The organism is Brevibacterium sp. S22, from assembly GCF_004745485.1.
Lineage (GTDB): Bacteria > Actinomycetota > Actinomycetes > Actinomycetales > Brevibacteriaceae > Brevibacterium.
Genome location: NZ_RHFG01000005.1, coordinates 1 through 57394 on the forward strand (window position 1 = coordinate 1; position 57394 = coordinate 57394).

General features: G+C 64.7%; 53 protein-coding genes (1 of these 53 cut by a window edge). 26 read left to right on the plus strand and 27 right to left on the minus strand.

Going from position 1 to position 57394, the window contains the following annotated elements; all coding sequences use genetic code 11:
* Nucleotides 1-203: 203 nt before the first annotated feature.
* Genes EB835_RS06605 through speB form a run of 3 tightly spaced genes read right to left on the minus strand, consistent with a single transcriptional unit; the run spans nt 204 to nt 4505 of the window.
* The gene (locus tag EB835_RS06605) at nt 204-1766 is read right to left on the minus strand and encodes a sodium:solute symporter family protein (RefSeq protein ID WP_135808685.1); all 1563 of its coding nucleotides are present in this window, start codon (nt 1764-1766) and stop codon (nt 204-206) included.
* Between the two features lie 24 nt (nt 1767-1790).
* On the minus strand, nt 1791-3494 hold the full coding sequence (locus EB835_RS06610) for a thiamine pyrophosphate-binding protein (RefSeq protein WP_135808686.1): 1704 nt from the start codon (nt 3492-3494) through the stop codon (nt 1791-1793).
* Nucleotides 3495-4505, minus strand: coding sequence for an agmatinase (gene speB / locus EB835_RS06615; RefSeq protein WP_135808687.1), 1011 nt, complete (start codon nt 4503-4505; stop codon nt 3495-3497).
* A gap of 145 nt (nt 4506-4650) precedes the next feature.
* On the opposite strand from speB, the gene EB835_RS06620 reads away from it, so the two are divergent.
* Entirely contained in the window at nt 4651-6072 is a 1422-nt protein-coding gene (locus EB835_RS06620; RefSeq protein WP_135808688.1) for a helix-turn-helix domain-containing protein, read from the plus strand.
* Here EB835_RS06620 and EB835_RS06625 read toward each other — a convergent pair.
* From EB835_RS06625 to EB835_RS06655, 7 genes are all read right to left on the minus strand, one after another.
* Nucleotides 6069-7238, minus strand: coding sequence for a histidinol-phosphate transaminase (locus EB835_RS06625; protein ID WP_135808689.1), 1170 nt, complete (start codon nt 7236-7238; stop codon nt 6069-6071). The genes EB835_RS06620 and EB835_RS06625 overlap by 4 nt on opposite strands.
* 70 nt (nt 7239-7308) lie before the next feature.
* The gene (locus EB835_RS06630; RefSeq protein ID WP_135808690.1) at nt 7309-8088 is read right to left on the minus strand and encodes a hypothetical protein; all 780 of its coding nucleotides are present in this window, start codon (nt 8086-8088) and stop codon (nt 7309-7311) included.
* Nucleotides 8085-9218 carry a vWA domain-containing protein gene (locus EB835_RS06635; RefSeq protein WP_135808691.1) on the minus strand — a complete coding sequence of 378 codons (1134 nt, stop codon included), beginning with the start codon at nt 9216-9218 and terminating at the stop codon, nt 8085-8087. Before EB835_RS06635 ends, EB835_RS06630 begins: the two co-directional genes overlap by 4 nt.
* A complete protein-coding gene (locus EB835_RS06640) occupies nt 9215-10189 on the minus strand; it encodes a vWA domain-containing protein (protein WP_135808692.1) in 975 nt (324 codons plus the stop codon). Before EB835_RS06640 ends, EB835_RS06635 begins: the two co-directional genes overlap by 4 nt.
* A complete protein-coding gene (locus EB835_RS06645) occupies nt 10180-10632 on the minus strand; it encodes a hypothetical protein (protein ID WP_135808693.1) in 453 nt (150 codons plus the stop codon). The genes EB835_RS06640 and EB835_RS06645 overlap by 10 nt, the downstream gene beginning before the upstream one ends.
* Entirely contained in the window at nt 10619-11503 is an 885-nt protein-coding gene (locus tag EB835_RS06650) for a DUF58 domain-containing protein (protein ID WP_135808694.1), read from the minus strand. Before EB835_RS06650 ends, EB835_RS06645 begins: the two co-directional genes overlap by 14 nt.
* 12 nt (nt 11504-11515) lie before the next feature.
* The gene (locus EB835_RS06655) at nt 11516-12511 is read right to left on the minus strand and encodes an AAA family ATPase (protein ID WP_135808695.1); all 996 of its coding nucleotides are present in this window, start codon (nt 12509-12511) and stop codon (nt 11516-11518) included.
* Nucleotides 12512-13260: 749 nt separating this feature from the next.
* Here EB835_RS06655 and nrdH point away from each other — a divergent pair.
* From nrdH to nrdF, 4 genes are all read left to right on the plus strand, one after another.
* Complete coding sequence (gene nrdH, locus EB835_RS06660) at nt 13261-13506, plus strand: glutaredoxin-like protein NrdH (protein WP_025778731.1); 246 nt, start codon at nt 13261-13263, stop codon at nt 13504-13506.
* Between the two features lie 2 nt (nt 13507-13508).
* Entirely contained in the window at nt 13509-13922 is a 414-nt protein-coding gene (nrdI, locus tag EB835_RS06665; RefSeq protein WP_135808696.1) for a class Ib ribonucleoside-diphosphate reductase assembly flavoprotein NrdI, read from the plus strand.
* Nucleotides 13923-13927: 5 nt separating this feature from the next.
* The gene (nrdE, locus tag EB835_RS06670; RefSeq protein WP_240688615.1) at nt 13928-16054 is read left to right on the plus strand and encodes a class 1b ribonucleoside-diphosphate reductase subunit alpha; all 2127 of its coding nucleotides are present in this window, start codon (nt 13928-13930) and stop codon (nt 16052-16054) included.
* A 143-nt stretch (nt 16055-16197) separates the two neighbouring features.
* Nucleotides 16198-17169 (plus strand): class 1b ribonucleoside-diphosphate reductase subunit beta, encoded by a 972-nt coding sequence (gene nrdF / locus EB835_RS06675; RefSeq protein WP_135808698.1) that lies wholly within the window; start codon nt 16198-16200, stop codon nt 17167-17169.
* A gap of 348 nt (nt 17170-17517) precedes the next feature.
* Here the strand turns inward: nrdF and EB835_RS06680 are convergent, their stop codons facing one another.
* The 7 genes from EB835_RS06680 to sdhC all read right to left on the minus strand — a co-directional run bounded on the left by EB835_RS06680 (nt 17518) and on the right by sdhC (nt 25396).
* Complete coding sequence (locus EB835_RS06680) at nt 17518-19629, minus strand: acyltransferase family protein (RefSeq protein WP_135808699.1); 2112 nt, start codon at nt 19627-19629, stop codon at nt 17518-17520.
* A 202-nt stretch (nt 19630-19831) separates the two neighbouring features.
* The gene (locus EB835_RS20260) at nt 19832-20002 is read right to left on the minus strand and encodes a hypothetical protein (protein WP_168216650.1); all 171 of its coding nucleotides are present in this window, start codon (nt 20000-20002) and stop codon (nt 19832-19834) included.
* A gap of 418 nt (nt 20003-20420) precedes the next feature.
* Nucleotides 20421-21650: a D-alanyl-D-alanine carboxypeptidase family protein gene (locus EB835_RS06685; RefSeq protein WP_135808700.1), complete on the minus strand. Its 1230-nt coding sequence runs from the start codon at nt 21648-21650 to the stop codon at nt 20421-20423.
* Between the two features lie 359 nt (nt 21651-22009).
* Entirely contained in the window at nt 22010-22798 is a 789-nt protein-coding gene (locus tag EB835_RS06690) for a succinate dehydrogenase iron-sulfur subunit (RefSeq protein WP_135808701.1), read from the minus strand.
* On the minus strand, nt 22798-24558 hold the full coding sequence (gene sdhA / locus EB835_RS06695) for a succinate dehydrogenase flavoprotein subunit (protein WP_135808702.1): 1761 nt from the start codon (nt 24556-24558) through the stop codon (nt 22798-22800). The genes EB835_RS06690 and sdhA overlap by 1 nt, the downstream gene beginning before the upstream one ends.
* Nucleotides 24559-24567: 9 nt before the next feature.
* Nucleotides 24568-25017 carry a succinate dehydrogenase hydrophobic membrane anchor subunit gene (locus EB835_RS06700; RefSeq protein WP_135808703.1) on the minus strand — a complete coding sequence of 150 codons (450 nt, stop codon included), beginning with the start codon at nt 25015-25017 and terminating at the stop codon, nt 24568-24570.
* A 1-nt stretch (nt 25018) separates the two neighbouring features.
* Nucleotides 25019-25396 (minus strand): succinate dehydrogenase, cytochrome b556 subunit, encoded by a 378-nt coding sequence (gene sdhC, locus EB835_RS06705; RefSeq protein ID WP_081770431.1) that lies wholly within the window; start codon nt 25394-25396, stop codon nt 25019-25021.
* A gap of 345 nt (nt 25397-25741) precedes the next feature.
* Here sdhC and EB835_RS06710 point away from each other — a divergent pair, with 345 nt between their 5' ends.
* From EB835_RS06710 to EB835_RS06730, 5 genes are all read left to right on the plus strand, one after another.
* Nucleotides 25742-26851, plus strand: a complete 1110-nt coding sequence (locus EB835_RS06710; RefSeq protein WP_135808704.1) for a mannose-1-phosphate guanylyltransferase — start codon at nt 25742-25744, stop codon at nt 26849-26851.
* A 221-nt stretch (nt 26852-27072) separates the two neighbouring features.
* Nucleotides 27073-28245 (plus strand): amidohydrolase, encoded by a 1173-nt coding sequence (locus tag EB835_RS06715; RefSeq protein ID WP_135808705.1) that lies wholly within the window; start codon nt 27073-27075, stop codon nt 28243-28245.
* 38 nt (nt 28246-28283) lie between these two features.
* Nucleotides 28284-29447, plus strand: coding sequence for a BMP family ABC transporter substrate-binding protein (locus EB835_RS06720; protein WP_135808706.1), 1164 nt, complete (start codon nt 28284-28286; stop codon nt 29445-29447).
* Nucleotides 29448-29482: 35 nt separating this feature from the next.
* Nucleotides 29483-30586, plus strand: a complete 1104-nt coding sequence (locus EB835_RS06725; RefSeq protein WP_135808817.1) for an adenosine deaminase — start codon at nt 29483-29485, stop codon at nt 30584-30586.
* Nucleotides 30583-31023 carry a hypothetical protein gene (locus tag EB835_RS06730; protein WP_240688594.1) on the plus strand — a complete coding sequence of 147 codons (441 nt, stop codon included), beginning with the start codon at nt 30583-30585 and terminating at the stop codon, nt 31021-31023. Before EB835_RS06725 ends, EB835_RS06730 begins: the two co-directional genes overlap by 4 nt.
* On the opposite strand, the gene EB835_RS06735 is transcribed toward EB835_RS06730, so the two are convergent.
* The 4 genes from EB835_RS06735 to EB835_RS06750 all read right to left on the minus strand — a co-directional run bounded on the left by EB835_RS06735 (nt 30999) and on the right by EB835_RS06750 (nt 34755).
* Nucleotides 30999-32366 (minus strand): FAD-dependent monooxygenase, encoded by a 1368-nt coding sequence (locus EB835_RS06735; protein WP_135808707.1) that lies wholly within the window; start codon nt 32364-32366, stop codon nt 30999-31001. The genes EB835_RS06730 and EB835_RS06735 overlap by 25 nt on opposite strands.
* A 202-nt stretch (nt 32367-32568) precedes the next feature.
* Nucleotides 32569-33279 (minus strand): hypothetical protein, encoded by a 711-nt coding sequence (locus EB835_RS06740; protein WP_135808708.1) that lies wholly within the window; start codon nt 33277-33279, stop codon nt 32569-32571.
* Between the two features lie 185 nt (nt 33280-33464).
* The gene (locus EB835_RS06745; RefSeq protein WP_135808709.1) at nt 33465-34154 is read right to left on the minus strand and encodes a GNAT family N-acetyltransferase; all 690 of its coding nucleotides are present in this window, start codon (nt 34152-34154) and stop codon (nt 33465-33467) included.
* Nucleotides 34155-34260: 106 nt separating this feature from the next.
* The gene (locus EB835_RS06750) at nt 34261-34755 is read right to left on the minus strand and encodes a MarR family winged helix-turn-helix transcriptional regulator (RefSeq protein ID WP_135808710.1); all 495 of its coding nucleotides are present in this window, start codon (nt 34753-34755) and stop codon (nt 34261-34263) included.
* A gap of 197 nt (nt 34756-34952) precedes the next feature.
* On the opposite strand from EB835_RS06750, the gene sucC reads away from it, so the two are divergent.
* From sucC to EB835_RS06765, 3 genes are all read left to right on the plus strand, one after another.
* Entirely contained in the window at nt 34953-36122 is a 1170-nt protein-coding gene (gene sucC, locus EB835_RS06755; RefSeq protein WP_135808711.1) for an ADP-forming succinate--CoA ligase subunit beta, read from the plus strand.
* Between the two features lie 18 nt (nt 36123-36140).
* Nucleotides 36141-37037, plus strand: coding sequence for a succinate--CoA ligase subunit alpha (gene sucD / locus EB835_RS06760; RefSeq protein WP_135808712.1), 897 nt, complete (start codon nt 36141-36143; stop codon nt 37035-37037).
* 185 nt (nt 37038-37222) lie between these two features.
* Entirely contained in the window at nt 37223-38365 is a 1143-nt protein-coding gene (locus EB835_RS06765; protein ID WP_240688595.1) for a threonine aldolase family protein, read from the plus strand.
* Nucleotides 38366-38477: 112 nt separating this feature from the next.
* On the opposite strand, the gene EB835_RS06770 is transcribed toward EB835_RS06765, so the two are convergent.
* Complete coding sequence (locus EB835_RS06770; protein ID WP_135808714.1) at nt 38478-38885, minus strand: universal stress protein; 408 nt, start codon at nt 38883-38885, stop codon at nt 38478-38480.
* 295 nt (nt 38886-39180) lie between these two features.
* Here EB835_RS06770 and EB835_RS06775 point away from each other — a divergent pair, with 295 nt between their 5' ends.
* From EB835_RS06775 to EB835_RS06805, 7 genes are all read left to right on the plus strand, one after another.
* Nucleotides 39181-40566, plus strand: coding sequence for an MFS transporter (locus EB835_RS06775; protein ID WP_240688596.1), 1386 nt, complete (start codon nt 39181-39183; stop codon nt 40564-40566).
* A gap of 457 nt (nt 40567-41023) precedes the next feature.
* Nucleotides 41024-41818, plus strand: a complete 795-nt coding sequence (locus EB835_RS06780) for a DeoR/GlpR family DNA-binding transcription regulator (protein ID WP_168216651.1) — start codon at nt 41024-41026, stop codon at nt 41816-41818.
* Nucleotides 41815-42984, plus strand: a complete 1170-nt coding sequence (locus EB835_RS06785) for a 1-phosphofructokinase family hexose kinase (RefSeq protein ID WP_135808716.1) — start codon at nt 41815-41817, stop codon at nt 42982-42984. The genes EB835_RS06780 and EB835_RS06785 overlap by 4 nt, the downstream gene beginning before the upstream one ends.
* Nucleotides 42981-45203: a PTS fructose transporter subunit IIABC gene (locus EB835_RS06790; protein WP_135808717.1), complete on the plus strand. Its 2223-nt coding sequence runs from the start codon at nt 42981-42983 to the stop codon at nt 45201-45203. The genes EB835_RS06785 and EB835_RS06790 overlap by 4 nt, the downstream gene beginning before the upstream one ends.
* 39 nt (nt 45204-45242) lie before the next feature.
* On the plus strand, nt 45243-46913 hold the full coding sequence (ptsP, locus tag EB835_RS06795) for a phosphoenolpyruvate--protein phosphotransferase (protein WP_135808718.1): 1671 nt from the start codon (nt 45243-45245) through the stop codon (nt 46911-46913).
* 121 nt (nt 46914-47034) lie between these two features.
* Nucleotides 47035-47316 (plus strand): HPr family phosphocarrier protein, encoded by a 282-nt coding sequence (locus EB835_RS06800; RefSeq protein ID WP_135808719.1) that lies wholly within the window; start codon nt 47035-47037, stop codon nt 47314-47316.
* Between the two features lie 53 nt (nt 47317-47369).
* Complete coding sequence (locus tag EB835_RS06805) at nt 47370-48638, plus strand: methyltransferase (protein ID WP_135808720.1); 1269 nt, start codon at nt 47370-47372, stop codon at nt 48636-48638.
* A 56-nt stretch (nt 48639-48694) separates the two neighbouring features.
* Here the strand turns inward: EB835_RS06805 and EB835_RS06810 are convergent, their stop codons facing one another.
* Together EB835_RS06810 and EB835_RS06815 are read right to left on the minus strand one after the other, a co-directional pair.
* The gene (locus EB835_RS06810; RefSeq protein ID WP_135808721.1) at nt 48695-49666 is read right to left on the minus strand and encodes an HAAS signaling domain-containing protein; all 972 of its coding nucleotides are present in this window, start codon (nt 49664-49666) and stop codon (nt 48695-48697) included.
* Nucleotides 49663-50010: a PadR family transcriptional regulator gene (locus EB835_RS06815; protein ID WP_135808722.1), complete on the minus strand. Its 348-nt coding sequence runs from the start codon at nt 50008-50010 to the stop codon at nt 49663-49665. Before EB835_RS06815 ends, EB835_RS06810 begins: the two co-directional genes overlap by 4 nt.
* A 175-nt stretch (nt 50011-50185) precedes the next feature.
* Here EB835_RS06815 and EB835_RS06820 point away from each other — a divergent pair, with 175 nt between their 5' ends.
* Nucleotides 50186-50806: an HAD family hydrolase gene (locus EB835_RS06820; RefSeq protein ID WP_240688597.1), complete on the plus strand. Its 621-nt coding sequence runs from the start codon at nt 50186-50188 to the stop codon at nt 50804-50806.
* A gap of 28 nt (nt 50807-50834) precedes the next feature.
* Entirely contained in the window at nt 50835-51023 is a 189-nt protein-coding gene (locus tag EB835_RS06825) for a hypothetical protein (protein ID WP_135808723.1), read from the plus strand.
* A 184-nt stretch (nt 51024-51207) separates the two neighbouring features.
* Here the strand turns inward: EB835_RS06825 and EB835_RS06830 are convergent, their stop codons facing one another.
* Both EB835_RS06830 and EB835_RS06835 read right to left on the minus strand, forming a co-directional pair.
* Nucleotides 51208-52569, minus strand: a complete 1362-nt coding sequence (locus EB835_RS06830; RefSeq protein ID WP_135808724.1) for an APC family permease — start codon at nt 52567-52569, stop codon at nt 51208-51210.
* A 15-nt stretch (nt 52570-52584) separates the two neighbouring features.
* A complete protein-coding gene (locus tag EB835_RS06835) occupies nt 52585-54231 on the minus strand; it encodes an amidohydrolase (protein ID WP_205749884.1) in 1647 nt (548 codons plus the stop codon).
* Nucleotides 54232-54299: 68 nt separating this feature from the next.
* Between EB835_RS06835 and EB835_RS06840 the strand changes: the two genes are divergently transcribed.
* The 3 genes from EB835_RS06840 (at nt 54300) to EB835_RS06850 (ending at nt 56139) form a co-directional block, all read left to right on the plus strand.
* On the plus strand, nt 54300-54995 hold the full coding sequence (locus EB835_RS06840) for a TetR/AcrR family transcriptional regulator (protein ID WP_240688598.1): 696 nt from the start codon (nt 54300-54302) through the stop codon (nt 54993-54995).
* A gap of 80 nt (nt 54996-55075) precedes the next feature.
* Nucleotides 55076-55513 (plus strand): ASCH domain-containing protein, encoded by a 438-nt coding sequence (locus tag EB835_RS06845; protein ID WP_135808727.1) that lies wholly within the window; start codon nt 55076-55078, stop codon nt 55511-55513.
* Nucleotides 55510-56139, plus strand: a complete 630-nt coding sequence (locus tag EB835_RS06850) for a maleylpyruvate isomerase family mycothiol-dependent enzyme (RefSeq protein WP_135808728.1) — start codon at nt 55510-55512, stop codon at nt 56137-56139. The genes EB835_RS06845 and EB835_RS06850 overlap by 4 nt, the downstream gene beginning before the upstream one ends.
* A 73-nt stretch (nt 56140-56212) precedes the next feature.
* Here EB835_RS06850 and EB835_RS06855 read toward each other — a convergent pair whose 3' ends face one another.
* Nucleotides 56213-56653, minus strand: a complete 441-nt coding sequence (locus EB835_RS06855) for an anthrone oxygenase family protein (protein ID WP_135808729.1) — start codon at nt 56651-56653, stop codon at nt 56213-56215.
* A 127-nt stretch (nt 56654-56780) separates the two neighbouring features.
* On the opposite strand from EB835_RS06855, the gene EB835_RS06860 reads away from it, so the two are divergent.
* On the plus strand, nt 56781-57394 hold the 5' portion of the coding sequence (locus tag EB835_RS06860) for a MerR family transcriptional regulator (RefSeq protein ID WP_240688599.1). 34 nt of this gene lie beyond the right edge of the window; only the first 614 of its 648 coding nucleotides appear in the window; it begins with the start codon at nt 56781-56783; its stop codon lies beyond the right edge, outside the window.

Below are 57394 nucleotides of genomic sequence, written 5' to 3' on the forward strand. Positions count from 1 at the left end.
ACCGCGCCGAGGGCTGTTTCGTTGACGACTATGTCGAGATCCCAACCGTCTGGGTGCCGGGACTTCGACGTCGCTGAGGTTTCCTGCAATTTCGGGTCCAGAACCGAAACCATTCGGCAACAGGCTCTCGAACTTGATGGCACGAACGGAAAGTGGCGATGATCCAGCGCCGCCCGGAGCTGCAGCGTCGCCCCGGCAGCCTGTCAGCGGCCCAGGCGTTCCTTCCAGGCGGCCATGACCTCGGGAGGGGTCGGTTTCGAAGCGAAGGACCCGACGAGGTACCCGACCAGTGAGGCGATGAGGCCCAGGTAGATGGCCGATTCGGCGTAGATGCCCGAGACGATCATGACGACCACGGTGGTCACGGCACCGAGGATCATGCCGGCCATCACGCCGACGATCGTTCCGCGCTTGAACACCAGACCGCCGAGGATCGGGATGAACAGGCCGGCGACCAGCAGGTTGTAGGCCACGGTGAGGGCCTCGACGACGCTGGGCATGAGCATTGCGAGCACCAGCGTGACGACACCGAGTCCGATGAGGTAGATGCGCGAATCGCGGATCTCATCGCCGGTCTCCCGGACGAGGGATCTCACCAGTGTGGATTTCGTCCCGGATTCGCTCGCCGAGGCGGCCCCCTCCGCACCGTCACCCGACCCTGCACCGCCGGTCGGGTCCGACCCGACACCCGCACCGTCGCCCGACCTGTCAGAGTCGACCGTCGTCACCGGGGCGACGTCCTTGCGTGCCAGCAGCGGTTCGACGATGTCCTGTCGGCACACGGTCGAGGCGGCCATGAGCGAGCCCGAAGCCGTCGACATCATCGCGGCCAGCGCCGCTGCGAGGACGATTCCGCCGAGCAGCGGAGACATCGACGCGTCGACGACGGCGACGAACACATCGTCCTGGATCTCGATGCCGGGCACGATCTTCGTCGCTGCCATGCCGATGAGCGCCCCGGCCACAGCATAGAGCAGGCAGTACACGCCGGCGGAGAACCCGCCCCAGCGGGCCACACCCGGACTGCGCGCGGTGAATACGCGCTGCCAGATGTCCTGGCCGATGAGCAGGCCGAGGGTGTAGATGAGGATGTAGCCGAGGATCGCCTGCCAGCCGATGCCCACCGGTGAGGTGTGCGTGTCAGGCAGCGAGGAGAACAGTTCGGAGATGCCTCCGGACTTCGACAGCACGACCGGCAGCATGATGAGGAAGATGCCGATCGTCTGGATGAAGAACTGCACGAAGTCCGTCAGCGTGATCGACCACATCCCGCCGAGCATCGAATAGAGGATGACGATGCCGCCGCCGATGAGCACCGACCACACCTTGTTGAGGTCGAACAGGGCATGGAAGACCGTGGCGTAGGCGACCGTCGACGTCGTCGAGATCATCAGACCGTAGGCGGTCATGATCGCTCCCGAGACGAACCTCGAGCCCTTCCCATAGCGGAGTTCGAGCATCTGCGAGACCGTGTAGATCTCGAGCTTCTGAATCTTCGGGGCGAAGAACAGCGAGAGCGCGATGATGCCCAGGCCGATCGACAGCACGAGCCACATTCCCGACAGGCCCGCCGTGTAGCCCAAGCCCACACCGCCGATCGTCGACGCGCCGCCGAGGACGACGGCCGACATCGTGCCGGTGTACAGCAGACCGCCGAGGCGTCGTCCGGCGACTAAGAAGTCCTCCTGGTTATGGGCCTTGAATCGGCCCCAGACTCCGAATCCCACCATGGCGGCGAGATAGATGATGACTACCAAAGAGTCCACAGCGACCCTCTCTGTTGGATCGGCTCAGTGGCCGACGGTGATGTGAATGACGGTGGGAACGGTGCGGTTGAGTGCCTCGGCGATGGCCGCGGGCAGGGCGGAGTCGATGTCCGCCTCGGCGATCGTCACCCCGACCCCGCCCATGGACTGACTGAGCTTCGCGAAGTCCGGACGGGCGAGCCGGACGGCGAAGGGTTCGATGTCGCGGTCGACCATCTGACCCTCGATCTCCGCATAGCCTCCGTTGTCGACGACGACGAAGGGGATGCCCAATCCCAGCTCGGCCGCGGTCATGAGCTCCTGGATGGAGAACATGGCCGCACCGTCGCCGAGGATGCACACGACCGGCCGCGCGGGATCGGCGAGCTTCGCCCCGAGTGCGGCGGGAATGCCGTAGCCCAGGGTCGCGAATCCGGGCATGTAGAGCAGCTGGTCGGGCGTGCTCGCTGTCAGCGCGTGCACCGTGCCGTCGTAGGTGACCTGCGAGGAGTCACCGGAGATGACGACGTTCGACCCCGCTCCCTCTGCGACGAGACGCGTGACCCTGGCCCCGATCGCATCGAAGTCGAAATCGGTGCCCCAGCTCTCGCGAATCCGGGCGACCCGATCGGCACCGGAAACCCTCGCCGAGGCGGCCGAGCCGTTCGCTCCAGACGTTTCCGTCCCTTCGTCGCCGGCCGAGGCGGCCATGTCCGGTGGTGACCCGAGCGCGCTCATGAGCGCGGTGAGGAACTCGGAGGCGTCCGCGCAGGCGAGGATGTCCCCGGGCAGATTCTTGTTCAGCTGGTCGGGGTCGATATCGCAGCGGATGACGGTCTGCCGGGCAGACTCATCCCGGACGCCGATGCTCGTCTGCGCACCGATGACTCCGCCCCACAGGTCGGAGTCGGCCAGTTCGGACCCGAGCACGATGAGCACGTCGGCAGCCGCTGATTCGGCCTGCACACTGGGGAAGCGCACATTCGACCCCAAAGACAGCGGATGCGTCTCAGCGACGATGCCCTTGCCGTTGGCTGTCGTCGCCAGGGGAACGTCGAGGGCTTCGATGAGTCTGGCAACCTCGGTGTGGGCGCTCCTGGCTCCGCCGCCGGCGATGACCATCGGACGCTTCGCCGAACGGATCACCTCGGCCGCACGGGCCACGATATGCTCATCGAGTCCGGGCCGGTGCCCTGAGAACGATGCCGGAACACTGCCGTTCCAGGCGCCCTCGAGCACGTCGAGGGGAACCTCGATGTGGACCGGTCCGGGGCGGGCGGAGTCGAACATGGCGAACGCCTCGGCGACGGCCTGCGCAGCACCTTCGGCGGTGCGGGTGCGCTGGGAGGACACGAGGAGGCGACCCACCGCCCCGGAGGAGTCCTTCGTCTCGTGCAGCATTCCGACGTCGGCGCGCTCGAACCCGGTGGGAACACCGGGGGAGAGGATGAGCATGGGACGGGACTCCGCATAGGCGGTCGCAGCGGCCGTGAGGACGTTCGTCAGCCCCGGCCCCGAGGTCGTGATGACGACCCCGGGCTTGCCGGAGACGAGGAAGTACCCGTCGGCACCGTAGCCAGCTCCCTGCTCGTGGCGGGGAGTCACGGCGCGGATCCCGAACTCCGGCAGGTGCCGGTAGAACTCGAGGTTATGGGTGCCGGGGATGCCGAAGATCGTATCGACACCATGGGCGGCCAGCGTCGCCACCACTGCACGGCCGCCGTTGCGGATGTTCTGATCGGTGCTCATTCAGATACCGAGGGCTTCGCCGGATGGACCGGAGGGAGTATTGACTCCGTTGTTCTCCGCCGCCCACAGGGACAGGATCTCGTAGCCGACATGGGCGGCGGCGAGTCCGGTGACTTCGGCATGGTCGTAGGCAGGGGCGACCTCGACGATCTCGGCGCCGACGATGTTGAGTCCTTGGAGCCCGCGGAGCGAGTTGAGCAGCTCACGGCTGGTCATTCCGCCGGCCTCGGGGGTTCCGGTGCCGGGGGCGGCCGCCGGGTCGAGGACATCGATGTCGACGGAGACGTAGACGGGAGCATCGCCGAGGCGTCTGCGCATCCGGGCGACGACGTCGGTCACGGAGGTGAACTGGTACTCGTCGCTGCGGATGACCTGGAAGCCGAGCACCTCATCGTCCTCGAGGTCTTTCTGACCGTAGAGCGGTCCGCGGATGCCGACGTGCATTGAGGCAGTCATATCGATGAGCCCCTCTTCGCTGGCGCGACGGAACGGGGTGCCGTGGGTGTAAGGGGCGCCGAAGTAGGTGTCCCAGGTGTCCAGGTGCGCATCGAAGTGGAGGACGGCGATCTTGCCGTGTGTCTTGTGCAGAGAGCGCAGGTTCGGCAGGGCCAGGGTATGGTCCCCGCCGAGGGTGAGCAGCTTGGCCCCGTCGGCGCGCAGGGCGTCGGCATTGGCTTCGACAGTGGCGATGGCCTCTTCGATGTCGAAGGGGTTGACGCCCAGGTCACCGCAGTCGGCGACCTGCTGCCACGTGAACGGGTGGACGTTCGTGGCCTGGTTGTAGGGTCGCAGCAGCTTCGAGGACTGACGGATGTGGGCAGGGCCGAAGCGGGCACCGGGACGGTAGCTGACGCCGGCGTCGAAGGGGACGCCGACGACCTTGACGTCGATCTTCTCACCGGGACGCTGGGCCTCGACTTCGTCGATGCGCGGCAGCAGTCCGAACGTCGGGGGCCCTGCGTAACGGGGTGTCTTGCTGTAGTCGGCTGGGCCGAGCGGCTGAGAAGTCACTGGCTTTCTCCTTCGTCGTGGCGGCTGATCCGACCCGGACGGGCCGGAGATCGTGTCCTCAGCCTAGGACGTGGCTCACACAACACCCATATCCAGAGTGGATCATTTGAAATCCTGGTTATCCAATGTGGATAGAATCGGATGCATGGTCACTCTGGATCAGATCTGGTCGCGCGCAGAGCTCGCGCTCGAGGTCATCGTCGATTCGCCGACCGCTGCGGAACAGGAGGTCACGATCGTCCATTCCTCGGAGCTGCCGGAGGTCGACGAATGGCTCGCCGGAGGTGAGGTGCTGCTGACGATCGGGGTCGGTCAGGACCTCGGCGGGGACACGGTGTGGGACTATGTGCGCCGTCTCAAGACTGTCGGCGTTCATGCATTGGGCATCGGTTTGGGCTCCGACCTGCCGTGGCAGCAGGTCCCGCCGAAGCTGAAGGCTGCTGCCGAGGAGGCGGGACTGGCTCTGTTCGGCGTGCCCGAACCCGTACCGTTCGTCGCCGTCGTCGACGCCTTCACCAGGATGCGTGAGGCCGAGACCAACCGGGAGCTGACCCGGGCGAGCAGCGCCGCTCGTCGTTTTGCGACCGCGCTGGCAGGCGAGGGCCCCGCGGCGCTGGTGGCCGATCTGGCCCAGACGCTGGAGGCGCCGGCCCGGTTCGTCTCTCCCACCGGCAGGGCGCTGAGCGGCGACGACGCCGAGGCAGATGTGCGTTCAGCGCTCATCGAGGAGACCTTGAAACCGACGACAGGGCCGCGCCTGATCCGCACCGGTTCGCGGATCGTCGAGGCCGTTCCGATCGGGGGTGATCATCCGCTCGGATGGATCCTCACCCCCGCCGAGGCGGCCGGATCTCCGAAGACGCGTGCCCTGCTGCTCTCGACCGCTTCGGCCCTGTTGGCGATGACGCTGACAGATCTGCCCGATCCCTCCGGTCGTTCACCGCTGTTCGACACCGACCTCGGTGACGATGCGGCGCGCGAGGAATGGGTCCGGGCGACGGGGCTGGCTCCGGTCGCGACGGTGGGGATGCACATCTTCGGCGGGGTCCGCGGGGACATCGCCGAACGCCTCATCGCCGATATCGTCGGTCGGAGTCTGCTCACCCGCAGCGGTTCGCTGCTCGGAGTCGTCGGCGCGCAGGAGTGCGGGCTCGATGAACTGGTGACGAAGGCCGCCGAAGCCGCCGGCGTGGATGTGCTTGCGGAGAAGCGGCTGCCGCTGCGGCAGCTCCACCACACGTGGATGCTCTGGCGGACTCAACACGAGTCGGAGGCCTCCGAGGTCAGGGCGCTGCTGTCGGCGGTCGATGAGGAGGCCGCCGACCGGTTCGTCGATCGGGTCCTCGGCGAACTCTTTCGGGCGCGCGGCGGTCAGGCGCTGCTGGAGACTCTGCGGGTCTTCATCGCCGCGTCCGGGGCACGGGAACGCATCGCCGCTGAGCTCGGCGTCCACCGGCATACGGTGCGGGCGCGGTTGGCGAAGATCGAGAAGCTGCTCGGCCGTGACCTCTCCCGCTCCGAAACCGTGCAGGCGGTGTCGCTGGCCCTCGAACTCGCTGAACTCTAACCGAAGTGTTCGGTCCGGAAGGCCTGCGCGATCCCGAGGACACGGTCGAGAGCTTCGGGTTCTCCGATGCTGATGCGCACACCGGCACCGAGGTTGCGCACCGCCACGGCCTGATCGACACAGGCATCTTCGAATGCTGAGGACTTCTCACCCAGCGGCAGCCACACATAGTTCGATTGAGCTTCGGGCACGTCCCATCCCTGCTGCCGCAGGGCATCGGCGAAGACGTCGCGTGCGTGCCCGATACGGGCAGCACGATCGAGCACTTCGTCCCAGTGGTTGAGGGATTCGAGTGCGGCGGCTTGGCTGAGGTCGGTGACGCCGAAGGGGATGACGGCTTTGAGGAGACCCTCGACGACCCGCGGGTGGGCGACGGCGTAGCCGACGCGCAGTCCGGCGAGTCCGTGCGCCTTCGAGAAGGTGCGCAGCAGAACGAGATTCGGATAGTCGCGGACAAGACTCAGACCGTCCACACGTCCGGGTGCAGTGGCGAACTCCCAATAGGCCTCGTCGAGGGCGACGAGGACATGGGCAGGCACCTGATCGAGGAAAGCCCGCACCTCGACATCGCGCAGCACCGGACCGGTCGGATTGTTCGGCGAGCACAGGATGATGAGGCTCGTGCGGTCTGTGATCGCCGCCGCCATCGCGTCGAGGTCGTGGCGCCCGTCCGCCGTCAGCGACACCTCGCGGCGCGTGGAACCGACGAGCCCGGTGGTCTGCGGATACATCTCGAACGACGGCCAAGGATAGATCGCCTCGGTGGTGGCATCCGAGGTGATCTGGGTCAGTGCGACGAGCAGTTCACTGGCACCGGTGGTGACGACGAGCTGATCGAGGCCGACACCGAGGCGGGCGGCCAACCCCTGGCGCAGCGCCAGCGCCGCATCGTCTGGGTAGAGGGCGGGGTTCGTCGCATGAGCGACCATGGTGTCGAGGACCGCCGGCAGGGGAGGCAGATAGTTCTCGTTCGAGGAGAGTTTGAATGACTCCAGACCCGCGACCCGGCGGGGAGGCTTGCCCGGAATATAGGGCGGGAATGTATCCAGAGCGGCCCGCAGACGCGGTGACGCCGCGGGATCGGGCCTCGCGGGGGAGGAAGAGCCGCCCACCGCAGGTGCGGCGGCATCGGGAACAGCAGAGTCTGCAGGGTCGGGGGAGTTCATGGACTCATGATGTCACAGGGGATCAGCGCTGCCGCCACTGACTGGAGAGATCAGGCGAACTCGATGGCGATCACCACGGCTTCTCCGGGGTCGACCGGCCGCCGTCGCCGCCGGGACCCTGCTGGCGCTGCTGTCGTTCGGAGTCTTCCCGGCGCTTCTCCAGTTCGTCACGTTTCTGCTCACGCTCGGACTTGCCCGAGGAATCGTCCGACTTCTCGTCTTCGCCCGGATCCTGGCTCTCTTCGCCGGACGACTCGTCGTCCCCGGAGTCCTGATCCTTCTCATCCTCTTCGGAATCGCTGTCGTCGGTTCCCTCTTCCTTGGCCTTCTCGCCCTGCTTCTTGTCCTCGACGCGCTCCTTCGCCTGGTTGCTCTTCTGCTTCTCTTCGCTCTTCTTCGGCTGGCACTCCTCGGGAGCGTCATCGAGGGTCTTCAACGAACGGTCGTAGAGTTCCTGTGACTGATCGGGGTCCTGTGAGGCGATCTCATCTGCCTGCTTCTCATAGACATAGGACAGATTGATCCGCACCGCACATTCGGCCGAGGTCGGAGCGATCTCCAAAGCGGCTTCGAGATCGGTTTGGGCTGCATCGAAATCGCCGACGGCCGCCTCGGCGGTGCCGCGATTGAAATAGCCGATATGGCGTTGGATCGGGCTGACCCGAAGGAACGCCGTCGCCGCCTTCTTCGCTCCGGGAAAGTCATTCGAGGTGTATCGGACCTGCGAGGCGGTTCCGAAATAGGTGGCCATCGCGATATAGCCGAACAGCAGGGCGAAGATCATGCCGAGGATGAGGTTGATCTTCGTGATCCGGCGCAGACGCGACCACAGATTCTTCACGCGGTTCATCGCGGACCTCCCTGTCGGCTGGGCACAGGCGGGTAGGGAACCGGGCCGCCGGGACCAGGCGGGCCGCCTCGGCGAGGGCGCTTCGGGGTGATCGCCTTGAGGCGAAGATATTCGCGGACTCCGAAGACGAGTTCCACGGCGATCCACGCGAAGACGAGGATGAGAGGGACCCAATAGTATTCGTCGACGGTGACCCGACCGTCCTTCTTCACCAGGGCCTGATCGTATTTCGGAGCGGTGTAGACGCTGGAGATCGCACCATCTCCGTCGCGGTGGTGGTAGTCGACGCCGAGGTCCGAGGCGATCCGGCGCAGATTGCCCTCATCGATCTTCGAGACCCCCGGATTGCCGTTGCGGTCCTGGATGTATTCGTCTGGCGCCTGATCGTCGCTGGGATCGTCGGGGTCACCGAGGCCGGGAGCATTGCCGGGATCACCGACACCGGATCCGTAGCCGAACGGCTGTCGGTCGCGCATCTTCCCGCCTTCTTCGGTGCCGTAGCCGAATACGGCTCCGCTGTCGATGCGGGAGGCGAAGGACGACCACGAATCCGGTGTCTCCGATACGGTCTGCTCACCGTCGCCGAAGTAGAAGACGACGTTCTTGTTGTCCGGACGGTCCTCATCGTTGGAGGTCATCCGCTTTTCGAGCTCCTCACCGGCCTCGGTGATCGAAGACCCCTTGGAGTTCAGCGACGACTCGGGGTCGAGGACGTCGACGGCGGAGGCGAAAGCGGCATGATCGGTCGTCAGCGGCATCACGGTGGCCGCGGTCGAGGCGAAGGTGATGATGCTCAGCCGGGTGCCGGGGAAGGCATCAGCGAGTTCGAGCATATCCTCCTTGACCCCTTCGAGGCGCGGCTCGTCCCCGTCGAAGTCCTCGGCGGCCATCGATGTCGTCACGTCGACGACGAAGTACACATCGGCACGCGCCTCGTACTCCTCGGTCGACGATTTGATCGGGATGCCCGGGCGAGCCAGTGCGACAGCGAGCACGGCGACGACACCCATCCGGGCGAACCACTTCCAGCGCGCTCCGTCGCCGCGGATCGCCGGGATGATGCACACGGTGAGCAGGGCGAGGACGACGAAGCCCCAGCCGAACCAGGAGAAGACGGGATCGAAGATCATGATTTCGTCCTCCATGCCAGCACGAAGACCCCGGCGAGTCCGAAGACGGCGAGTCCGAGAGGGATCACCGGCATATCGTGGACGATCGTGTACGAACGACCGGGAGTGTTCGCCGCTTCCTGGCTCTGGATCTCTTCGACGATGCGGTCGATCGTCGAGGCCGAGCCCATGTCGAACTGTTCGCCGCCGGTGCGGTCGGACACGGAACGCAGCTCCTTCGTCTGGGTGGTCGTCAGCACCGAGGGAGGGGAGAGGCTGTAGACGCGGACGTTCGCATCGACGGCGATGTCGGCGGCCTCGTTGAGTTCGAACAGCGGATCACCGGCGAGCATGTTGTCGGTGGCGAAGATGATCGACCGTGACCGCTCCTCGTCTTTCCGGTCGAAGTTGTCGACGCAGCTGACGAGCCCGTCGCCGATGAGGGAGGAGCCGCCGATGTTCGGAGGTGAGGTCGACCACGAGTAGTCGGTGCCCTCGGCACCCCAGGTGCGGAACCCGTCCTCGGCCTCGGCGAGGAAGTTCTGGACCATGTCATAGTCGTCGGTGAGCGGGAACGCGGAGACCGCGGTGGAATTGAACACGGTCAGGCCGATGCGTTCGCCGTCGAAGCGGTCGACGAGCTCCTGATAGGACTCGAGCAGATCGGCATCGTAGCCGAGCATCGACCCGGACACGTCGAGGCAGAGCATGACATCGCGCATCTTCCGCTCCGGGTTGACCGTCTCGACCCAGGCCGGGCGCGCGATCCCCGCGAGTGCCGAAAGCCCGGTGAGCACGACGACGCCGAGGAGGGCGACCGTGGTGACCAGCCGTCTGCGCATGGCCCGACGGAAACTCGGCAGGCTGGTCATGCGCCCGCTGTGGGCCACGGCCAACGAGGACTCCGTCGACTTCGGCCGGCGGAAGAAGAACACTGCGGCTGCGGCGAGGGCCAGGAGGATGAGCGCCAGCCACCAGAACATCAGGACCATCGCGCCACCAACTTCCGGGCCTCGGCGATCTGCGGCTGCAGACCGGCCGGTTCGGCTTCGGCGAACTCCGCCTCATAGAGGCCGAGCAGGCAGTCCGCGAGGTCGTCGAGACCGGCGACGGACGCATCCCGGTAAGTCAGATGCTCGGCTTTGACGCCCCATGCGTCATGGGCGAATTCCCGCACGATCTTCGCCAGCTGACGTGCCGACTCGCGCACGTCCGCCGACTCCGTGCTCAAACCGGTCTCCACTGCACTGATGCGCGAGAGGTAGGTGCTGCGCACGGGAATCGGGATGCGCGGCCCAGCCGACGCGGTGGCTCCGGCCGCCGCGCGGAAGAGCGGGGCGAAGAAGTTCCCGAGCACCAGCAGCAGCACAAGGCAGGCTGCCGCGTACCACGCCGGTGAGACCTCCAGAGGTCCGATCAGCTCAGCGGGGCCCACGGCGATGCCTCAGCAGAAGAGTGTGGAGCCGGCCGAGGGCCGACTTCGGATGATCGATTTCGATATGGGCGATGCCCAGCTTCGCGAGAAGGTCGATGCGCTGCTGACGGCGCGCCGCCTCGGCGAGGGCGAATTCCTGTCTGACTTCGGGTTTCGCCATCACCGAGGCGGGCAGACCGTGTTCGGGTCGGGCGACGTCGAACGGCGCTGAGGCGGCCGGCAGTCCGGCGAGGTCCGCGTCGGTGATCGTGATCCACAGGACCTCGTGTTGGGCGCGCAGCCGACGGATCGTCGCTTCGGCCTCCGGCCCCAGCGGAGCCTGATCGGAGATGACGACCAGCAGCATCCGATGGGTGATGTGGCTGGTGATCCACTGCAGTTGGGTGTTGATCGATCCGGGGGAAGCGTTGCCGGTTTCGGCGAGGATCTGCTGCAGGAGGTGTTCGAGGTGGGCTTCGCTGCCCTTCCGCGGGGATGCGGTGGTGTGGTCGGCATGGCCGTGGATGAGCATCACGTCGTCGGCATGCCGGACGGCGAGGTAGCCGACCATCCCGGCCATGAGAATGGCCAGGTGGCGTTTGTCGGCTCCGGCGGAGGTGACGGCGTCGAAGTTCCGGGAGGTGTCGACGACGAGTCCGAGGATGTGCCGTCGGTGAGCGACATAGCGTTTGACCAGTGGTTCCGTGTGTCTGGCGGTGGCTTTCCAGTCGATGTCGCGGATCTCGTCACCGGGGATGTAGTCGCGCAGGTCGTCGAAGTCGAGGCTGTGGCCATGGAAGACAGAGGAGTAGTCGCCGTCGAGCAGACGCCGGGTCCGCCGGTGGGCGTGGATGGTCATCCGCGCCTTGATGCGATTGAGCAGGACAGTCATCGGTATCGCCGCTCAGGGGGTGGGCACGGCCATGAGGAGGGCATCGACGATCTGGGCGCTCGTGATGTTCTCGGCGGCGGCTTCGAAGCCGAGCTGGATGCGGTGAGCCAGCACTCGGTGGGCGAGGTCCTTGATGTCTTCGGGGATGACGTAGTTGCGGCCGCGGATCATCGCCAGTGCCCGTCCGGCGTTCGTGAAGGCGATGGAGGCACGCGGGCTGGCGCCGTATTCGATGAACGGGGCGAATCGTCCGAGGTACTTCGCGGTATTGCGGGTGGCGTGGACGAGCTCGACGAGGTAGCGGGTGATGGCCGGGTCGATGTAGACGGTGCGGGCATAGCTCTGCATGGTCACGACATCGTCGAGTGAGCAGGCCGGATCGGGCACCGAATCCTTGTCGAAGACTCCGGAGTCGAGGCGGGAGAGGATCTCGACCTCTTCGCCGGGACTCGGATGGGTGAGCAGGTCCTTGATCATGAACCGGTCGAGCTGAGCTTCGGGAAGCTGGTAGGTGCCTTCCTGCTCGATCGGGTTCTGTGTGGCCATGACGAGGAAGGGACGAGGGAGTTCGAACCGTTTGCCGCCGATGGTCGTCTGCTTCTCCTGCATGGCTTCGAGCATCGCCGACTGGGTCTTCGCTGATGACCGGTTGATCTCGTCGAGGAGGACGATGTTCGCATGCACCGGACCGAGAACGGTATTGAACGAACCTTCGTGCGCATTGTAGATCTGCGAGCCGATGATGTCGGCCGGCAGCAGATCCGGGGTGCACTGGATGCGCGAGAACTTTCCGTCCACGGCATTGGCCAGGGCGGCAGCCGCCGTGGTCTTCGCCAGGCCCGGCACGCTCTCCAACAGCAGGTGACCGCTGGAGAGGAGCCCGATGAGCAGAGACTCGCGCAGCCGCTGCTGCCCGACGACGAAATGGTCGAGATAGGACTCGAGGGCCTTGAGGATCGTCTGTGCGTGCGCGATCTCCTGCGTGTTCGCCGGTGCGGTTGCCGTCATGGTTCCTCAGCCTCTCGGTGTCACTGTGATCGTTCGAACACGCAGTTGTGGTGCATGCGTGTGGTCTCCAGCATATTGGCTGGCTCTGACATGGAACAGCCGACGACGTTGCAGTGCTGACACACCCGCCGCCTCGTCCCGCCTTCGACGCTTCGCCACCCGCCATTCACGGCGGAGACATCTCATGTCAGGACCGAGCTGTAGCGTCGTTAGGACCAGCAGAGGAATGGAGGGAGGCAGCGAAGAGAAACCCCGGCCTCATCCGGAGAAGACCACCATCACCGAGGCGGCCGACCGCGGCTCGCACCGCGGCAGAGCGGCGATGTGATGATCGCCTCCGTCTCGACGTGACCGGCACCGCACGAAGAGGTTCGGAATCGTCGATCGATGGTTCCGCGACATGCCCACAGGCAAAATTTTTTCCTGTGGAAAGCGGTGGAAAACGATGCTGAGGAATGGGCCGAAAATCGGCTCGAAAGCCGTCGAGGTCAGTGTCCGCGCAGGTGATCGAACTACATGCGTGTCGTTCGCTGCCTGTGGACGATTGTGGACGGTGAAGACACAGGCTGTGGAACCTTCGAATGACACTGGTGTAACACTGGATATAGGGGTAAGGTCTAACCCGAACACAACATCTAGTGGTCATCCCTGAGCCTGCGTCTCGTGATCTTCATCATGATCGAGCAGTTGACGGGACACGGTCACAGCCATCAGAATGCCGAACTGCACAGCAGAATGAAGGAGTCGTCATGATCACCGTGTACACCAAGCCGGCTTGCGTCCAGTGCAACGCCACCTACCGCGCGCTCGACGCCAAGGGCCTGAAGTACAAGTCGGTCGATCTCAGCGTCGACGAGAACGCCCTCGACGTCGTCAAGGCCATGGGCTACATGCAGGCTCCCGTCGTCGTCACCGACAACGACCACTGGTCGGGCTTCCGTCCGGACAAGATCGCCACCCTGACCGGCGAGCAGTCAGCTTCTGTCGTGGCCTGACAATGCTGCTGGTCTACTTCTCTGCCAACTCCGAGTACACGCACCGCTTCGTCGGCAAGCTGCGTCACCCGGCAGTGCGGTTGCCGACGTTGACCAAGGAGCCGACGCTGCGAGTGGATGAACCATTCGTTCTCGTCACCCCCACCTATGGGGCCGGTCGCAATCGCGGGGCTGTTCCCAAACAAGTCATCAAATTCCTCAATGTCGAAGAGAACCGGCGCCATCTGGTCGGTGTCATCGGTGCCGGAAACACGAACTTCGGCGAGGACTATTGCCGCGCGGCTTTCAAGGTCGCGGCAAAGTGCCAAGTACCCCTCATGTATCGAGTCGAACTCCTGGGCACCCAGGAGGATGTCGACGCTGTTAACCAAGGATTGGACAAACTGTGCGCGAGCTCGCTGAAGACCGCAATGTAGAGGACATCATCCGCGAAGAGACGGATCTGGATTACCACGCGCTCAACGCGATGCTGAACTTGTACGACGAGGACGGCAGGATCCAGTTCGAGCGCGATAAACAGGCTGCTCGGCAGTACTTCCTGCAGCACGTGAACAACAACACCGTCTTCTTCCACAACCTCAAGGAGAAGCTCGACTACCTCGTCGAGAAGGACTACTACGAGCCCGAGGTCCTTGAGCAGTACTCCTTCGAGTTCATCGAGGGGCTGTCGAAGCGCGCCTACGATCAGAAGTTCCGCTTCCAGACCTTCCTCGGCGCCTTCAAGTTCTACACCTCCTATACGCTCAAGACCTTCGACGGAAAGCGTTACCTCGAACGCTTCGAGGACCGCGTCGTCATGGTCGCTCTCTTCCTGGCTCGCGGGGACGAGACGCTGGCCGTGCAGCTCGTCGACGAGATCATCTCCGGTCGTTTCCAGCCGGCCACCCCGACGTTCCTCAACGCCGGCAAGAAGCAGCGCGGCGAGCTCGTCTCCTGCTTCCTGCTGCGCATCGAAGACAATATGGAGTCGATCGGCCGCTCCATCAACTCCGCTCTGCAGCTGTCCAAGCGCGGCGGCGGTGTGGCCTTCGCTCTGACGAACATCCGCGAGTCCGGTGCCCCGATCAAGAAGATCGAGAACCAGTCCTCCGGCGTCATCCCTGTGATGAAGCTGCTTGAGGATTCGTTCTCCTACGCGAATCAGCTCGGAGCCCGTCAGGGTGCCGGTGCCGTGTACCTGCACGCCCACCACCCCGACATCTACAACTTCCTCGACACCAAGCGCGAGAACGCCGATGAGAAGATCCGGATCAAGACTCTTTCGCTGGGCGTCGTGATCCCGGACATCACCTTCGATCTGGCCAAGCGCAACGAGGACATGTACCTCTTCAGCCCCTACGACGTCGAACGCGTCTACGGTGTGCCCTTCTCCGATATCAACGTCACCGAGAAGTACACCGAGCTCGTCGACAACGCGGCGATCAAGAAGAAGAAGATCAATGCCCGCGAGTTCTTCCAGACTCTGGCCGAGATCCAGTTCGAGTCCGGCTATCCGTATGTGATGTTCGAGGACACCGTCAACAAGGCGAATCCGATCGACGGCAAGATCATCATGTCGAACCTGTGCTCGGAGATCCTCCAGGTCTCCGAACCCAGCAAGTACGACGATGACCTCGGCTATGACGAGATCGGCAAGGACATCTCCTGCAACCTCGGTTCGCTCAATATCGCTCTGACGATGGACTCGAACAACTTCGGTCAGACCATCGAAACTGCGATCCGCGGACTCACCGCCGTCGCCGAGACCTCGAACATCCAGTCCGTGCCTTCGATCGCACGCGGCAACGACATGTCGCATGCCATCGGCCTGGGACAGATGAACCTCCACGGCTACCTGGCTCGCGAGCACATCTACTACGGCTCCGATGAGGGCCTGGACTTCACGAACATGTACTTCTACACCGTCGCCTACCACTGTGTGCGGGCGTCGATGGAGATCGCGAAGGAGCGCGGTGAGACCTTCGCCGGCTTCGAGCGGTCGAAGTACGCCTCGGGCGAATACTTCGACAAGTACACCGACGAGGTCTGGCAGCCGCGGACTGCACGTGTGTCCGAACTGTTCTCCGAAGCGGACGTGCACATCCCTACGCAGGACGACTGGCGCGAGCTCAAGGCTCAAGTGGCCGAGCACGGCATCTACAACCAGAACCTCCAGGCCGTGCCGCCGACCGGTTCGATCTCGTACATCAACAACTCGACCTCGTCGATCCACCCGGTGGCCTCGAAGATCGAAATCCGCAAGGAGGGCAAGGTCGGTCGTGTGTACTACCCGGCTCCCTTCATGGACAACGACAACCTCGAGTACTACCAGGATGCCTACGAGATCGGCTACGAGAAGATCATCGATACATACGCCGAGGCTACGAAGCACGTGGATCAGGGTCTGTCGCTGACTCTGTTCTTCATGGACACCGCCACCACACGTGACATCAACAAGGCGCAGATCTACGCCTGGCGCAAGGGAATCAAGACCATCTACTACATCCGGCTCCGGCAGCTCGCGCTGCAGGGCACGGAGGTCGAAGGCTGCGTTTCCTGCATGCTCTGATCAATGGAGTCGGCGGACCGATGTGAATCGGTCCGCCGGCTTCGTGCGGGCCCCCTGCTGACTGGGCCTGCACAGATGATTTTCGTCTGCTGTGCAGACGACTCGTACTCACGACGAACAACACTTTGGGAAGAGAGAAAGCGTTGGAGAATCTGACTCTGGCATCGCATGTCGACGCCATCAACTGGAACCGCGTCGTCGATCCGATCGATGATGAGGTCTGGGATCGCCTGACCGGCAACTTCTGGCTGCCGGAGAAGGTCCCGCTGAGCAACGACATCCAGTCCTGGGCGACTCTGACCGACGATGAGAAGACACTGACGATGCGCGTCTTCACCGGTCTGACCCTGCTCGACACGATCCAGGGCACCGTCGGCGCGATCTCGCTCATCCCAGATGCGGTGACCCCGCACGAAGAGGCCGTGCTGACGAACATCGCGTTCATGGAGAGCGTGCACGCGAAGTCGTACTCCTCGATCTTCTCGACTCTGTGCTCGACGAAGGAGATCGACGAGGCCTTCCGCTGGTCGCGTGAGAACAAATACCTGCAGTCCAAGGCCGATATCATCCTCAGCTACTACCGGGGTGACGATCCGCTCAAGCGCAAGGTCGCTTCGACGCTGCTCGAGTCGTTCCTCTTCTACTCCGGCTTCTACCTGCCCATGTACTGGTCGGCACACGCCAAACTGACGAACACCGCTGACCTCATCCGTCTGATCATCCGCGACGAGGCTGTGCACGGCTACTACATCGGCTACAAGTATCAGAGGAGCCTGGAGTCGCAGTCCGAGGAGCGCAAGCAGGAGCTCAAGGACTACACGATGAACCTCCTCTTCGAGCTCTACGAGAACGAGGTCGCCTACACTCACGACATCTACGATCCGGTGGGGCTGTCCGAGGACTGCAAGATGTTCCTCCACTACAACGCCAACAAGGCGCTGATGAACCTCGGCTACGAAGCGATGTTCCCCAAGGAGGTCACGAAGGTCAATCCGGCCATCCTTGCGGCTCTCTCACCCGGCAGCGATGAGAACCACGACTTCTTCTCCGGTTCGGGATCGTCCTACGTCATCGGCAAGGCCGAGAACACCGAGGACGACGACTGGGACTTCTGAAGCCCAGGGCTCGAACACTGCCCTCGGCAGTGACAGAACAGCGGCCGACCCCGGCAGGAATGCTGGGGTCGGCCGCTGTTCTGCTCGTCGGCACACAGCGCGGTCAACAGCGAGAAGCCTCGGAGAGCTCGATGAGACCACTGCCGGTCGACCGGGCACGGATCGAACACCCGGTTCCACTCCTCGGCTCAGGTCGGATCTCACGTCGAACGGTCCTGACCGGAGGTGCGGGGAGCTGTGGGCCCGGAGGGACGGGGTCGAAGCGCAGCCGGCTGCAGAGGGCGATCGATCGGAGACTGCCGCGGCCCGGGAGCTGATGACCGCAGGCACTGCATCCGGTGGGGTCAGCTATGAATCGGCGTCTGGGAACATCTGCCGTTCGACCTCCGTGGCCAGAGTGCGCACATACTGATGAGTCAGATGATTCCAGTCACGGAAGACCAGGACATTGCCGATCACCGGCTGGACCTGATCGTCTTGGATGAGTGATTCGCTCAAGTCGAGATGGATGAAGCTGTCGGTATCGAAGACTTCCTCGGCGGGGTTGGCTTCGGCCAGAACCGACTTCGCGGGGACGGTGCATGAACGTCGGCTCGGGTCCTCGCCGACGCAGACACGCGGGTCGACATGCTCGCCGTCGCGAAGTTGCAGCCACGGATTGTCGCGAACGGCGAAGATCGTGTTCCCCTCTTCGGCCAGACGCTCGAAGACGTCGATGTACTCGTCCGGGACGTAGTCAGGCTCCTCCTCCTGCTCTCCGTTGGGTCTGGTCGAGGACATGAAGATGCCCTCCGACGGCGGATGCATTCTGATGTGTTCTTCGACCTTTCGTGACCACGAGATGCACTTCGGTTCATCTGCGGGACTGTAGTACAGAGGGCAGCCGGCACGGGTGAACGGCACGATCCGGATGCCTCGGCGCTTGCCGATGATGTCGAGGGCTCCGATCCACTGTTCGCTGTGTGACCCGCCGACGACATACAGCGATCGCTCCGAGTCGGTGTCCCCGTACGAGCACGGATCGGCGTCGCCTTTGTCGAAGATGATCGAGTCGTCGCTCTGCGGGGTCGTGCATCGGTCGGCCTCCGTCGGTGGCATCATCGGGTCCCGTGAGGCCAGTCCCGGCATGATCGGCACATCGGTGCGTGGTTCGATTCCGTCGAGGATCTCGCCAGCGCCCGGGTAGGAGTCGGGACGGCCTTCAGCAACGACCGCCTTGATCGTGTGCTCGACATAGATCCTGTTCGCGACCAGGCCAGCAGCCCAGGCCGGGGGAGAGACGAGGAGGAAGACCAGAACCGCCGCCATACCGACCCGCGCCCGGCGGACAGCGAGAGGCAGCGGCCCCGGCCCCGTCCGCTGGCGCAGAGGAGTTTCCAACCACCGATGCGTGAGCTCGGCCAGCAGCAGAGAAGCGAGAATCACCGGGACGCCGACGAGAGGGTTCTTCGCATCGATGCCGGTGACTCTGACGGTGAGGATGAGCAGCGGCCAATGCCACAGGTACAAGGAGTAGGCGATCGTGCCGAGGCGGGTCAGCGGTGCCGACTCCAAAACTCGGATGATGATCGGCGGCTTCCTCTGGCGAACGAGCCCGGCCCCGATGAGAAGCAGAGCACCGAGGAGGGGGACGAGAGTCAGCGGTCCCGGGAACTGCTCGGCACCGTCGAAGAACAGCCCGACGGAGAAGATCATGACCACTCCGACCCATGACAGCACGGCACTGAGCCACCGTGGCCATGATGAGTCCCGGATGCGCTCGGCGTCGAACAGCACCAGGCCGAGGAGCGCACCGGCACCGATCTCCCAGAAGCGCGAGAAGGTCGAGTAGTAGTTCACCCCCTGATCGCCGGCGAGGGTCATCCAGGTCGCACAGAGGAGCGAGAGCATCGACAGCAGGGCGATGATCCACACCAGTGGACGCATCCGCACCCGTGCCGAACGGCCACGTGAGGCGAAGACGAGTGCGATGATCGCAATATAGATTTGGAACTGGACCGACATCGACCACAGGTGCTGCAGGGGACTGCTGTCGATCCCCGCTGCATCGTAATCGGAACCGAGAGAGACGAAACGCCAGTTGATCCAGAAGCTCGCGGCGGCTGAAGCATCCGTCAGCCACTGTCCCCAATCCAAGTGCGGGTAGAAGATGAGGACTCCGCCGACGGTTGCGGCGACGACTGCGAGGAGTGCAGGGAGGAGGCGCAGGAGGACGCGCAGCACCGATTGAGTGAAGGAACGTCCATCGAGGCGATCGGCGTTGCGGATCTGTGAAGACAGGAGGAGTGTGCCGCCGAGGAAGAGGAACACATCCACCCCGGAGGAGACGCGTCCGATGAAGACATGGAAGACGACGACCAAGGCGATGGAGAACCCGCGGATCCCCTCGAGATGCTGAAATCGGGTTGACGTCGCGAGGGGAGCGCTCAGATTCGCGGAATCAGTACGAAGGTCAGACATAGTTGAAGGGGGTCGGGAGGTCTTCGGCACTCACATTATCGGGAATCGATGCGCCGAGCGAATGGGCATGCTTATGGTGATCGTCGGCTGGGGCAGACCTGGCGGCTGAGGACCGAAGTGAATGAGCAGCGCCCACCCGCTGCGTAAAACCCGGCAGCGAGTGGGCGTCTTCTGTGGTTCAAGCGATCAGGAGATCACACGTTCAGGCGGCGGCCATCGGCGTGATCTCACGCAGCGACGTGCCGGTGAACAGCACGAGGCGGCCGGTCGCATCCTCGATCGTGATCTCACCAGGAGTCTGGTGGCTGATCTGGGGATCGATCATTCCTGCGTGGATGAGTCCGCGCTGGACCCACTGTGGGAACTCAGACATGGTTCCCTCCTTTCTTCGGTTGTGAATAGCAGGCAACTACGCACGCTATTCGTCAGGTTCTGAAGTCGGCGACTGGGTGATCGCCAATGGGGATCTGCGTTTCGAAGAGACACGGTGTCCGGAACATTCATCTGCAAAGTCAAACCATGATCGGGGCCTACGACTTCAAAAGCCTGTCGTCAGGAGCAACGCAACGATCGGTTCGATGAATGCGGACAACTTCGAACGCAAAGAAACAGCATATCCTGTTCCTGCAGGTGATGTCCACTCGATGTCACACACAACACATCGCGGGTCAGCGAATACCGTCGGTGGTGTCGGGGACAGCGGTCAGTGAACCACGCCAACGGACGACACCAGTGAATCACGATAACAGACGACGTCAGTCAGCCACGACAACGCACGTGGACGATGGGCGTCAGCGACGTCCTGGTGCGCGATTGCGCAGCCGCGTCCAGAGCACCGCGGTGAGGATCAGCAGGACCACCCCGGCCGCCAGGAGGCCGAGGGCCAAGGGGTTGTCGAGTGCGGCCTGCAGCGAACGCGCACCGAGGTCGGAACTCGCGGAATCGTCCGCCTCTTCGGCTGTCGTCTGTCCGGTCTGGGGCTCGGTGGCACCGCCTGCGTCACTGTCGGTGCCAGGGGGCGTGGGGGCCGCCTCGGCGGTGGCCTGAACTCCTACGGGAACGGACTGCAGAGATTTCGGGTCCTTCTGAGCGAAATCCCATTCGAGGAGGTCCTCGGCGACCTGGCGGGAGTTGTTGTCGATGCCGAGCATCGTCGCAGCCACCCGGTGACCGTCACGTTCGGCCACGGCCACATAGGATCCCTTCGCCGCCCGAGTGAATCCGTTCTTCAGACCCAGCCCGCCGTCGACCTGACCGACGATCTTCGTATGGTTCTGGATCTCGTATCCCTTGAATTTCTCTTTCGTCTGCGGGTTCTTCCCGCCCGGGAACTTATAGGTCTCCGTCCCGATGACCTTCATCAGATAGTCGTTCTCACACACGGCCCACGCGAGCTTCATCAGATCCTCGGCCGTCGTGTACTGGCCCTTGGCGTCGAGGCCCGAGGTGTTCTTCGCCTGTGTGTTCGACAGGCCCAGCTCCGCCGCCTTTTCGTTCATGAGCTTCACGGCCTTGTCCTGCCCGCCGACTGCTCGGCCCAGAGCATTCGCGGCATCATTGGCACTCGACATCAGCATCGCGTGGAAGAGCAGATCGATGGAGTACTTGTTCGTCTGCATGAGACCGACCTTCGTCCCATCGACTTCCATGTCCTCGAACTCGGCGGTCACTTTCTTCTTCTTGTCGTCGAACTCGTCGACGAGTGCCAGAGCCGTGAGCAGTTTGATCGTCGAGGCCGGAGCGTGCCGCTTCTCCACGTTCTTCGCCACATGCAGCTCTCCGGAGTCGAGGTCGCCCACGAGCCAGGAGGTGCCCGTCGGCTTCGGCGGCTTCGCATCATCGCCGAGGTCGTCGGGGCTGACATACGCCGGTGCCGTCGATTCCGCCGGTGAGGGAACCGCCTGCGCAGGTGCGGGGGAGTGGACGAGCTGGGCGGCAAGCACCAGCAGTGCGGCAACGGCGGCGAGGACGCTCAGGACCACGGCACGTGGTGAGGAAGAATTCGGGCGGGTGAAACGCATGCGCACCAGTCTACTTTCGCCTCGGTCCCAACGTCCTCAGGTTTCCCTCACCCACACCGAGGCTGCTCACACGGGACGCCCACCCACACCGAGGCTGCGCGCACGAGAGGCCAGAGTCTGCCGGTAGCCCAGTCTGAGGCGAATAGCCCACGTTCAAATATGGGCTGTTCACCCTAAACTGTGCCGCGGCGAAATGTACGTCGTGGAGGCACCCCCACCGAGGCGCTCACACGGAGCGGGCGGCACCCGAACCGAGGCGCTCACACGGAGGCGCCCGCACTCCACCGAGGCGGGGCAGACGAAAGCGGCCCCGCACCGTGTGGTGCGGGGCCGCTGCGGTCTGACTCAGGCTGACGCGATCAGAACGCGCGCTGCAGGATCGCCTGCTTCACCTCGGCGATGGCCTTGGTGATCTCGATGCCGCGCGGGCAGGCCTCGGTGCAGTTGAAGGTGGTGCGGCAGCGCCACACGCCTTCCTTGTCGTTGAGGACCTCGAGGCGCATGTCTCCGCCTTCGTCACGCGAATCGAAGATGAAACGGTGCGCGTTGACGATCGCGGCCGGACCGAAGTACTGCCCGTCGGTCCAGAACACGGGGCACGACGAGGTGCACGCTGCGCAGAGGATGCACTTCGTGGTGTCGTCGAAGGCGGCGCGCTGTTCGGCCGACTGCAGACGCTCACGCGTGGGCTCGTGTCCCGAGGTGACGAGGAACGGCATGACCTCGCGGTACGACTGGAAGAAGGGCTCCATGTCGACGATCATGTCCTTCTCGAGCGGAAGGCCCTTGATCGCCTCGACGGTGATCGGCTTGGACGTGTCGAGGTCCTTGAGCAGGGTCTTGCAGGCCAGGCGGTTGCGGCCGTTGATGCGCATCGCATCGGAACCGCAGACGCCGTGGGCGCACGACCGGCGGAAGGACAGCGAACCGTCGATTTCCCATTTGATCTTGTGGAGAGCATCGAGGACACGGTCGGTGCCGTACATCGTGATGCTGTATTCCTCCCAGTGCGGCTCGGAATCGACCTCGGGGTCGAAGCGAGCGATCCGGAAGGTGCAGTCGAAGGACGGAATCGAACCGCTGTCGCCTGCCACATGGTCGGGCAGGTCGATCTTCGAGGCTGGCTCTGTGGTGGTATCGGTGCTCATCAGTACTTACGCTCCATCGGCTGGTAACGGGTGACGATGACGGGCTTCGTCTCCAGACGCATGCCCTTGATGCCGTCGGTCTCCGCTTCGGGATCGAGGTAGGTCATCGTGTGGTGCATGAAGTTCTCGTCGTCGCGATCCGGGAAGTCCTCGCGGAAGTGTCCTCCGCGCGATTCCTTGCGGTGGATGGCGGCGACAGAGATGACCTCGGCGAGCTCGAGCAGGAAGCCGAGCTCGACAGCCTCGAGCAGATCGAGGTTGTAGCGCTTGCCGCGGTCCTGGATGCCCACGTTGTTGTAGCGTTCGCGCAGCTTCGCGATCTGGTCGAGGGCTTCCCGGAGAGTCTCGTCGGTGCGGAAAACCTGGACGTTGGCGTCCATGAGGTCCTGCAGGTCCTTGCGGATGGCGGCGATGCGTTCGGTGCCGTCCGAAGTGCGCATCTTCTCGAGCATATCGACGACCTCGGTCTCCGAGTTCTCCGGAAGCTCGACGACCTCCGCGGTCTTCGCGTATTCCGCGGCGGCGATGCCGGCGCGCTTGCCGAAGACGTTGATGTCGAGCAGCGAGTTCGTGCCCAGACGGTTCGAACCGTGCACGGACACGCAGGCGCACTCACCGGCGGCGTAGAGGCCGGGGATGATGTTGTCGTTGTCGCCGAGGACTTCGGCTTCGATGTTCGTCGGGATGCCGCCCATCGCGTAGTGCGCGGTCGGGAAGACCGGCACCGGCTCCGTGTAGGGCTCGACACCGAGGTAGGTGCGAGCGAACTCGGTGATGTCGGGCAGCTTCTCGTCGATGTGCGAAGGCTCGAGGTGGGTGAGGTCGAGCAGGACGTAGTCCTTGTTCGGCCCACAGCCGCGGCCCTCACGGACTTCGTTGGCCATCGAACGGGCCACGATGTCGCGCGGGGCGAGGTCCTTGATCGTGGGGGCGTAGCGCTCCATGAAGCGCTCACCCTCCGAGTTGCGGAGGATTCCGCCCTCGCCGCGGGCCGCCTCGGAGAGCAGGATGCCCAGTCCGGCCAGCCCTGTGGGGTGGAACTGGAAGAACTCCATGTCTTCGAGCGGAATGCCGCGGTTGTAGGTCACGGCCATGCCGTCACCGGTCAGGGTGTGGGCATTCGACGTGGTCTTGAAGACCTTGCCGACGCCGCCGGTGGCGAAGACGACCGACTTGGCCTGGAAGACGTGGATCTCACCGGTGGCCAGTTCGTAGGACACGACACCGGCAGGACGCTTGACCCCGTCGACCTCGGTCATGATGAGGTCGAGGACGTAGAACTCGTTGTAGAATTCCACGCCGTGCTTGACGCACTGTTGGTACAGGGTCTGGAGGATCATATGACCGGTGCGGTCAGCGGCGTAGCAGGAGCGGCGCACGGCGGACTTGCCGTGGTCGCGGGTGTGTCCGCCGAAGCGACGCTGGTCGATCTTGCCCTCGGGGGTGCGGTTGAACGGCAGCCCCATCTTCTCGAGGTCGAGCACTGCGTCGATGGCTTCCTTGGCCATCACCTCGGCGGCGTCCTGGTCGACGAGGTAGTCACCGCCCTTGACGGTGTCGAAGGTGTGCCATTCCCAGTTGTCCTCTTCCACGTTCGCCAGTGCCGCGCACATTCCGCCCTGGGCGGCTCCGGTGTGCGAACGGGTGGGGTAGAGCTTGGTGAGAACGGCGGTGCGGGCACGCTGGCCCGACTCGATCGCCGCACGCATGCCGGCGCCGCCTGCGCCGACGATGACGACGTCGTAATGATGTACCTGCATGTTTCTCCTTTAGGCCTTGCAGAACTCAGCCAGGACCGAGGGGTCCGCTCCGGCCGGGCAGGGATCGAACGTGAAGATGACGAGCGTGCCGAGCACGATGACGATGACCGAGGCGATGTAGAGGATCACCTGCAGGGACATGCGCGTGCCGGGTTTCTCGGAGTAGTCCATGATGATGGTGCGCAGTCCGTTGGTGCCGTGCAGCATTGCCAGCCACAGCATGAGCAGATCCCAGATCTGCCAGAACGGGTTGGCCCACTTGCCCGCGACGAAGCCGAAGTCGATGGCTTGGACGCCGTCGCCGACCCACAGGTTGACGAACAGGTGACCGAAGATGAGGATCACGAGGACGACGCCGGAGATGCGCATGAACAGCCATGCGAACATCTCGAACTTCGAGCGCGTGGACTTGTGCCGGGAGTAGCCGGTCCGCGGGGCCGGAATGGATGTTGTGCTCATGTCAGCCTCCGAAGGTGTGCATCAGCTGGCGGGGGATGAAGGCGATCATGATGATGAGCCACACAACCATGACTCCCCAGAACAGCTTCTTCTGATTTTTCGGGCCACTCTTCGAGAAATCGACGAGAATGACGCGCAGACCGTTGAACGCATGGAATGCGATGGCGGCGACGAGCGCGATCTCACCGAATGCCATGACCGGTGTCTTATAGGTTCCGATCACTGCGTTGTAGGCCTCGGGCGAGACGCGGACGAGTGCAGTATCGAGCACGTGGACCAGAAGGAAGAAGAAGATTCCGACGCCTGTGACGCGATGCGCGACCCAGGACCACATTCCTTCGTTTCCTCGGTACAGAGTGCCCGTAGACGCTTTGGCCACGGAGCATCCTCCATCTTGATTATTCGGGTGTGTACGTCTAGAAACTACGCCGAAGACCGCTTCCGTGCCAGTCGAGACACGGCTGAGCGTCCCGGATCACACCACAACCCTGGCAATTCCCTCAAAAGTGGGATTTGCCGTCTCACGATTTTTCAATTACGGCACAAGCGTGTGCTCTAAATGATTTCGCTCCCGCTCTGACCTGGACGGCCCCGGAACTCAAGCGAACCATCACCGAGGAGGCCCTGAGGTGGGGTTGTCCCCACCGGAGGCATGAGGATCGTCCCGTCCGACACGGCGGGCAACCTCGGGGAACGCATGCCCGAACTCTGAGACACTGAAATCGTGAACACGCACTTCCACGCCATCATCCCCGCAGGCGGATCCGGAACGCGCCTGTGGCCGCTGTCTCGTCGCGCGACGCCGAAGTTCCTCCACGATGTCCTCGGCCTCGGCCGCAGCCTCATCCAGGCCACCTGGGACCGGGTCGCGCCGATCGTCGGCGAGGACAGGGTCTGGGTGGTCACCGGTGAGAGCCACCTCGATCAGGTGGCCGCACAGCTGCCGGACATCGCTCGCTCGCAGATCGTCACCGAACCCTCGCCGAAGGATTCCGCGGCGGCGATCGGACTGGCCGCCATGCTCATCGCCCGCGAGGATCCCGAGGCCATCGTCGGTTCGTTCTCTGCCGATCATTCGATCACCAACGTCGACGAGTTCCGTCTCGTCATCGATCAGGCCGTTGCCGCCGCTGAGACCGGGGACATCGTCACGATCGGCATCATGCCCCGCAATCCCGCAACCGCTTACGGCTATATCGAGACCGGGGACCTGCTCGGACTCGACGGGGCGCCCACGGCCAGGCGGGCACTGGCCTTCGCAGAGAAGCCGGAGGCGAGCACGGCCCGTCAGTATGTGAACTCCGGGCGCTACCGCTGGAACGCCGGCATGTTCATCGCCAAGGCGTCCTCCCTGCTCGACATCCTCGCCGAGGAGGACCCCGCCCTCTACTCCGGACTCGCCCGGATCGCCGAGGCGTGGGACACCCCCGACCATGACGAGGTCCTTCGCACCGTGTGGCCCGGTCTGGAGAAGCGAGCCATCGACTATGTGGTGGCCGAACCCGCGGCCGCGGCCGGCCGTGTCATCGTCATCCCCGGTGACTTCGGCTGGGACGACGTCGGCGACTTCGATTCGGTGGCCCGACTGCGCCAGCCGGTGCCCGGTGAGCCGCGCGGAGTGATCTCGATCGGCGGAAACACCGACCTGCTCGAAGTCGATGCCTCGGGAGTCGTGTTCTCCGAAGGGCCGCGGACCGTAGCGATCGTCGGGCTCGAAGACCTCGTCGTCGTCGACACCGACGACGTCCTGCTCATCACCTCCCGCTCGCACGCCCAAGACGTGAAGAAGGCCGTGTCCGTCGCCGGTGAGCGCGGACTCGACGAACTGCTCTGAGCCGACGAGCCGCCTCGGGGCGCGAGGATTCTGAGCGGACCGACCTCCTCGGGCAGGGCTGATCGGCTACCTCGGGGCTGGTCGATCGGCTGCCTCGGGACCGAAGCGGGAAGTATGTCGAAATTGGTCGCACTGCGCACATCTATGACATCGAGTCCCTAATATTGCTCTCAATGTTCGACATCGCCCATCCCCGACCTCCCCGCACTGAAGGACACGACGTGATCAGCTCGACAATCGCTGAGATCGGTGCAGAACTCATCGATTTCCGCCGCGATATCCATGCCCATCCGGAACTGTCCTTCCAGGAGTTCGAAACCACCGACAAGATCGTCGCCCGCCTCGAAGCCGCCGGTCTCACGCCTCGGCGCCTCGAAGGCACCGGAGTCGTCTGCGAAGTCGGCGAAGGACCGGTGGCCGTGGGACTGCGGGCCGATATCGACGCACTGCCCGTCGACGACCTCATCGATGAGGAGTTCCGCTCCACGGTGCCGGGCGTCGCTCACGCCTGCGGCCACGATGTCCACCTGACCTCTCTCATCGGGGCGGGAATCGCCCTGCAGAAGATCCACGACTCACGGCCCGGCGGACTCGGCGGACGGGTGCGCCTGATCTTCCAGCCCGGTGAGGAGGTCACCCCCGGTGGGGCACTGCGCGTGATCTCCCAAGGCGTCCTCGACGACGTGCCCGAGGTCTACGCCGTCCACTGCGACCCGAACGTCGACATCGGCAAGGTCGGCTCACGCATCGGCGCCATCACCGCCGCCGGTGACACCGTCATCATCCGCCTGTCCGGCCACGGCGGGCACACCTCGCGTCCGCACCTGACCGAGGACCTCGTCTACGCGCTGGGCAAACTCGCCACCGACCTGCCCTCGACGCTGGGCCGCCTCATCGATCCCAGGCACGCGATCTCTCTGGTGTGGGGCGAGATCAGCGCCGGCCATGCCGCGAACGTCGTCCCCAGCGAGGGGATCCTGCGCGGAACCCTGCGCTGCCTCGACGTCGACGGCTGGAACCAGGTCGCCGAGGTGCTGCCTGAGCTCGTCGATCGCATCGCCGGTCCCTACGGAGTCGAGGTCGACCTCGAACATCGCCGAGGCGTCCCACCGGTGGTCAACACCGAAGACCAGGTCACCCTCATCGAATCCGCGGTCCGCGGCGAGCTCGGAGAGAACTCGGTCCAGCTGACCCCGCAGTCGATGGGCGGTGAGGATTTCGCCTGGTACCTCACCCACTGTCCGGGTGCGCTCATCCGGCTGGGCACCCGCACACCCGGCGGCATCACCTATGACATCCACCAGGGCGATCTGCTCATCGACGAACGCGCCGTGGAGATCGCCGCACGCGTGTTCACAGCCACCGCGCTCAAGGTCCTCGACCGCGAACGCTGATTACCCGACCGAGGTGCCGGGCCGATAATCTGGATGCCATGAGTCCCAGAGCCCGCAGCACCTCCGTCGCCGCCTTCGCCGCGGCAGGCGCACTGGTGCTGACCGGCTGCTCGGTCGCCGCCCCCGAAGCCTTCGAGGAGGAGCGACTGGGCTGCCTCGTCTCAGCTCCGGCCGGATTCGACGATCACTCCGCCGGTGCGCTGACTCTGGAGGAGGCGGAACTGGCCCGCGGAGCAGGGGTCTTCTCCGGCACCTCGAGTCAGCGCGTCTCGAGCGGGTCGGCCACCTCGGCGGCATTGGAACGGATGCACAGACACGACTGCGCACTGACCACGGTCATCGGACCCGGCGGAGCCGACGAACTCGCCGACTTCGCCGCAGCTCACCCCGACGATCTGTTCCTCGGGGTCTCCAGCGGCACCGATGAGCTGCCGAAGAACGTGCTGAGCATGAATTTCGACCTCGTGCCGCCGGCGTTCATCGCCGGCTACACCGCGGCCACCGCCTCGGAGACGGGGAAGGTCGGGGTCGTCGTCTCGCACGGATTCCCGCAGTCCTCAGGTGTCCTGAGCGCCTTCGACGCCGGCGTCGATCTGTACAACAAGGAGAAGGACGAGGACCAGCCGGAGGCGGAGTCCTACCGTCCCTCGGAGGGGGCCGCCTCAGCGGTGGGGTCGCCCCGGGCGATCGCCGATACCCGGGAGGCGGGGCAGGAGTACTTCGAGGGGTCCTTCGACGACGACGTCGACGTTCTCGTCCCGTTCGGTTCGGCCGCCGCAATGGGAGTGGTCACCTCGGCGGATGAGAAGCGGACGGATCTGACCACGGCCACGGAGGATCCGGAGGGCGACGAGGAGGGGCCGAGCCTGCCGAAGATCGTCTGGTACGGCACCGCGGGCGGATTCTCCAAGGCGATCGTGGCCACCGTGGAGCCGAACGTGCGCCGTGGACTGCGCACGATGTTCCCGGATTGGCCGCAGAGCAAGAACCCCGACGAGGTGGCCCCCGCGCCGCAGAGCGGGCCCGAGGAGATCGGCGACTTCCGCGTCGCCGATCGCCACTACCGGGGCACCCTCGACAACGGCGGGGTGCGCATCGTCGCCGAGGACGGATTCCTCTCCCGCGTCTCCGACGCCGGGCGCGGAATCACGGACCTGCGGGAGCGGATCAAGAGCGGGGAGATCGACCCGGAGAAAGGATGAGGGGCTCACGCGTCATCGGATAAGCTGAGACGGTGATGAATGTACCCGCCGGCGTCGCATCGGACGACCCCATCCTGCAGCTGCCCAAAGTCTCCCTCCACGATCACCTCGACGGCGGTCTGCGCCCGTCGACGATGATCGAACTGGCCGACTCGATCGGCCACACCCTGCCCGCCAGCGATGCCGAATCGCTGCGGCGGTGGTTATCGGAGTCCGCGAACTCCGGTGACCTCGTCCGCTACCTCGAGACGTTCTCGCACACAGTCGCGGTCATGCAGAGCGCGGACAACCTGCGTCGTGTCGCCAAGGAATGGGTCCTCGACCAGGTGGCCGACGGAGTGTTCTACGCCGAAGCTCGGTGGGCACCCGAACAGCACCTCGAAGGCGGACTCGAACTCGACGCCGTCGTCGAAGCCGTCCAGGACGGTCTGGAGGCCGGTGTCTCCGAAGCCGCATCCGATGGCAAGTACATCCGCGTCGGACAGCTCATCACGGCCATGCGTCAGGCCGACAACTCGCTGGCGATCGCCGAACTGGCCATCCGCCACCGTGAGAAGGGCGCGGACTCCGGCGTCGTCGGCTTCGACATCGCCGGGCCCGAGAACGGCTTCCCGCCGTCGTCCCACCTCTCCGCCTTCAATGCCCTGCACCAGGCGTATGTGCCGGTGACGATCCACGCCGGCGAGGCTGCCGGCAAGGAATCCATCCACGAGGCGGTCACCATCTGCCACGCCCAGCGTCTGGGCCATGGTGCTCGCATCGTCGAGGACATGGACATCGTCGACGGTCAGGGTCAGCTCGGCAGCCTCGCCGCCTGGGTCCTGGATCAGCAGATCCCGCTCGAGCTGTGCCCGAGCTCCAACCTGCAGACCGACATCGGCGGCACCATCGCCGGCCACCCGATCACCGGCCTGAAGGACCTCGGCTTCGCGGTCACCATCAACCCGGACAACCGGCTCATGTCAGGCACTTCGGTCTCACGTGAGATGCGTCTGCTCGTCGACGAGGCCGGCTGGAACCAGACCGACCTCGAATGGGCGACGGTCAATGCTGTGACCGCCGCCTTCCTGCCGCTGGATGTGCGTGAGCGCATGCTCGATGAGATCCTCATCCCCGGATTCGCCCGGGTGAACATTTGAGTTCACGCAATGGCCGGGCCGCCGCACCCGGTGCTTCACCGGATCCTGAGGGGCACGGCGTTCCGACCCCGCGGGTGATGCTGGTGCCCGTGACCGTCCTCGGCATGCAGGCGCTGGCCTTGGTCGGGGCGGCGGTGTCGTTCGTCATCACGGCGATCAGTGCAGGTCCGCTGGCGACCTCGCTGATCGGTCTGGCCGTCATGTTCCTCATCTTCGCGGCTGGTGTCGGTGCCGCGGCCAGAGGCGCCTGGCGTCTGCACCGGTGGGCGCGACCGGCGTCGATCGCCTTCGAGCTGCTCGTCATCGTCTTCGCCTTCAGCGTCATCGGCGGCTCCCTGTTGCTGGGGCTGGCCTGCCTGGTCACTGCCATCGCCGTGATCATGGGGTTCTTCCTGCCCGCTGTCGTCGACGCCTACAACCGCGCCCTGACCGACTGAGGCGCCGGAGGCGACCACTTCTGCACGCTCGCGGCCTGAGCCGCAATGATTCTCGACGGAACCGCTGAGAAGACAGCATTGCGCAGACGCGCCAGCAGCGGCGACTCGAGTTGGAACAGCTGCCCCATGAGGCGGGACTTCTGTGCGATCGACTGCGTCCGCGGCCGGCGCAGCGAGTCATAGCGGCCCAATGCCGCAGCGAGGTTTGGCGGTGCTGAGGCGCTTTTGCCCGGGTCCTGGTCCGGGGTCACACCGGCGCGTGGGCCCGCACCTGTGGCGGAGTCTTGCTCCACCGTTCGTCCGGGCCGACTCGTCCCAGATCCCGGAGACTTCCCAATCAGCGGGGTCAGCAGAACAGTGAGCGTGGCAGCGTCCTCGAGTGCCTGCCCGCCACCTTGGCCGAGGTTCGGCGTCATCGAATGTGCGGCATCGCCGAGGAGCACGACACGCCCACGATGGAATCGGGCCAACCGACGGGAGAGGTCGGAGATCGGAGTGCGGCGGACCTCCTCGGCGGGGGTGGCGGCGATGAGGTCGGCGATGGGGGAGTGCCAACCGGTGAACATCTGCTCGACGGTGGCCTTCTCATCGGCGAAGACAGCGTTCTGCGGCATGTTGGCCACCCCGAACCAGTAGACGCGGCCATCGGCGAGTGGGGCGATGCCGAAGCGGCGTCCGTGCCCGACCGATTCCCCGGCCTCACCGGCGAGATCCACCGGCACCGAGGTGATGCCCCGCCACGCGGAATACCCGGAGTACTGCGGTGCCGCCGGCTCACCGTCGACGACGGTGCGGACCCGACTGTGCAGGCCGTCAGCACCGATGACAAGGTCGAAATTCTCCTCGGTGGACGGGGGCGCGCCGGAGTTCTTGGAGCCGGATGCGGAACCGGGCACCGGCGTCGAGGTGGTGCCGGTCGTGTCGACGGATTCGGAACCTGCGGTGATCGACAGTGTTCCGTCGGTGCCGGTCACTGTCACCGCGGAGCCGGTGCGCACCGTCTCCGGTGCGAGAGCGTCGAGGAGGATGCGGTGGAGATCGGCACGGTCGACGATGCGCAGCGCACCGACCGAATCGTTGGGCACCTGGGCGATCCAGCGTCCGTCGGCGCGCCGCTGACCTGCGGCGAAACCTTCGACACTGGGGTCGGTCACGGCATCGAACGCTTCGCGCAATCCCAGCGTCTCCAGAGCGGACAGACCATTGGCGAAGATCGACAGCCCCGAACCTCCCGCCCGCAGCGTGCGGGCACGCTCGAACACAGTCACGTCGGCACCGGCTCTCTGCAGGCCCACGGCCGTTGAGAGTCCGCCGATTCCAGCTCCGACTATCGCGATCTTCACGATGCCATCGTCGCATGCAGGACGCCGGCGGGCGAGGGGGCTCGGAATCGCAGCTGAGCGGCACCTTGCACACGGGACCTGTCACAGGACGCTCAGGTGGTCAGAACGCTCACACTGGGTGGTCGAAATAGTCACGTCCGCCACAGTTTTCTGTGACCATTTCGACCACCGAGGCAACGGCAATCGGCAGTGCCGTGGTGAGCTACTGGAGGAACTCTCCGCAGGCTTCGGTGAGGAAGTCGCCGGCGACTCCGCCCTCTTCGCCGAGGCTGACGGCGGTCTTCTGGATGCCCCACCACACGCGCGGCGAGCCGCCCCACTGCTGGCGGAACTCCTCGCGACGGCCGGGATCCTCGGCGAGGTCGTCGGCGGCCAGACCGATGCGGTCCTGAGCGTCATCGGCGGTGCAGCGCTTCTCGTCGTCCGGACCCTTCGGATCGAGCTCGGGGATGTCTTTGTCATCGACGGTCTTGAGCGTGTAGGCGGAGTTGCCGATCTCCTCGACGTCGAAGGTGCCGTGGATGAGCAGGAATGGGGAGGCGCCGTCGTCGACGTTCTCAGAATCGACGGTGACGCTGACGCTGTCGGGGCTGTCGGCGGTCACGGTCATCTCGCCGGAATCGGGGACCTCTGGGTTGCCGGTGTGCACATAGACCTTGAGGTAGGCCTCGGTCTTCTTCTCGGCCGCCTCGGCGAGGCCCTGCCACAGCGGATCGGTGTCCTTCTCTCCGCCGGGGGAGGAGTCGACGATGGTGACATCGGGTGCGTCCTTCGGCGTCTCGATCGGAGTGACCTCCTCCTTGCTCACCGAAGGACGGGGCTGCGGGCGGGTCTCCTCGGGCGTCGACACGCACGCCGATGTCGTGGCCAGCAGAGCGGCGGCGGACAGCAGGGCAAGGGGACGAAGTCGCATGGTTCCTCGAGATGTCGTCAGGGTCCGAGTGATATCGCTCCCAGCCTAATGCGCGGGACCGCTCTCACTCCGGCGGACGCGCGGTGGAGGGTCGGAAAGCGACGGGAAGCGCGGTGCTGCGCCTCAGCTGCAGTCTGCCGGGAGCGATGGCTGCCTGCGCCTCAGCTGGGATGACCGTCGAAGCTTCAGCCGCGGCGGGCTGCGGAGATGAGGTCGCGCAGGCTCCGGCGCTGGGCACCTGAAGCATCGAAATTCGCTTCGTCGAGCCACGTTTCGTAGGCCGACCGCAGCACGGGCCACTCGGTGTCGATGATCGAGAACCACGCGGTGTCGCGGTTGCGGCGCTTGTACACGAGGTGCTGGCGAAACACTCCTTCGAAGGTGAACCCGAAGCGTTCAGCTGCCCGCTTCGACGGCGCATTCGCGTCATCGCACTTCCACTCGAAGCGGCGGTAGCCGTGGGTGAACGCGAATTCGGCGCAGAGGAAGAGCGCCTCGGTGGCCGCCCGGGTCCGCGACAGGGCAGGGCCCCACAGGACGTGTCCGATCTCGATGACGCCGTTGTCCGTGTCGATGCGCATGAGCGCCTGCCGGCCCACAGCGTCACCGGTGGACCGGTCGACGACGGCGAAGAAGAGGGGATCGGGACTGGCGGTCGCCTCGGCGATCCAGGAATCGAAGTCCGCACGACCGGTCTGCGGGGCCTGCGGCAGGTAGCGGAACCGCTCCTCGATCCCCTCGGGCGCGGAGACCGCGGCGAAGAGCGCATCACCGTGCGCGGCGGGGTCGAGCGGTTCCAGGTCGACGGAGCGACCATGGATCGTCTCGCGCCGAGGCGGCTGTGCGCCCGCGTAGTCCGTGAGCTCATCGGTCATGGTCGGCTCCTCGTCGTCGGGGTCGGCGGTGTGGGCATGTCGTCGGGGTTCGCCCGGTCGCGGGCGGTTTGAGGCCGGGGCGGTCGGGGCCGGGGGATCGGCGGGTTCACTCTTCGTCGCTGTCGAACCCGGTGGACAGTTCTCGCAGGAGTATGGCGAGCTTGCGGCTTCCGGCGGGGGTGAGGCCGCTGAGGATCTCGCGTTCCTTGACCAGCAGATCCGCCAGAGCGGAGTCGACGGTGGCACGGCCGCTTTCGGTCAGCTGGACGAGGACCCCGCGTCGATCTCCGGGGTCGGGGCTGCGTTCGACCCAGCCGCGGGCGACGAGCCGGTCGATGCGATTGGTCATCGTGCCGCTGGTGACCAGCGTCTCCTGAAGGAGCGTCGACGGTGAGAGCTGATAGGGCTCACCGGCTCGGCGGAGGGCGGAGAGCACGTCGAAGGCCCACCCCTCGATGCCGTAGTCGGAGAAGCTCGACTTCCGTGCCAGGTCCAACTGTCTGGCCAGACGCGAGACGCGGGAGAGGATCTCCATCGGGGAGACGTCGAGATCCGGGCGTTCACGTCGCCAGGCTGCGACTATTCGATCCACTTCGTCCATGAATCGATTTTACGTCCATATCAAGAATCTTGACCACAAAGATACTTTTTAACGAGAGATTCCTTACGCTCAGGGTCCATTTAACCTGCAGGTTTGGATGGACGGGTGCGTTTGGGAATATGGTTGTCCTTGGTTGTTGCATCCGTCAACGAACCTGCAGGGGCCAACCACCCGGCAGCAGAAACGAAGGAAAACACGTGGATCTTTTCGAGTATCAAGCACGTGACCTGTTCGAGAAGCACGGAGTGCCCGTGCTCAAGGCCCAGGTCGCGACGACGCCAGAAGCAGCGAAGAAGGCAGCCGAAGATCTTGGCGGCGGAGTCGTCGTCGTCAAATCTCAGGTCAAGATCGGTGGCCGTGGAAAGGCCGGCGGCGTCAAGGTCGCCAAGAACCCCGACGAGGCCGAAGCGCGCGCTGAGGAAATCCTGGGACTCGACATCAAGGGCCACATCACCGAAAAGGTGATGATCGCCGAAGGTGCCGACATTGCTGAGGAGTACTACTTCTCCGTCCTCCTCGACCGGTCCAACCGCACCTATCTGGCCATGTGCTCGAAGGAAGGCGGCATGGAGATCGAGCAGCTGGCCGTCGAACGTCCGGAAGCGCTCGCTAGGATCCCCGTCTCCGCCATCGACGGAATCAACGATGCCAAGGCAGCAGAAATCGCCGAGGCGGCCGGCTTCGACGCCGACACCGCAGCGAAGGTCGCCCCCGTTCTGACCAGCCTGTGGACCGTCTTCGAAAACGAAGACGCCACCCTCGTCGAGGTCAACCCGCTGGTCAAGACCGGAGCCGGCGACATCATTGCGCTGGACGGCAAGGTCTCCCTGGATGACAACGCCGACTTCCGTCACAAGGAGCACGAGGAGCTGCGCGACATCAGCGCGGAGAACCCGCTCGAGCTCAAGGCCAAGAAGCTCGACCTCAACTACGTCAAGCTCGACGGTGAGGTCGGAATCATCGGCAACGGTGCAGGACTGGTCATGTCGACCCTCGACGTCGTCGCCTACGCCGGTGAGAACCACGACGGGGTCAAGCCCGCGAACTTCCTCGACATCGGAGGCGGCGCCTCGGCCGAGGTCATGGCCAACGGACTCGACGTCATCCTCGGCGATGACCAGGTGAAGTCCGTGTTCGTCAACGTCTTCGGCGGAATCACCGCGTGTGACGCTGTGGCCGACGGCATCGTCAAGGCCCTCGAGATCCTTGGTGACCAGGCCACGAAGCCGCTGGTCGTCCGCCTCGACGGCAACAACGTGGAAGAGGGACGCGCGATCCTCGAGAAGGCCGCGCACCCGCTCGTCACGCTCACTGACACGATGGACGGTGGAGCCGACAAGGCCGCCGAACTGGCTGCTGCCAAGTAAGGAAAGGTCTTTACAACAATGTCTATCTTCCTGAATTCCGATTCGAAGATCATCGTCCAGGGCATCACCGGCGGAGAGGGCTCGAAGCACACCGCCCGCATGCTCGCCGCCGGATCGAACGTCGTCGGCGGTGTCAACGCCCGCAAGGCCGGCACCACCGTGACGCACAACGATAAGGACGCCAACGAGGTCGAGCTGCCCGTCTTCGCCTCCGTGGGCGAAGCCATGGAAGCCACCGGTGCCGACGTGTCAGTGGCCTTCGTGCCGCCGGCCTTCTCCAAGGACGCCGCGATCGAGGCCATCGACGCCAAGATCGGTCTGCTCGTCATCATCACCGAGGGCATCCCGGTCCAGGATGCCGCCGAGGTCTGGGCCCGTGCGCAGGCCGCCGACAATGCGACCCGCATCATCGGACCCAACTGCCCCGGCATCATCTCGCCCGACGCATCGCTGGCCGGCATCATCCCGGCCAACATCACGAAGAAGGGCAAGCTTGGCCTCGTCTCGAAGTCCGGCACCCTGACCTACCAGATGATGTACGAGCTGCGTGACCTCGGCTTCTCCACTGCCATCGGCATCGGCGGAGACCCGGTCATCGGCACCACGCACATCGATGCGCTCGAGGCGTTCGAGAACGATCCCGAGACCGAAGCCATCGTCATGATCGGCGAGATCGGCGGCGACGCCGAAGAGCGTGCCGCTGCCTACATCAAGGACAATGTGTCGAAGCCGGTCGTCGGCTACGTCGCAGGCTTCACCGCTCCCGAGGGCAAGACCATGGGCCACGCCGGCGCCATCGTCTCCGGTTCCTCGGGAACCGCGGCCGCCAAGAAGGAAGCCCTCGAAGCTGCAGGCGTCAAGGTCGGCAAGACCCCGACCGAGACCGCCGAGCTCATGCGCGGACTCCTCGCCTGAGTCGAGCACTCCCGCAGGCAGCCTGTCTGCACGTCACTGTCCCCTTGAAGTGCACACGTAGTGAATCTATGCACTGCGTATGCACTTCAAGGGGACAGTTGTCGTTTGGAAGCCCTGCAGGCAGGCATCGGAAGCGACGACTGACGGTGCTGTGTGCCGCTGTGGGGAGGGGATAGTCTATGGATGTGAACTCCCAGACATCTGACCAGACACCGCAGTCCCAGAATCCCACGGAAACTCTCACCAACACCGGCACCGCGGCCCCACCTGTCGACACCAACCCCGAGGCGCATCCGCGCAACTTCGGCTCCGACAACTGGGCAGGTGTCCACCCCGAGGTGCTCGCCGCCGTCGCCGAGGCCAATATCGGTCACGCTCCCGGTTACGGCGGAGACCCCTGGACCGCCCGCTTCCACGAGGTGATGAAGGCCCACTTCGGCCCCGATGCCAACGCGTTCCCGGTCTTCAACGGCACCGGTGCCAATGTTTTGGCCCTGCAGTCGGCGCTGCCGCGCTGGGCCGCGGTGATCACGACCGCCTCGGCGCATATCAACTACGACGAGACCGGCGCTCCGGAGAAGGTCGGCGGACTGAAGATCGTCGGTGCCTCCACCGAGAACGGCAAGCTCACTCCCGAAACCATCAAGGGCGCGATCATCGGCCGCGGCCACGAACACAATGCGCAGCCGCTGGCCGTGAGCATCTCCGAGTCCACCGAATGGGGCACCACCTACACCCCTGACGAGATCGCGGCGATCACCTCGACCGCCCACGACCTCGACATGATCGTCCACGTCGACGGGTCCCGACTCGGCAATGCCGCCGCCCACCTCGGCGTCGGCCTCGGCGACATCACCACCGCGGTCGGTGTCGACATCGTCAGCCTCGGCGGGACGAAGAACGGACTGCTCGGCGCCGAGGCGGTCGTCGTCCTGAACCCCGATGTCGGCCACGGCATGCGGTTCCTGCGCAAGATGAACCTGCAGCTGGCCTCGAAGATGCGGTTCCTCTCCGCGCAGCTGAACGCCCTGTACGAGGATGATCTGTGGCGGAACTCCGCCACCCGGTCGAACGCGATGGCACAGTATCTCGCCGACAGCCTCGCCGAGGCGGTCGCTCAGGGCCGTGTGCACGGCGTCGAGATCGTGCAGAAGGTCGAGTCGAACGTCGTGTTCGTCCGCATGCCGGCCGAGGTGGCCACTCGCGCCAGGCAGAAGTTCGCCTTCGCGGACTGGCCCTTGGAAGAGGGCATCGTCCGCCTCATGTGTGCCTTCGACACGACCGAGGACGACGTCGACGCCCTCATCGCCGTGATCGCGGGAGACTGACCTAGAACACAGCCGCCAGCCGCGGGAATCGTCGAGACAACGGCGGAGCGCCGAGACCACTGTGCCCACAGCGTGGTCTCGGCGCTCCGCCGTTGTCTCGAGGAGGTGCCGGCTACTTCTTCCGGCGGTCGACCTTCACAGAGACGACGGGGACCTCGGAATCGAGGATGATGCGCTGAGCGGTCGAACCCATGATGAGCTTGCCGACAGGGGAGCGGCGACGCGAACCGATGACGATCATGCGGGTGTCGGCGGTCGCCTCGGCGAGAGCCAGGAGCTCTTCGACGGGATCATTGCCGCGGAGGAACTGGAGGATCTCGTGGGAGACCTCGGATGCCTGCAGGGTCTCCTTGAGCTCGTCGATGTCCTTGCTCGTGGCCACGCCGCGTTCGTCGGGGGTCTCACCGATTCCGGCATTGAGCACGACGAGGACGTCGTCGAATGCGCGGGCCTGCTTGATGCCGAATTCGACAGCGGCCTTGCCTTCGGGCGAGGGGGAATAACCGACGAGAATTGTCATGATCTCTCCTGGTGCGACATTGGACGAAGCTCCCTCAATTTGTAGCACATCCGGCCTGGTCGCTCGGGTGGCGGTTCACTCTGCGGGGAGGGAATCGGACTGGTTCGTCTGAGATCTTCCTCACCCCAAACGATGAGAAGTCGGTCACCATCGGGCGATTCCGCGCTGTACCCGCGCGGAATCGGGCTTCGGAGCGCGGATCTCAATTTCTGACCGAAGCGTCGGCCGCGCTGACGCAGCAGTAAGGTGACCTGGGCACTTTGTGCCTCTCCTCATGTATTAGAAAGTTGTATCAGTGACAGAATCGAATAAGAACCCCGGCGCTGCCGACGCACACGGCGCGAGTACCGGCAAGGGCGAGAAGAAATCGGAATGGCAGACGGTCAAGGCCATCATGGCCGCATCCTCGGGCAACCTCGTCGAATGGTTCGACTTCTACATCTACGCCTTCTTCAGCGTCTACTTCGCTGACCAGTTCTTCGTCGGTGACGATGAGGCTGCCAAGCTCATGCAGGCGGCGGCAGTGTTCTTCGTCGGCTTCCTCATGCGTCCCATCGGCGGGTACATCTTCGGGCGGGCCGCCGATCGCATCGGCCGCAAGAACTCCATGCTCATCTCGATCCTGCTCATGTGCGCCGGATCGCTATGCATGGCGATCCTGCCCACCTACGCAGCTGTCGGTGTCTGGTCGCCGCTCCTGCTGCTCCTCGTGCGTATGATCCAGGGACTCGCCGTCGGCGGCGAGTACGGTGCGACCGCGACCTACATGTCCGAGGTCGCCACCGAGGGCAAGCGCGGCTTCTACTCTTCGTTCCAGTACGTCACCCTCATCGGCGGTCAGCTGCTGGCCAGCCTGCTCGCCGTCGTCATGACCCACACGCTGGGCACCGACCAGATCGAAGCCGGCTGGTGGCGACTGCCCTTCGTCATCGGCGCCGCAGCCGCGATCGTCTCGCTGTGGCTGCGTCGCGGACTCGAGGAGACCACCTCGGCGGATACGCGCAAGGACGAGAACTCCGGAAGCTTCCGCGAGGTGCTGCGCCACCCGCGGGCGTTCCTCGTGGTCCTCGGCATCACCAGCGTCGGCTCGCTCGTCTTCTACGTCTTCACCACGTACATGCAGAAGTACCTGCTGCTGTCCAACCAGGGAACGCCGAGCGAGGAGGTCTTCGACAAGGGCTCGATCGCCGACCTGATGTCGGTCTGCCTGCTCATCTTCGTCGTCATGCAGCCCATCGCCGGAGCTATCTCGGACAAGATCGGCCGGAAGAACAATATGCTCATCTTCGTCATCGGAATGATTGCGCTGCCCATCCCGCTGCTGAGCATGATCGGCAAGGCCGAATCCGTCGTCACCGCCGGTATTCTCATCATCATCGCCATGGCATTCATCAGCATGTACACGTCGATCTCCGGCATCGTCAAGGCTGAGATGTTCCCGGCCCACATTCGTGGAATCGGCGTCGGATTCACTTACGCCATCGGCAACTCTCTGTTCGGCGGATCCGCCGAGTACGTCGCCCTGTGGTTCCGAAACGCCGGAATCGGCACATGGTTTGCGGTCTACGTCGTCATCATCGCGGTCGTCGGCTTTGTGGCCGTGCTCTATATGCACGACAACCGCAGACACTCGACGATCGACAACGCCGAATCCTCGGCGTACAAGCGCATCGGCAGCTGATCCGCAGGCAGCCGACCCCTCGCCGAGGCGGCCCACCTCAGCCGTCCCGACGAACCTTGCGTAGGCGCTGGCCGTCCAGTCGGTGCGGGGCCGCGCCCCGTCGGCGCGACGCCCCGGGCTGTGTCCGGCCCAGTCATTCGTGCCCCGGAGCTTCGGCTCCGGGGCACGAATGCGTCCCAAGTGCGCTGTGCCTGTTTCTTCCCGCGCGTCTCGAGTGCGCTGTGCCTGTTCCGGCCTCTGAGGTCTCTGCGCACTCAGGTCTGTGCGCACTCCACCCAACGGGTCTCCGCCACATGGTCATGTTGGAATGATTGGAAAAATGTTGGAATGTGATTGACCATAGATGAATGCCGCCCTAAGATCAATCAAACCAACAGATAGCCAAGTGGCTGTCGGAGGAGAATCATTGTGGCCCGACAGGGGAGTCGGAGTGGCCACGCGGAAGAAAGGGCCGGACATGTTCGCTGAAGAACGGCAGCGCCGCATCGCTGAACTGGTCAGCGACGCCGGACGAGTGAACGTCACCGACCTGGCCGCCGACTTCGACATCACCACCGAAACCGTTCGCCGCGACCTCGCCGCACTCGAGAAGGCAGGAATCCTGCAGCGCGTCCACGGAGGCGCCGTCCCGAGGCGCGCCGACAGCGTGGACGAGCCCACCTTCGATGACCGGGAGATCCACCGCCTCGAGGAGAAGACGGCGATCGCGCAGTCCGCTCTCGGACTGCTGCGCGAGACGATGAGCATCTCCCTCGACGGCGGAACCACCTGTGCCGCACTGGCCCGCGCCATCGCGCAGGAGGCGAATGAGCGCAAGACCGCCGGGCAGACTCTGCGTCGGCTGCGGATCATCACGAACTCGCTGTCCGCGATCGACCACCTGGCCAATGCTCCGGGCATCGAGATCTTCGTCCTGCCGGGACGTTTCCGCCCCGTGACCCGAGCGATGGTCGGCCCGCAGACGATCGCAGCCATCGACGAGCACCGGGTCGATCTTGCCGTTCTCGGCGCCAACGGACTGAGTGAAGACGGGCTGTCGACTCCCGACCACGACGAGGCGGCGACGAAGTCTGCGTATGTGCGCTCGGGTCGCAAGGTCGCTGTGCTCGCCGACTCCGCCAAGTTCGGGGAGATCTCGCTCGTCCGCTTCGCCGGTCTCGACTGCATCGACCACCTCATCACCGACACCGTGCCGCAGTCGCCGATGTCCACCCACCTGGACAACGCAGAAATCGAGGTCCGCACTCCATGATCCTCACCCTGACAGCCAATCCGAGCCTCGATCGGACCATCGAGCTCGCCGGCCCGGTGCTGCGCGGACAGGTGCAGCGAGCCGTCTGGGCCGGCCAGCAGCTCGGAGGCAAAGGCGTCAACGTCTCCCGCGCGGTCGCCTCGGCGGACCGTCCCACCCGGGCAGTCCTGCCCGGCGACGGCGGAGACCCCGTGCTCAGCGGCCTCGACGCGATCGGACTGGCCCATGACTCGGTGCGCACGGGTGCTCCCATCCGCTCGAACATCACCGTGACGGAGCCGGACGGGACGACCACGAAGATCAACGAACCCGGCTCGTGCCTGAGCCCGGAGACGCAGGCAGAACTGCTCGACCTCGTGGCCGCACACGCGACCGACGCCGACTGGGTGGTCCTGGCGGGATCGCTTCCTCCCGGCGTCGACGATGACTTCTACGCCCGTGCCATCGCCGTCATCCGCACACTGCCTCAGCCGCCGGCGATCGCCGTGGACACCTCCGGGGCACCTCTGGCCGCAGCGCTGACCCAGTCGCCGGACCTCATCAAACCCAATGCCGAAGAACTCGCCGAGCTTCTCTGCGCCGCCGGCCTCCTGGCCAAAACCGGGTTAGCCGAAACCGGACTGGACGAAGCCGGGCAGGGTGAAGCCGCAGCGCAGCTGACGACCGGTGAACTCCACACGATCGCCGCACGCCTCGAGGCCTCACCAGAACTCACCGCGCGGGCCACGCGGGCGCTGCTCGACGCGTCCGTCCCCGGGCCGCGGTCGATCCTGGCCACGCTCGGTGCCGGGGGAGCGGTGCTCGCCACGCGCGATGCCGCCTGGCATGCCTCGCACCCGCCGATGAAGGTCGTGAGCACCGTGGGCGCAGGCGACTGCACCCTGGCCGGCTATCTGCTCGGCGGCACCGATGGTGAGTCACCGCAGGACGCCCTGGCCAGGGCCGTCGCCTACGGGGCAGCGGCCGCATCCTTGCGCGGCACCGGCGTGCCGAAACCCGATGACATCGACCTCGGCGCCGTCACCGTCACACCGCTGACGGCTCCGGCTTCGACATCCGCCCCGACACAGCAGTCCACACCGACCCCAGCACCGGGGTCCACACCGACCACCGACCAACCGAACCAGCACGCGGGGACAGCCCCCGAAGCCGAGGAGGCACGATGACATCGCTCATCACAACAGAACTGGTGACCCTCGACGCGGACCAGGGGACGGAGTCGTCCACTGTCATCCGCGCCCTGGCCGCCGTCGTCGCCGAGCAGGGACGGGCGACGTCCGCCGAGGACCTGGCCCAAGCGGCGATCGCCCGCGAAGAGAAGACCCCGACCGGTGTGCCCGGCGGCATCGCCATCCCGCACGCCCGCACCGAGGCGGTCACCGAACCCAGCCTGGCGATGGCTCGTCTGAACCCGCCGGTCGACTTCGGAGCCAAAGACGGCCCCGCCGACCTCGTCTTCATGATCGCCGCTCCCGACGGCGCCGGGAAGGACCACCTCAAACTGCTGTCGAAGCTCGCCCGATCGCTGGTGAAGAAGGACTTCGTCGCTTCCCTGCGTGCCGCCGGCGATCCGCAGGAGGTCGTCGACCTCGTCGAAACCGCGCTCGGCCTGCGCGAATCGGCAGAAGCGCAGACCCCCGCCGAGGCAGCCCCCACCGAAACTTCCGCCGCACCGTCGGCAGCCCGGGCCGGTGCCGACACACCCACAGGCACACCGACCGACACCCCCGACGAGGATCCGACTGCCTCCGAGCGCCCCCGCCGCGTCGTCGCCGTCACGGCCTGCCCGACAGGGATCGCCCACACCTATATGGCCGCCGACGCCCTCGTCCAGGCCGGGTCCGATCTCGGAATCGACGTCGTGGCCGAGACCCAGGGCTCATCCGGCACGACCCCGATCGATCAGTCCGTCATCGAGGCCGCCGATGCCGTCGTCTTCGCCGTCGACGTCGACGTCCGCGACAAGGCCCGGTTCGCCGGCAAACCCTATGTGCAGGTGCCGGTCAAGGCCGGAATCGACGACCCGCAGGGGCTCATCCACAGTGCCCTCGCCGAGGCGGACGCCCCGAACGGCCGCAGGATCGCAGCCGCTCACGCCGCCGACGAGGAGGACACGTCGTCCTCGGCGGGCTCACGTGAGAGCGTCGGTGCCCACCTCAAACGCGTTCTGCTGACCGGTGTCAGCTATATGATCCCCTTCGTCGCCGCGGGCGGTCTGCTCATGGCGCTGGGCTTCCTCCTCGGCGGATTCGACATCCCCGACTACGCGGAGGACATCGTCCTGGGCAACTCCCTGTGGAACCTGCCCACCGAATACGGTGACCTGGCACTGGGGCCGGTCGGCGCCTATCTGGGTGCCGTGGCCTTCCAGATCGGCAACCTGTCGATGAGCTTCCTCGTCGCCGTCCTGGCCGGCTACATCGCCTACGGAATCGCCGACCGTCCCGGAATCGCCCCCGGCTTCACCGTCGGCGCCGTGGCCGTGCTTATGGGAGCCGGCTTCATCGGCGGCATCATCGGCGGACTGCTGGCCGGCTATGTCGCCCACTGGATCGGCTCCTTCGCCGCCCCGAGGTGGCTGCGCGGGCTGATGCCGGTCGTGATCATCCCGCTGGTGGCCTCCCTCGTCTCCTCGGGCCTGATGTTCATGGTCCTCGGCGGACCGATCAGCGCACTGACGACGGGACTCGATGCGTGGCTGAGCTCGATGACCGGAACCGCCGCCGTCATCCTCGGACTCATCCTCGGCGCCATGATGGCCGTCGACCTGGGCGGACCGGTCAACAAGGTCGCGTACTCGTTCGCCGTCGCCGGACTCGCCGCAGGCTCCGTCGAGAACCCCGTGCCGTGGGAGATCATGGCCACGGTCATGGCCGCCGGAATGGTTCCGCCCTTGGCCATGGCGTTGGCCACCGCACTGCGTCCTCGCATCTTCTCCCAAGCGGAGAAGGAGAACGGGAAGGCCGCGTGGCTGCTCGGGGCTGCGTTCATCTCCGAAGGAGCGATCCCCTTCGCCGCCTCCGATCCGCTGCGTGTGATCCCCGCCTCGGTCGTCGGCGCCGGCGTCACGGGCGGGATGACGATGGCCTTCTCCGTCACCAGCCAGGCCCCGCACGGGGGAGTGTTCGTCTTCTTCGCGATCGACTCGTTCCTGCTGTTCCTGCTCTCCGTCGTCGTCGGCACGATCATCAGCGCCGCGGTGGTGCTGGCGCTGAAGATCTTCGTCCGCAAGGGTGGAGCGGCAGGCCTCGCCGAGGCGGCCGATCCGTCCGCAGCGCCGACGACCGCAGCCGCGTCGACCGGTTCTACCACGGGATCCGATTCGGCCGACGAGGCGAAGACCGCCGAACCGGTATCGTCGACCGCTGACGCTTCGCGAGTCTGAATGCTTTCTCAAGGAGAGGCAAGAGAGGAAGGAATGGGGATGTCCGCAGAGTTCCCAGGCATCGGTGTCGTACCCGGACGGGTCATCGCCCCGGCGCTGAGCATGCCCGAGACCGTGGCAGCACCCGTGGCGAAGCCGGCGCCTGCCGACACTGAGGCGGAGGCGAACAGGATCCGTGAGGCCTCGGCCGCCGTGCACGCCGAACTGCGTGAGCGGGCCGAGACCGTCAACGGGGACGCCCGCGACGTACTCAGAGCCACAGCCCTCATGGCCAAGGACCCCACCCTGGTGAAGACGGCGATCAAACGCCTGTCCGAGACCGACGCGGAGACCGCGATCTGGACCGTGGCCGCGGAGACCGCAGCACAGCTGGAGAAGCTGGGCGGCTATATGGCCGAACGCGCAGCCGATGTCCTCGACGTCCGTGCCCGCCTCGTCGCCCATCTGCGCGGAGTGCAGGCACCCGGCATCCCGCACTCGCAGGAACCCTTCGTGCTCATCGCCGCCGATCTCGCTCCTGCCGACACCGCGACCCTGGACCCCGCGCTCGTACTCGGCCTCGTCTGCGAAGAGGGCGGACCGCAGAGCCATACGGCCATCCTCGCCCGGGCCTTGGGTATCCCTGCCGTGGTCGCAGCCACCGGGGTCCGCGACATCCCCGACCACACGCCGGTCTTCGTCGACGGCGGCTCCGGCATACTGCGCACCGAACCCGGTGCGACAGAGACCGGCCTCGTCGAGGCGTGGACGGAGACAGCCGGTCGGCTGCAGTCATTCACCGGACCCTGTCTCCTGAGCGACGGCACACGGATTCCGCTGCGTGCGAATGTCGGAGACGGCGCTCAAGCACGGGCAGCGGCGGCCGCCGGTGCCGAAGGCGTCGGTCTGCTGCGCACCGAGTTCTGCTTCCTCGATCGCGACACCGAACCCAGCGTCGAAGAACAGGCCGAAGCCTACGGGCAGGTATTCGCGGCCTTCGACGATCACAAGGTCGTCGTGCGCACCCTCGACGCCGGAGCCGACAAACCTCTGCCGTTCCTCACCGACTCCGATGAACCGAACCCGGCCCTGGGTGTACGTGGCTTCCGGACCAGCCGCAGGGCTCAGGGCGTCCTCGAACGTCAGCTCGAGGCAATCGCGCTGGCCGCCTCGAAGCATGCGGTGACCGTCCACGTCATGGCTCCGATGATCGCCACCGCAGACGAAGCCCGGCAGTTCTCCGAACTCGTCCATGCGGCAGGACTCCCCACTGCCGGTGTCATGGTCGAGGTTCCCTCAGCAGCGTTGCAGGCGGCCACGATCCTCGAGGAAGTCGAGTTCGCGTCCATCGGCACGAACGATCTCACCCAGTACGTCATGGCCTCCGACCGCATGCTCGGCGGTCTGGCCGAGCTCAGCGACTCGTGGCAGCCGGCAGTCCTGCAGCTCATCGGCATGGCCGCAGCCCAAGGTGCTGCGGCGGAGAAGTCGGTGGGCGTGTGCGGAGAGGCTGCGGCCGATCCGGCATTGGCCGTAGTGCTCGTCGGCCTCGGAGTCACCAGCCTGTCCATGGCGCCCCGAGCACTGCCTGCCGTCGCCGAGGTGCTGTCCGGTGTCTCCCCGAACCGGGCGCAGCAGATCGCCCGCAGCGCACTTGCGGCACGCAGCCCGAGCGAGGCGAAGGCCGCAGTCCGAGCCGAGCTGCCGATCCTCGACGAGCTCGGCCTGTGAGTCCGGCCGTCGGGGGAGTGACCCCGTGACATACTCAGCACCACCACAGACACCACCAACAGAAAATGCCGAAACACCGGGCAGGCCGAACCACGGCCGGTCTGACAAGGAAGGACAACTCATGGCAGAGACCATCGCAACAGTCGGAAGCACCGTCGGCCTGCACGCCCGTCCAGCAGCACTTCTGGCCGAGGCCGCCGCAGACTATGACCTCGAGATCACCATCGCCCTGGAGGGCGAACCGGCCGAGGACGCCCTCGATGCGGCCAGCGTGCTCTCCCTCATGGGCCTCGGCGCGGAATACGGTCAGAAGGTCGTTCTGCGCGCCGAGGGTGACGGAGCCGACGAAGCACTGGCCAACCTCAAACAGCTCATCGAGACCGACCACGACGCCGAAGGCTGAGCGGCGAACCGTCGAGGAGGCGGCGACCGGTCCGCTCGGTTTAGACTGATCGAATGTCCGCCTCCCTGCTGCCTCCTGACTCTGCCGCCGCCCTTCGCAGTCGGGATCTGCTGGCGGTATTCCCTCAGCTGAGCGACTTGCCCGGTCTGCCGCAGGCGCGGATGCTCATCGACTACGTCCTCGGTCGTCGCTGCGGAGCCCTCGACGTCTCGGGCCGAGACACCGAAGGCACATTCGTCGCCGCCGAATTCTCAGCCGAGGTCCCCGAGAACCTCATCCTCGTCGACGATGCGCACGGTCTGCAGGCGACCCTGCTCAGCCGTCTGACGCAGGTATGCACATACAACGACCGCATCGACGAGGCACGAACCTTGGCCGCGGCGGTCGAGTCCCTGGCCGGAGCCGGCGAATCCGCCGGAGAGGTCGTCACCGAGGCGGCCCCCGTGCTGGCGGTGAGCGAGCTCAGTGAGATCGCGGGACTGGCCGAACTCGGTGTGGGGGAGACGTGGGCCGTCGTCAACGTTCCGAAGGCGATGAATGCGCTCACCGAGACGATCGCGGTGCTGCAGCCATTCGTGAGCACCATCATCGTCATCGGCCGCAGCGATGCGATGAGCCGCGGCGTCAACAAGGAGCTCGCCCGCGGCTTCGGCCGAGTCGATGTCTCGCCCGGGGTCGGCAAACACCGGATGATCATCGGCAGCCGCCCCCTGTCCTCGCCGAGCCTGCCGGAATTCCCGCGCCGCGGGGTGATCACCCAGGGCGGCGTCGGTGAGCTCGAAGTCCGCGCTCATGGGGCCTGCTTCTCAGGGACTAAGAGCGACGAGGGCTCGGAGCTGCTCGTCGACGCGCTGCTGGGACTGCTCGCTGACGATGCGCCGGAATCCGTGCTCGACCTCGGCTGCGGCAACGGCTGGCTGCTCACCGCGGCCATGCGAGCCTCGGGGGCGAATACGGGACTCGGCATCGACGTGTCGAAGGCGGCGGTCGCCTCGGCGAGGGCCACAGCGGAGGCGAACGGAGTTGGAATCGACGTCATCCTCGGCGATGCCGCGGACTCGGAGGAGCCGGCGCTCGCGGGACTGGGTGAATTCGACCTCATCCTGCTCAATCCGCCGTTCCATCAGGGGACGGCCATCGAGACCGAGACGGCCGCGGCGCTCATGGCCGCGGCCGCCGAGCATCTGGCTCCGGGCGGGCAGGTGCTCACGGTGTTCAATTCGCACCTGCGCTACCGGGATCGTCTCGAATCGATCATCGGACCGAGTCGGCAGCTGGCCCGGAACAAGAAGTTCACGGTCATCGCCAGTCGCCGCGACTGATATCTCTCAGCAGCTGTGCGATCGGGTCGGCTGGTGGCCGTCCCGATCGCATAAACTCACCGACGATTGCGGCGATAGATCCGCCAGGTGCTCGCCTGGTCCCAGACGGTGATGATCCAGATCGCGATGGCTGTGATGATCTGCTGGATGTCGGCATTCGCGGTACTCGTGAGTTCCGGGTGGAGGACGGGCTGGGTGAGCAGGGCGATGGTGAGGAAGATGGCCATTGCCACATCGATGATTCCGCCGATGATCGCCACTGTCGGTTTCGCCGAGGCAGTCGTGAACTTGATGATCTCCACTGCGGCCATCAGGGCGAGGAAGGCCCAGTAGCCGATCAGCCAACCAAGGCCCAGATCGGGGTTGATGAAGGTTCCGCCGCGGTTGAGGTGGCCGACGTAGAGCAGGGTCGTCGGGATGAAGGGAACCGTTGCCAAGGCCGCGATGAAGACCAATCCGAGGGCCGCCTCGGCGCGGATCTGCTTACTGCGGTAGTCACGACGATCGAGGTCATCGATCGACCATGTCCGCGTCTTCCGTCCCCGCAGGGTTGCGGTCGTGCCACCGTCCTTTTGGCGGTCGCCGAGGCCGATGATGATCGTGATGACGGCGAAGGTGGTCAGCAGGGCGTTGACGGTATTGCCGACCGCCGGCCCGATGGCCGCGCCGAGCTGGGTCTGCGGGGCAGTGGCGAAGGTGGTGATGAAGCTGGCGATCAGGGCGATGAAGCCGACGATGGGCAGGGCCCAGCGCAGCGCCCAGATGAAGAGCGGGTACGAGTTGGGGCCGATGAGGTGCTGCGGGGTGTTCGAGTACTCCCGCGACAGCACTACCGGATCGCCGAGTTCTTCGAGGACTTCGCGTTCGACGGCGGCTGAGCGATCGGGGGAGGGATTCGCATCCTCGCCGAGGCGGTCATCGACCATGTCATCGATCGTGGCGGTGATCTCGGCGGCGATGTCCGGGCGAGTGTCTTCGGGGAGGTGGCGGGTGACGTTGTCGACGTAAATGTCGGTGAGGGCACTCATGGTGTGCCGTCCTTCCATAGCGTTGTGATGCTGGAGTTGAGTTCGAGCCAGTGGGCGTGGAGCGCGGCGGCGACTTCGGCACCGCTCTCCGTGACCGTGTAGTACTTGCGGGGGCGGGCCTGCTCGGTGTTCCACTCAGCTGTGAGCAGGCCTTGTTTCTCGAGTCTTCGCAGCAGGGGATAGAGGGTGTTGGCCTCGGTGGGGATGCCCGCTTCGGTCAGCGTCGTCAGCAGCGAGTAGCCGTACTGCGGGCGTCTGCAGGCGACGAGGCCGGCGAAGACGACGGTACCGCGCCGCAGCTCTTGTTCGTGCGTGGCCAGTGCCTTGTCTGTGTCCTCGTCCATGTGTGACACGATAGTGTGTGCCACACAGTATTACAAGAGGCGGGGTATTCTTTGCTGCGGCACGGTGCGCGGCACGGTTTAGGGTGAGCAGCCCACGTTGGAACATGGGCTATTCGCCTCAACCTGGGCTTTCCGGCACACGAGTAGCGCGAGCATCGGTAGGTAGTCTTGCCTCATGAGTTTGAGGAAGTGGGTGCTCTTCGATATCGGGGGAGTGCTGGAGGTCGTTGATGATGACACCTGGGGACAGCTTTTCGTTCGCCGGTGGCAGGAGCGCTCTGGATTCTCAGCGGAGGAGTATCGGGCGCGCATTCTGGCGGCGGACTTGCCGGTCATCGACCGTAGAGCGGACACGCGGGACGAGTACTGGTCGAAGCTGGGTCGAGCGCTCGAGATGGATTCGAACCTGATCGAGGCTATGCAGGCCGAGATGTGGGACGAATACTGCGGGAGTCTCAATACAGAGTTGTTTGAGTATGCAGCTGCGCTGAGGCCACGCGCCGGTGTGGCGATTCTGTCGAACTCAGTGGACGGGGCGCGGCGCGAGGAAGAACGGCGGTTCGGGTTCAGTGAAGTCTTTGACCCGATTCTCTACAGTCACGAGACCGGTCTGCTCAAGCCGGAACCGGAGGCCTATGAGAATGCGCTTGAGCGGATGGCTGCGGACGCCGGAGACGTGTTCTTCATTGATGACCACGAAGTCTGTGCTGAAGGCGCCCGTGCCGTCGGCATGGATGCGATCGTGCACCGTGACAATCGGTCGACGATTGATGAGATAGAGCAGTTTCTTCTTTAGGCGGCTTGACTGAACAGGAGTGAATGAAATGGCGAACAACAGTGCTTTGGCTGGTTTCATCCTCGGGCTGGCAGTGTCTGCTGGGGTGTTGATGCTGTTGATTCCTGGGCTTCTTGAAGAGCCTGAGGCATGGCAGGTGTGGGTAGCTTGGATGGCTGCCGGATGTGCCATCGCCTGCGCGCTCGGGACGGTATTGTCTCGAGCCCGCGGGCGATGATCGAAGCGCATCCTCTTCAGGCTTTTGCCACGGATCCCGGCTGATCTGAGTCGGCCGAGTCAACGGCGAGCTCGGACGGTTGGGTGCGGAAGCCCTTCGTTGTCACCGCGAGGATGACTGCGCCGATGACAAGCCAGATCGTGCCGAGGGTGATCGCGTGCCCGTTGAGCCGAGTAGGTCAATGTCAGTCCGTCAGGTCGAGCATTGGTGTCGGCCGACGGAATCCCCGTGTGACGAAAGCGAGGTATCCGACTCCGAGAACCAGCCAGATGGCGCCGATGAGAAGAGTTCGCGGAGACAGGCTCGTCCACAGCCACAGGGTCAGACAGAATCCGATTCCCGGTAGAACGATCGAACTGAGAACAGCACGTGAACCACGATTCTTCTCGTCGATGATGAAGTGCTTGATAACCGACAGATTCACTGCTGAGAACGCGATCAGAGCACCGAAGCTGACCATCTCCGATATGAATGCGAGGTCGACGGCGAGTGCGAGCAGGGAGACTGCGCCGACAGTCAGGGTTGCAATCGTGGGTGTGTGAAAGCGCGGTGACAAGTGGCTGAAGTAGCTTTTCGGGAGCACGCCGTCTCGACCCATCGCGAAGAGAATGCGTGAGACCGATGCCTGCGAGGTCAGAGCCGAGCCGCATGCTCCGGCGACATAGGCGGCGGTGAAGAAGGCGGTGAGGAATTCGCCGCCGGCCGCCGCCATGACGTCAAGCGCGCCTGAATCGACATCGGCGAACTGATTCGACGGGTAGACCAGCTGAGCCAGGTACGACAGAACAATGTAGATGAGGCCGCCGGTGACAGTGGCGATGACGATCGCGCAGGGAACTGCTCTCTTCGCGTCCTTGGCTTCCTCGGACAAAGTCGAGACCGCATCGAAGCCGAGGAAAGACAGACACAGAATCGCTGCGCCGGCCATGACGTTGTCGAATCCGGGTGCAGAGCCGTCACCGGTGAAAGGCGCCGCTAGGTCGACAGAACCGGATCCGGTGAACGAAGCGATGCCCAGTGCTGCGAAGACAACGATGAAAATAGCTTGAGCGGCGATGATGACGATGTTGGCCCGCGCAACGGAAACGATTCCGATGACGTTGAGGACCGTGACGAGAACAATGGCAGTGACGACGAAGACCCAGGCCGGAATCATTGGGAATGCTGCGCTGAGGTAGATGCCGATGACGAGATAATTGATCATCGGCAAGAACAGGTAGTCGAGAAGCAGTGCCCAGCCGGCAACGAAACCGATTCCAGCTCCGAAGCTCTTCTGCGTGTACGTGTATGCCGAACCGGCAAACGGCATCGCCCCGGCCATCTTCGCGTATGACCTGGCGGTGAACACCATTGCCAGCAGAGTGATGACGTAAGCGGCCGGGACGCGGCCGCCGGTGACCTGAGTGACGATTCCGTAAGTCGTGAAGACGGTCAACGGAACCATGTAGACGAGACCGAAGAAGACGAGCGAAGGTACTCCGAGCGCTCGCTTCAGCTGGGTCTCGGAGGTGTCTTGGGTGGTGGCGCTGTGATTGGAATGGGACATCATTGTCCTTTCGATTCAGTCCGCTGAATGGACGGCCACGCCGCGCAGGTATGTGCGGCGAACAGGGGCATCAGACAGTTCTTGGGGGAGCAGTGTTCGAGGATCCGAATCGAGAATGATGAAGTCGGCGCTCGCGCCCGGACGGATCACTCCCCACTCTTCGGGTCTACGGTCTGCAAATGCTTGGTGGGCCACCGCAGTCGAGTAGGCGTCGAGAGAGCGTTCGATGTCAAGGATCTCATCGGGAGTCCACCCGCCGTCGGGCTCACCGTCGTCGGTCTGTCTGCTCACGGCAACCGCGAGACCCTCGAACGGGGTCCCCGAAGTGCAGGGCCAGTCCGAACCGAACGCAAGGTGCCCGCCGCTGTCGAGGACACTGCGCATCCGATATTGCGCCACGGCGCGTTCTCTGCCGATCCGGGGGACGGTGAGGACCGTCATGAGGTCATCGAGCTGAGCCCACAGGGGCTGCATATTCGCGATGACGCCGAGTTCAGCAAAGCGGGACAGGTCGGCAGAGTCGATGATCTGGGCATGTGCGATCACCGGCCGCCGATCACGGGCACCGTTGTGCCGGATTGTGTACTCGATGGCATCCAACGCCTGTCGAACGGCCGCGTCGCCGATGGCGTGGATGTGGATCTGAAACCCTGCCGCGTCGACCTCGCGAACCGCCTCCGCCAGCGAATCTCCTTCCCAGACTCGCATGCCGTGGTTGTGAAGGGAGGCGCAGTAGGGCTCGATGAGCGCACCGGTTTCGTTCTCAATGACTCCGTCGGCGAAGAACTTCACGGTCTGAGCGGTCAGGAACGGATCCGAAAGTTCTTCGATCCGTTGCCGCGCAGAGAGCATTTCGCGCAGCTGTTGCGTGAAGCGGCGGGGATCGGCGTAGAACGCGAGGTTGAATCTCAGTTTGAGCCGATCCTGCTGAGAGGCGGACACATAGGTCTCGACATCGGCTGGCTCCACCCACGCGTCCTGGACCCAAGTGACACCTCGAGCGAGGTAATATTCGGCTGCCCGATCGAGAGCGCGGAGTCGGACGGATTCGTGGTGCGGCGGACGAAAAGCATCGATCAGATCTACCGCACCCCATTCACGCAGAGTGCCAAGCGGTGAGCCGTCGTCTCGACGAGGAATCTCGCCTATCTGCGGTTCGGGTGTTGCAGCGGTGATCCCTGCCAGTTCCAATGCTCGAGAATTGCACCACACGGTGTGGTAGTCCCAAGCGCGAAGGACGACCGGTCGGTCGGACACGGCTCTGTCAAGCCATTCGGCGTCGAAGAGGCCGTCGCGTACGAGGCTGCCGTCATATGAGGCACCAGTGATCCAGTCGTCGTCGGGATGAGCCTCGGCGTACCGTTTCACTTCAGCGATGATCTCTTCGACGCTCGTGCACGATCTCACCTGTGGGCCCTCTGCTTCCATGCCACCGAAGATCGGATGAGCATGGCCGTCGCCGAAGGACGGCATGAGGAACCCGCCGTCGAGATCGATGGACTCAAACTCTGCGCCGTCGTGGCTCGAAACTTGATCGAGGACGGCCGCCACCGCATGTGAACCAGAGGCAACGACTATGCCATCTTGAACCACAAGGGAATCCTCAGTTTGGGCGCCGGCGCCCAACCAGATGGTGCCGTTGTGGAAGTGCTGCGTCGTCAAGACTGCCGTCCTCCTGCTCCATTGCTTGTGGCCGGCCGCACCGGCGTTTACACGAACAGTGTTCGTATGTGACTGGGAGCACGATACACTGCTCGAAAGATGGAGGGAAGTGCGAAATTGAGAGCGAGCATTCTGTGAGATTGAATCAGGATCGGCTGGTTGATGCCGCGCTCGCGCTTGTCGACGACCTCGGCGAAGAGTCATTGTCGATGCGAACTCTGGCGGCTCGCGTCGACAGGCAGGTGTCCTCTCTGTACAACCATGTCTCCGGCCGAGGTGAACTCATCGAATTGATGCGCGCACGTATCGTGGCCGGAATCGACGTTCAAGTATTTTCTGGGATCGAGGAATCGTCGGAGAGCGTGCCGTGGGACAGAGCTCTGGAGCTGTGGGCCCGGTCGTATCTCAGGGCCTTTGCCGACCATCCGAACCTCATTCGATTGTTGGCCACGACCTCGATTCGAGACCTCTCAACGTATGAAATGTATGACTCAGTGATCGGTGGACTTCGTCGAGGGGGGTGGCCGCAGGGTCGGACTGTGGCGGTGATGCGGTCCGTTGAGGCCTATGTCCTCGGTTCCGCTCTGGACATCGTCGCTCCGGTCGACCTCATCACTCAAGAATCGGCCGGAGACAGATTTGCGGAGATTCGAGGTGCGCTGGATCCTCGATTCGGCGAGAACTCGTCAGCGGTGGCGTCCTTCGAGTTTGGGCTGACTAGCTTGATCCAAGGTCTGAAGCATCGGCTTGAGGCCTTGTCGTGAGTCATTCGGCAAGGCTCGATGTCACACTCGACTCGTTCTGGGTGCGGGTCCGCACCCGGAATCCAGACCTTCCGGAGAGGATGCCTGAAGCATGGGCCTTCGGCGCGACTCCCGAGCATGCGGACGACCTCCTCGCTCTCCTGCTGGCTGGGACCAAGACGGGCACCGCCTCGGCGCTGTGGGACATCGAAGCCGACGACGAATCCGTCCCCGAGGTGGGCGAACTGAGCATCATCCTCGACGGCCGAGACCGGCCGAGAGCCCTCATTGAAACCACGGCGATCGACATCGTCCCGTTCTCCGAGGTGACCGCCGAGCATGCCCATGCGGAAGGGGAGGGCGACCGAACCCTGGCCGCCTGGCGCGAGATCCATGAGCGCTTTTGGCAAGAGCATGGCCGGCGCGGGTTCTCGTTCGAGATGCCGGTCGTGTGCGAACGCTTCCGGTTGCTGTTCGACGGAGAAGACGAGGGGTGCGTCAGCGTCTCCGGCGACGAATCACAGGGGACGAGCAGATGAACGAAGCCGAATACTGGGACCTCCTCCACGCGGAACGCGCGCGCCTGGCCGATCTGCTCTCCACGCTCGAAGCAGAGCAGTGGGCGCTCGCCACTCTGTGTGCAGACTGGACGGTCGAGCAGGTCGTCGCCCACCTGACAGCCGCAGCTAACACCGGGAAGTGGGCCTGGATCCGCAGCATCGTTCGGGCAGGATTCGACCCGGCAAAGCACAACGCGCGACTGCTCGAGCGCCGCCTCGGTGGCTCACCTGAGGAGACCCTGGCGAAGTTCCGCGACTCGTCCGCTCTGACGATCGCCCCGACCAAAGACTTCGCAGCCTTCCTCGGCGAAGTCATCGTCCACGGACAGGACATCGCACGACCACTGGAACTCGACCTGACCCCTGGCGCCGAGGCGACCGTCGAGGTGGCCCGATACTTCGCCGCAAAAGACTTCGCAGTGAACTCGAAAACCCTGGTCAAAGGGCTGAAGCTCAGCGCTGCCGACGCCGACTTCGAATCCGGAAGCGGGCCGGAGGCGACCGGTCGTGTCCTCGACCTCGTCATGGCCATGGCCGGCCGACCGGAATCACTGACAGAGCTGACGGGCGGCGGAGCCGCCGAGCTCCGGCGACGGATGGACTGAAACCTCAGCGGTCGGAGCACTGCGACGCGCGTGCCGGAACAGCCCTGACGACGAGATGAACGTTGACGGGTGCTCAGCCGAACCCGACGACTCCGATCGCCACCAGGACGAATCCGATCAGCTGCAGTGAAGCGCGCACGATCTGGAAGGCATCCCACCGTCTGCGCATGGCGATGAAGCCCTCGGGAGCGGTCTCCTCGGTGATTCGTCCCGTCCGGGAATTGATCGGGACGTTCCCGACGATCGTTACGACGAGAGCGACGCCGAGGCTGATTGCGGCCGAAACCAGCCATGCATTGGGCTCATCGATGGCAATGATAATGGCCAGCGCGGTCGCCGCGGTCATCCCCACCGGCATCACCCGGCCGAACGTCTTCAGCAGGCCCCTCTCCATGACCAGCTGATCGTCCGTCCGCAACTGACGGATTACGGGATGAACCAAGGCGGCCGACCCGGATTCCGCTGAACCGACGAAGCCGGTGGCGAGGACCGCAGCCAATGTCAAGGCATCCATGGCCCCTCCTCTTAATAGGTAGCTGAACTATCCATAATAGATAGTAGAGGTATCTGCTAGGGTCGAGCAAGGAGGGAATGAGCACAGGCGCGCGGTTGCGGCGGCCGTAACAAGAAAAGGAGCTGGGTTGTCGGAGTCCGCGGAGAAGTCGGGGATGAGGATGGCGGAGCTGTCCCGTCGTTCGGAGCTCAGCGTGCCGACCATCAAGTACTACCTCCGCGAAGGACTGCTGCAGCCGGGACGACGGACAAGCGTGAATCAAGCCGTCTATGATCGCACTCATCTCGAGCGGCTGCGCCTCATCGGGGCGCTGACGTCGGTGGCCGGACTGCCGTTGGCGAAGGTGCGAGCCGTCGTTGATGCTGTGGACGGGCAGGCCTCGGAAGTCGAAGCGATGGGCGTCGTCCAGGACGCGCTCATCGACGAGGCCGAGGCGGACGATACAGCCGCCTCGGCGATACTCGACCGCGCGATCACTGCGCGAGGGTGGCACTGCGCGAAGTCGTCACCGGCCTATCGGGCGGCTGTGAAGGCGGTTGCCATGTTGACTGCGGAGAACCTGACTCCGATCCTCGACCGGCTCGACGCCTATGTCGAGGCCGCTGAAGACGTCGGTCGCACCGACCTCGACGCGATCAGCGACGCAGACAGCCTGGAGGAGCGGATCCGCGGAGTCGTCCTCGGCAGCGTGCTGCGCCGACCGCTGCTCGAGGCGCTGGTCCTGCTCGCACAGCAGCACTT

Bases quoted from the DNA above. Each gene is read 5' to 3' on its own strand.
- EB835_RS06610 (WP_135808686.1), bottom strand. From the start codon at position 3,494: ATGAGCACCGATCAGAACATCCGCAACGGCGGCCGTGCAGTGGTGGCG.
- EB835_RS06620 (WP_135808688.1), top strand. From the start codon at position 4,651: ATGGTCACTCTGGATCAGATCTGGTCGCGCGCAGAGCTCGCGCTCGAG.
- EB835_RS06625 (WP_135808689.1), bottom strand. From the start codon at position 7,238: ATGAACTCCCCCGACCCTGCAGACTCTGCTGTTCCCGATGCCGCCGCA.
- EB835_RS06630 (WP_135808690.1), bottom strand. From the start codon at position 8,088: ATGAACCGCGTGAAGAATCTGTGGTCGCGTCTGCGCCGGATCACGAAG.
- EB835_RS06635 (WP_135808691.1), bottom strand. From the start codon at position 9,218: ATGATCTTCGATCCCGTCTTCTCCTGGTTCGGCTGGGGCTTCGTCGTC.
- EB835_RS06640 (WP_135808692.1), bottom strand. From the start codon at position 10,189: ATGGTCCTGATGTTCTGGTGGCTGGCGCTCATCCTCCTGGCCCTCGCC.
- EB835_RS06650 (WP_135808694.1), bottom strand. From the start codon at position 11,503: ATGACTGTCCTGCTCAATCGCATCAAGGCGCGGATGACCATCCACGCC.
- EB835_RS06655 (WP_135808695.1), bottom strand. From the start codon at position 12,511: ATGACGGCAACCGCACCGGCGAACACGCAGGAGATCGCGCACGCACAG.
- nrdH (WP_025778731.1), top strand. From the start codon at position 13,261: ATGATCACCGTGTACACCAAGCCGGCTTGCGTCCAGTGCAACGCCACC.
- nrdI (WP_135808696.1), top strand. From the start codon at position 13,509: ATGCTGCTGGTCTACTTCTCTGCCAACTCCGAGTACACGCACCGCTTC.
- EB835_RS06680 (WP_135808699.1), bottom strand. From the start codon at position 19,629: ATGTCTGACCTTCGTACTGATTCCGCGAATCTGAGCGCTCCCCTCGCG.
- EB835_RS20260 (WP_168216650.1), bottom strand. From the start codon at position 20,002: ATGTCTGAGTTCCCACAGTGGGTCCAGCGCGGACTCATCCACGCAGGA.
- EB835_RS06685 (WP_135808700.1), bottom strand. From the start codon at position 21,650: ATGCGTTTCACCCGCCCGAATTCTTCCTCACCACGTGCCGTGGTCCTG.
- EB835_RS06690 (WP_135808701.1), bottom strand. From the start codon at position 22,798: ATGAGCACCGATACCACCACAGAGCCAGCCTCGAAGATCGACCTGCCC.
- sdhA (WP_135808702.1), bottom strand. From the start codon at position 24,558: ATGCAGGTACATCATTACGACGTCGTCATCGTCGGCGCAGGCGGCGCC.
- EB835_RS06700 (WP_135808703.1), bottom strand. From the start codon at position 25,017: ATGAGCACAACATCCATTCCGGCCCCGCGGACCGGCTACTCCCGGCAC.
- EB835_RS06720 (WP_135808706.1), top strand. From the start codon at position 28,284: ATGAGTCCCAGAGCCCGCAGCACCTCCGTCGCCGCCTTCGCCGCGGCA.
- EB835_RS06725 (WP_135808817.1), top strand. From the start codon at position 29,483: ATGAATGTACCCGCCGGCGTCGCATCGGACGACCCCATCCTGCAGCTG.
- EB835_RS06740 (WP_135808708.1), bottom strand. From the start codon at position 33,279: ATGCGACTTCGTCCCCTTGCCCTGCTGTCCGCCGCCGCTCTGCTGGCC.
- EB835_RS06745 (WP_135808709.1), bottom strand. From the start codon at position 34,154: ATGACCGATGAGCTCACGGACTACGCGGGCGCACAGCCGCCTCGGCGC.
- EB835_RS06750 (WP_135808710.1), bottom strand. From the start codon at position 34,755: ATGGACGAAGTGGATCGAATAGTCGCAGCCTGGCGACGTGAACGCCCG.
- sucD (WP_135808712.1), top strand. From the start codon at position 36,141: ATGTCTATCTTCCTGAATTCCGATTCGAAGATCATCGTCCAGGGCATC.
- EB835_RS06770 (WP_135808714.1), bottom strand. From the start codon at position 38,885: ATGACAATTCTCGTCGGTTATTCCCCCTCGCCCGAAGGCAAGGCCGCT.
- EB835_RS06780 (WP_168216651.1), top strand. From the start codon at position 41,024: ATGTTCGCTGAAGAACGGCAGCGCCGCATCGCTGAACTGGTCAGCGAC.
- EB835_RS06785 (WP_135808716.1), top strand. From the start codon at position 41,815: ATGATCCTCACCCTGACAGCCAATCCGAGCCTCGATCGGACCATCGAG.
- EB835_RS06790 (WP_135808717.1), top strand. From the start codon at position 42,981: ATGACATCGCTCATCACAACAGAACTGGTGACCCTCGACGCGGACCAG.
- ptsP (WP_135808718.1), top strand. From the start codon at position 45,243: ATGTCCGCAGAGTTCCCAGGCATCGGTGTCGTACCCGGACGGGTCATC.
- EB835_RS06800 (WP_135808719.1), top strand. From the start codon at position 47,035: ATGGCAGAGACCATCGCAACAGTCGGAAGCACCGTCGGCCTGCACGCC.
- EB835_RS06805 (WP_135808720.1), top strand. From the start codon at position 47,370: ATGTCCGCCTCCCTGCTGCCTCCTGACTCTGCCGCCGCCCTTCGCAGT.
- EB835_RS06810 (WP_135808721.1), bottom strand. From the start codon at position 49,666: ATGAGTGCCCTCACCGACATTTACGTCGACAACGTCACCCGCCACCTC.
- EB835_RS06815 (WP_135808722.1), bottom strand. From the start codon at position 50,010: ATGGACGAGGACACAGACAAGGCACTGGCCACGCACGAACAAGAGCTG.
- EB835_RS06820 (WP_240688597.1), top strand. From the start codon at position 50,186: ATGAGTTTGAGGAAGTGGGTGCTCTTCGATATCGGGGGAGTGCTGGAG.
- EB835_RS06825 (WP_135808723.1), top strand. From the start codon at position 50,835: ATGGCGAACAACAGTGCTTTGGCTGGTTTCATCCTCGGGCTGGCAGTG.
- EB835_RS06830 (WP_135808724.1), bottom strand. From the start codon at position 52,569: ATGTCCCATTCCAATCACAGCGCCACCACCCAAGACACCTCCGAGACC.
- EB835_RS06845 (WP_135808727.1), top strand. From the start codon at position 55,076: ATGCCTGAAGCATGGGCCTTCGGCGCGACTCCCGAGCATGCGGACGAC.
- EB835_RS06850 (WP_135808728.1), top strand. From the start codon at position 55,510: ATGAACGAAGCCGAATACTGGGACCTCCTCCACGCGGAACGCGCGCGC.
- EB835_RS06855 (WP_135808729.1), bottom strand. From the start codon at position 56,653: ATGGATGCCTTGACATTGGCTGCGGTCCTCGCCACCGGCTTCGTCGGT.